Raw genomic sequence first — 48,987 nt, forward strand, 5'->3', positions numbered from 1 at the left:
GTCGACGACGTCGAGGCCGAGGTGGAGACCTTCCGGGCCGCGGGCCACCGGGTCCTGCAGGAGCCCGCGACCATGCCCTGGGGCGAACGCCAGGCGTACCTCGCCGACCCCGAGGGCAACCCGGTCGCGCTGGCAACCCCGATCTAGGTGCCGGGCTTCTGCAGCAGGTAGTCCTCGGCGCGCATCGACGTCGGCGGCCGGACGTCGGCCGGGATGAGCTCGCGCAGGTCGCGCTCGGTCAGGCTGTCGGGGTCGCGGGCCGACAGCCGGGTCGCCTGGTTGGAGACGGCTTCCTCGAGCACGTTCCGGATGAACCGGCCGTTACCGAAGCTGTGCCCGCGGGGCGCGGGCGGGATGACGCTGCGGACCTTGTCCAGCACGTCCTCGCCGTAGATCATGCCCTTCTGCCGCGCCTGCAGTTCGAAGATCCCGACCAGCTGGTCGGTGTCGTACTCGCTGAACGACAGCAGCTTCGGGAAGCGCGACGCCAGACCGGTGTTCGACTCCATGAACCGCTGCATCTCGCGGTGGTACCCGGCCACGATCACGATGCAGTCGTTGCGGTGGTCCTCCATCAGCTTCAGGAGGGTGGCGACCGCCTCGAGGCCGTAGTCGCCCGGTGTGTTCTCCGGCGTCAGGCTGTACGCCTCGTCGACGAACAGCACGCCGCCGAGAGCCTCGCGGAACTTGCCCGCGGTCATCGGAGCGGTCGAACCGACACTCGGGCCGACCAGGTCGGAGCGGTCGACCTCGACCACGTGGCCCTTCTCGAGCACGCCGAGCTGGTGGTAGATCCGGCTCAGCAGCCGGGCGATCGTGGTCTTCGCCGTACCGGGCTTGCCGACGAAGACCATGTGCCGGGCCCGTTCGTGGCTGGGCAGGCCGAGCTCGGTCCGGCGCAGGTTGGTCTTCACCTCGGCGACCATCTTGCGGACCGCGTCCTTGACCGACTCCAGGCCGATCAGCGAGTCGAGCTCGGCCAGCGGGTCGTCGCTGAAGTCCAGCGGTTTCGGCAGCGGCTCGTCCAGGGTGCCGTCGCCGCCGGAGCCCTCGGCCTCCTCGCGCGCGGCGTTCCAGGCCGACGAGAGTGAGTTCGCCTCGCTCTCCGCGGCGGCGGTGGCCTCGATGACACTCCAGCGTTCCCGGTCGAGAATGCGGAACAGGGAGGTGAGATCCGGGATCTCGGGCTCCGGCCAGGGCGCCTTGGACAGTACGCCGGACAGGTGGATCGCGGCGCGCGTGGCCGCCGCGGCCCAGGCCCGGGCGATCGGCGCCTGGCCGTTGCGGATCGCGCGGGCCAGCCACTGGTTGACGTGCGCCAGCCAGACCTGCCGGTTGAAGGTCTGGTGGATCTCGCCGAGCGCCTTCTCCAGGTCCTGCGTGGCGTTCCCGAGGCTCTTCGCGACCGCCTGCGGGATGCCGCGCAGGCCGGTGGCGAGGATCAGCTCGGCCATCAGCTGGGCGTAGTCGCCGGCGTACTCGTCCGGGCTCGTCATCAGCAGCCGGGCGTGGGTGTCGCGGATCGAGTTGAGCGAGTAGCGCAGGGCCGCTGTCGGGCCGCCGAGCTCGGGGAGTACGGCGCGCTCGCTGTCCTTGAGCGCGTCGTTGCGCCAGTACTGCGCGATGTCGTCGTACTCGCCCGTGACGTGCAGGTGGGACGCCTCGCGGTCGGCGAGCACCCGGTCGAAGGCAGCCGTCAGCGCCTGGGCACGGGCGGCCATCGGGGGAGCGTCGAGGAACAGGCTGACGACGTCCCGGGACAGTCGCAGCGCCTGCCGCCGGCCGTGCTCGCGGAAGCCTCTGGCGCCGGCGATGGCCTGCAGGTGCCAGTCGGTCGGGGCGACGTACACGACGTGTCCGGCGCCGCCGAGCCGGGAGGACGGGCGGTAGAAGTCGTGGGTGAGCTCGGTGCCGAGATCGGCGTACTCACCGTGCAGGACCGGGATCCACCCGGTCAGCAGAGGTGCGATCTCGTGGGTGAACCAGACCGACGCCGGGGTGCCCTTGATGAAGCCCGGGAAGGCCTCCGCCCGCAACGGCCGCAGTGCCTCCGGGTCGTCGGCCCAGGCCCGCAGCTGAGCGCGAACCCGAGCCGTCCATTCGGCCGGTACCTCCCACGGCTCCTCTGCCGCCAGCACATCGAGAACTCGCGGTCCGCGGACGTCGTCTGCCACCAAAATCCTTCCCCAGGAGCCACCAGCCGACCCAGTCTAGGGCCAGACCGGGCGACTGGCAGGCAGGCTCAGGGGGCTCAGGCCGGGGCGAGCGTCAGGCTGATGCTGTTGATGCAGTACCGCTGGTCGGTCGGGGTGCCGTAGCCCTCGCCCTCGAAGACGTGGCCCAGGTGAGAGCCGCAGTTGGCGCAGCGGACCTCGACGCGCTTCATGCCGAGGGTGCTGTCCTCGATGTACTCGACCCGGTCCTCGGCCAGCGGCGCGTAGAACGACGGCCAGCCGCAGTGCGAGTCGAATTTGGTCTCGCTGCGGAACAGTTCGGCGTCGCAGGCGCGGCACTTGTACACGCCCACGGTCTTGGTGTCGGTGTACTCACCGACGAACGGCCGCTCGGTGCCGGCCTTGCGCAGCACGTGGAACTCGGCGGGGGACAGCTGCGCCTTCCACTCCGCGTCGGACTTCTGTACGGCGTACTGCCTGGTTGAATCAGTCACACCTTAATTATCGCTGGCCCGGGCGAGGAAATTCCTCCCGGGCCGGCGACGTAAGACTCCCGCAATCCTGGGGGTTTATCGCACCCAGGAGGGCAGCGGGATCAGCTTCACGACCTGCGGGTCGTGGTCGGAGATCTGGTCCGGGAACTCCGCGTTCATGTGCACGACGTCGTACGCCGAGGCCGGGCGCAGGTTCTGCGAGATCAGGATCTGGTCCAGGATCTGGCTGTTGCCCTCGAACACGTAGCTGTAGCGCTCCTTCAGCGGCAGCGTCCGCGGCAGGTCGACCAGCGCCGTCTTGCCCGAGCCGACCAGGATGTCCGCGGTCTGCGACCAGTCGAAGTCGTTCAGGTCACCGAGCACGACCACGTTCGCGCCCTTGTCCTTGGCGAGGATCTGGTCGACGAACCCACGCACCGCCTCGGCCTGTTGGTGACGCTTCGGCGCACTGGACTGCACCGGCGGCTGGAACCGGCCCCAGAGCGGGTCGTCGCCGCCCTTGGAGCTGAAGTGGTTGACGACCACGAAGAGCGACTGGCCGTGCCAGGTGAACTCGCCGGCCAGCGGGACCCGGGTGTCGGCCCAGGCCGGGTCGGCCGGGTCGACGCGGCCCGGGGAGGAGCTCAGGTGCGGCTTGCCGAACCGGTCGGTGGTGATCGTCGTCGCGACCGTCGAGCCGCCGCCCGCACGGTCGACGAACTTGACCGGCTTGTCGGTGCGGTACATGAACGCGACCCGGATGTTGCCGCCCGGCTCGCCGCCCTCCTTGCCGTCGACCGGGTCGATCTCGCGCCAGGCGTACTTCGGACCACCCGCCTTCACGATCGCGGCGGCCAGCGTGTTCAGCGTGACGTCGGCGGCGACCGTACCGGAGTTGACCGCGCCGTCGTTGTCCTGCACCTCCTCGAGCCCGAGGATGTCCGGCGAGGCGAGGTTCTTGACGACCGCCTGGGCCAGCCCGTCGAACTTGGCCGGGCCGTCGGCCGGGTCCAGGTTCTCCACGTTGAACGTCGCCACGGAGACCTGCAGCGGCGAGGACTTCTGCGTGACCTCACGCTTGACGCCGCCGTCGACCACGGTCGGCGTGACGGTCGGCAGGAACTTGAAGTTGCCGAACGAGTAGTCCAGAACACCGGTCACGACGCCGGCCAGCTTGTCACCGGTCTTTGCGTCAGGGATCGGCACCAGTACGTCGTCGAGCAGCACGCGCTCCGGGTTGCTGTCGGTCTTCTGCAGCAGGATCCCGCCGCGGACCGTCCGCACGCCGGCGCCGGCCGGTACGACGGACAGCTCCCGGAACGAGCTGGTCGGGCCGGTGACCTGCGGCTGGTTGATGCCCAGCCACATGCCCTCGAGCGACTCCCAGAAGTCCAGCCCGTCGTTGGCCGGGTCGAACGCCGTGCTCGTGGTCTCGACGTCACCCGCCGAGTCGTCGTCGATCACGGTCGAGGGCGGAACACGTCCGCCCGGGCCGACGATCGTCGGAGCCGGTACGGCGGCCGTGCCGGTGACGGTGATCATCGCGTTGGTCAGCTCGGTGGTGGTCAGGTTCGTCGTACCGCCGGAGCCGCCCGGGCGGAACTCGGCGACCGAGGCTTCGACGTTCAGGGCGTCGCCGACGGCGACGGTCGGCGCGGAGCTGGTGAAGACGAACACGCCCTCGCTGGTGGCCGGGTTGTCGTCCGGCTGCGGGTCCTGGAACCAGAAGCCGTTGCTGCTCACCGCAGTGACGACGCCGGTGACGTTGGTGACTCGCTTGCCCTCGAGCGGCGAGCGGTGCGCGGCGCCCTGGATGTCGTGGATCTTGGCGTCCACGGGCGGCTCGGCCGGTCCGCCGGTCAGCGTGCCTGGCGACGGGTTGCCCGCGCTGAAGTCGGCGCTGTTGTTGTCGGTGTCCTGCTTCGGGTCGTTGCGCGCGGCCGAGGTGGTGTTCGACAGGCCCGGCGCGGGCGCGGTCTCGGAGTCTCCCGCGGTGCCGTAGCCGACGTAGTCCTTGACGCTCGGGTCAGCGTGGCAGGTCGCTCCGCAGGCGAGTGCGGTCTGCGTGGTGACCAGAGCGATCTTGCCCGCTGTCGCCGACATCGGGATCGTGCCGGTGGCGTTCGGGGTCGGCATGGGCTGGCCGTTGGCGCCGCCGCCCTCCTGGACCAGGTACGTCGCTCCCGGGTCGATGCTGCCGGTCAGCTTCGTGACCTGCCACGTGCTGCCGGCCGCCGACGCGTACTGGACCGACCAGCCGCTCACATCGATCGCGGCCGACCCGTTGTTGGTCAGCTCGACGAAGTCGTTCGTGTACGGCGCGCCGCTGTTGCCGCCACCGCCGTACACCTCGGTGATGAGCACATCGGTCGAAGCCGCCTGCGCGGGCGCGGCGGCGATCGCCACCGCCAGCCCGGAGGCGAGAAGACTGGTCGTGACCGCTAGTGCGCCCAGATGGCGCCGCGGTCGGTTCAGGGCAGACATGGGCCGGATTCTCACACCGGCACGTGAGCGTTCCAAGGTCCAACACGTGAACAGCCGGTGTGCGCGCCGAACGCACGGGTGATCATTCGCCCAGCGCGAGCAGCTGATACACCTCCACGGGCTCCGCCTTGCCTTTCAGATTGAGCAGTCCGAGTGACTCGGTGCTTGCCTGCGGCAAGAGCGCCTTCGTCGCCGGCCCGATCGCGACCGCCCCGCCGGGCGCCTTGCCCTCGATCCGGGACGCGACGTTCACTGTGTCCCCGATCACGGTGTGGGTCCGCCCGCCCTCGGTCCCGAGCAGGCTCACCGACGCGATTCCGCTGTTGATCCCGACCCGGAACTTCGGCCAGTTCGGGTGCGTGGCCTGGACGGCGGCAGCGGCGGCCTGCAGCGCGAGTCCCGCGGCGGCGGCCAGGCGGGCATGGTCCGGCTGGTCGCCCCGCTTGTTGAACGTGACCATCAACGCGTCGCCGATGATCCGGTCGACGTCGCCGCCGTGCCGCCGTACGACCTGCGGTACGACGACCTCGAAGTACGTGTTGAGCATCGCCGTGACCTCGGCCGGCTCGTGCTTCTCGGAGAACGTCGTGAAGCCCTGCAGGTCCGCGAACAGCACGCTCAGCTCGCGCTGCCCGGACACGGTGTCGGCCTGGTACAGGTCGGCGAACCGCTCCTCGTACCACTGGATCCGTACTCCGGCCACGACCAGCACGAACGCGGACAGCATCAGTACGTGCCACTCCCACCAGGACAGGTGCCAGTTCCGCGCGAACACCAGCGCGACCATCGCCTCGGCCAGCAGCACGAACGCGGACACCATCGACAGCAGCATCAGCGACGGCCGGACCCACCAGGTCTGCAGATACCGCGCTGCGGCAACGGCATAGAGGACGATCGCGGGGATGGCGAGGGCGGTCAGGATGCCGTCGGCAACTTCCGGCACCGCGGTTTGGTGCAGCGGCGGCAACCGCAGTACCGAAGCCGCCGCCCACAAGGCCATCAGGAGCAGCAGGGCGACGCGGAGACGGCGGCCCCAGGTGATACCCGAGATGGTCAGACTCGAGAGGAACGCGAACACAGACCCCAGCGCCACACCGACAGGTGTTGCGAGGGTGAAGCCGGCGTTCGGTGTGTCGAGCAGGACCTTCGGCGTTGCGAGCGCGTGCAGTCCCAGAAAACCTGCCGCCGACAGGAAGGCCAGCGACACGAACAGCACCCGCGCGTCACCCCGTCGGAGTGCAGTCGCGCCGGTCAGATACGCCAGGCCGGCGCTCAGGGCCGCAGTCAGCAGCACCAGCCAGAAGTGCGTCGGATGATGCTCCCAGTGCAGGTCCAGCTTTGGCTGGCGCAGCAGCAACACCAGTCCTGCGAGCGGTACGAGCAGCACCAGCGCGGTGAGCGCCACCATCGCCGGCGTGTAGACGAACCGCTGCTGTGTCGTCTGGTTCACTCGCTACGCCTGCTCACGAACCCCTGAGATGGGTGTGGATCTGCGACACCACCACGGAGCCTTCGCCCACCGCCGAGGCCACCCGCTTCACCGAACCGCTGCGAACGTCCCCGATCGCGAAGAGTCCCGGCAGCGTCGTCTCGTACGGTTGCGGTGGCCGGTCCTGCGTCCACGCCGGGTCGGCCGCCGCGTCCGACCCGGTCAGTACGAAGCCATGTTGCTCCCGGGCGACCGTGTCCGGCAGCCACTCCGTCCCCGGTACGGCGCCGATCATCACGAACAGTCCGTCCGCGTTCAGTCGCTCCTCGGTGCCGGTGGTGCGCTCGCGCAACGCGATCCACTGCAGCCGCCCGTCGCCGCCGCCGTCGACGACCTCCCGGGACGTCTGCAGCGTCACGTTGGGGGCCGCATCGATGGCGTCGATCAAGTACTGCGACATGGTTGCGGACAGGTCCTTGCCCCGGATCACCAGCGTGACGAGCCGGCAGTACCGGGCCAGGTGCAGCACAGCCTGCCCGGCCGAGTTCCCGCCGCCGACGACCACCGCGTCGCGGTCCATCAAGCCGTGCGCCTCGGACACGCTCGCGCCGTAGTACACCCCTCGCCCCATCAGCTCTTCCAGCGCGGGTACGCCGAGCCGCCGGTAGGCCACGCCGCTCGCGAGCACCACAGCGCGTGCTCTCACCTCACCCACGTCACCGATCTCGGCGACGAAGTGGTCATCGTCCTTCTCCAGCCGGACGACCGACCGCATCAGCGTGAAGTGCGCACCGAAGACCCACGCCTGCTGGTATCCGCGTTGAGCCAGCTCCGAGCCGCGGACCCCACGCGAGAAGCCCAGATAGTTGCGGATCAGCGAGCTCGTGCCTGCCTGCCCGCCGATCGCCTCCCGCTCCACGACGAGCGTGCGGAGTCCCTCGGAGGACGCGTACACCGCGGCAGCCAGACCGCCTGGTCCGGCGCCGATCACGAGCAAGTCGAACGCCGTGTCCTCGTCGGCCAGTGACGTCGGCACCCCCCACGCCTCGGCGATCTCCACATCGGTCGGATCGCGCAGCAGCGCACCACCCACGGCCGACATCCACACGAGTACGCCATCGCCCGGATCCGGTTCACCCAGCCATTCGAGGACGGCGCCGGCTTGCACCGAGCCGCTGGCCCGAAACGCGTTCGGGATCCCGTTCCGCGTCAGCATGCTGCGGATCTCCTGCGCGCGGACCGAACGGTCGGACGCGATGACGACCACCTCACGCAGGTTCGTCACCTCGAGCCGCGACCACTCCTGGATGAACTCGGCGATCGTGCGGTGGAACAGCTCGTCCTGAGTGGTCCACGGCTTGAGGACGTAGTAGTTGATGTCGCCGACCGACATCGCGGACAGGATCGCCGAGGCCGTGTCCCGGTCGCGCCAGGCACCCCACTCGATCAGGAGCGCGCGTCGCGCGTCCGGATGCTGGGTCCGCGCCGCGGCCAGGATCTGGCTGCGCTCGTCGTCGGGCAGCGCGCGGTCGACCAGCACCACGGCGACGCGGTGCTGCAGGTCGTGCGCGATCCGCAGACAGTGCAGCGCGGCCGCCGCGGTGAGCTCGCCGCGCACTCGGTAGTCGGATCCGAAGCCTCGCTCCAGCTCCGCCTCACATCGCTCCAGACGCTCCGGGTCAGCGTCCACGACGAGCAGTAACGGCCTGGCCGCACGCAGTTTGGCCTCACGCCGTCCGTATTCTCCCCCGGGTTCCCCACCCATGCATGTGACGGTAGGTCTGCACAAACCCGCTGGCAATGCAATAAGGGGCGAAAAGCGTTTGTTCGCCGGGTCCCTGTCCGCCCCAGTGGGACAGGGACCCGGCAAAACCCCTTAGTTCACTGCGACTGCGGACCAGGCAGCGGCGACGGCTGCGCGCTCGCCGCTGGTCGCGCCGTACAGGTCGGTGGCCGCGTTCAGCGTCGCGGTCCGGGCCTGGGCGTACGTCGTACCGCTGGTCATGTACGTCGTCAGCGCGCGGTACCAGATCTTGCCGAGCTTGTCGTGGCCGATGCCGGTGAGCGACGAACCGTTGCAGGTCGGCGAGTTGTGCGGCAGACCGCCGATCGTCTTCGCGCCGGTGCCCTCGGCGAGCAGGTACGCGAAGTGGTTCGCGATCGCCGACGAGTAGTGCACGTCGAGGTTGCCGACGCCGGAGCTGTAGCAGTCGGGGGACTGGCCGTCCTTGCTCGGCTTGTCCATGTACCGCAGCGCCGGGCGGTCCTTCATGATCTCCTCGCCGATGTAGTAGTCACCGGGGTCGGAGGCGTTGTTGGAGTAGAACTCGACGAGCGTGCCGAAGATGTCGCTGGTCGCCTCGTTCAGGCCGCCGGACTCACCGGAGTACGTGAGGTTGGCGGTGTGCTCGGTGACGCCGTGGGACATCTCGTGGCCGGCCACGTCGATCGAGACCAGCGGTCCCGCCGCGACGTTGTCGCCGTCGCCGTACGTCATCTGCTTGCCGTCCCAGAACGCGTTCACGTAGTTGGTGCCGTAGTGCACGCGGCTCGGAACGCCCTTGCCGTCGCCGAAGATCCCGTTCCGGCCGTGCACGTTCTTGTAGTAGTCGAACGTCGTCGCCGCGCCGTAGTGCGCGTCGACGGCCGCCGTCGCGCGGTCGGAGTTGGCGCCGGTGCCCCAGTGGTTGTCCGCGTCGACGAACTTGGTCGGCGTCGGGCAGCCCAGCTGGAAGAGCTGGCACAGGATCGAGTCGGTCTTGTTGTTCGCGTCTGCGGTGAAGCCGTTGCCGCGGGTCGCATCGGTCAAGGTGAAGCCGCCGGTGGCCGTCGACGTCTGCAGCGGGACGGTCCCGGAGTACAGGCTCTTGCCGTCACCGGTCGCGGTCTCGATGTGCTGCTCGCTGACCAGCTTCGCGCCGGTCAGGGCGTCGATCGTCGTGGTGATGCGGCTCGGCGTACCGTCGGCCTGGGTGCCGCCGGTGGTGACGAGGTACGCGAGCCGCGGCGCGCCCTTGCGGGCCTCGATCACGAGACTCGGCTTGCCCTCGGCCTTGAGGCCCTTGGTGAGCGCCTTCGCCGTCGCGGTCGCGACGCTGACCTTCGGCGTCCGGCCGACGTTCGCGCTCGTGCTCAGTGTCAGGCTGGCGCCCTTGAACGCGCCGTCCTTGGCCTGGTGTACGACGACATCGCCGCCGAGCACCGGCAGGCCGCCGATCGTGCGGTCCATCCGGACGTGGCTGGAGCCGTCGGCGTCGACGATGACGTCCTTGACCACGAACGCGTCGGCCGTCGTGGCCCGCAACGCGGTCAGGTTGCCGGTGATCGCTGCTTTCGCCTTGGCGACCGCAGCGGCGGGGGTGGGGACAGGCGAGGCCTTCGGCGCGCCGATAGCTGTGGTGGCGCTGGTCAGTCCGAGGGCGGTGGTGGTCACCACTGCGGTGGCAGCGGCGAACAGGGCGGATCTGTTCATCCTCGCGCTCCTTGTCAGGTGTCCCGGGGGCCTCACGCCCCAGGAACGAGGTGCAGGAACGTTACCGCCCGGTCACCTACCGTGGCCAGAGGTCGGGAAAACTTGCCTTTCCTGCAGGATGGTGGGGAATTCCGGGTTTTGGTCGGTGCCGGGCGATAGCGTCACCGCATGGCGAAGAGCGCAGCGGTGATGCTCACGGTGGGGGACCGCGAGGTCCGGGTGTCCAGCCCCGAGCGGGTTGTCTACGAGGCCACCGACTGGGCTCCGGAGGTCACCAAGCTTCAGGTCTGCGAGTACTTCATCGGTGTGGCTCCGGCGTTCATGCGCGCCTCCGGTGACCGCCCGGTCGCCCTGGAACGCTGGCCGGGCGGCTGGCGCGAAGGGATGACGCTGTCCGTGGACGCGGTCGGTCGGCAGACCGGCGACGGTTTCTACTCCAAGCGCCTCCCGAAGGGCGCGCCCGACTGGCTCGAGACCTGCCGGGTGCTCACGCCGAACGATCGGCCGATCGACGAGCTGTGCCTGACCGAGCCGGCCGCCGCAGTGTGGGCAGCCCAGATGGGCACGCTGGTCTTCCATCCGTGGGCCGTCCGCAAGACCGATCTCGACCACCCCGACGAGCTGCGGATCGACCTCGATCCCCAGCCGGGCGCGACCTTCACCGACGCCCGACGGGTCGCCGGCGTCGCCCGCGAGCTGCTCGAGGAGCTCGGCCTGCGCGGCTATCCGAAGACCAGCGGCAACCGTGGCATCCACATCTACGTGCGGATCCGGCCGGAGTGGTCCTTCGACGAGGTCAGGCACGCCGCGATCGGCCTCGGCCGTGAGCTCGAGCGTCGCGACGACGGTGTGACCACGGCCTGGTGGAAGGAGCAGCGTCGCGAGGACGCGATCTTCCTCGATTTCAACCAGAACCTCCGCGACCGCACGGTCGCAGGTGCCTGGTCGCTGCGTCCCCGCCCTGGCGCCCCGGTGAGTACGCCGATGTCGTGGGAGCGGCTGGCCGAGGTCGACGATCCACGGGCGTTCAACCTGCACACGGTCCCGGAGTACCTCTCGGACGGTGACCCGTGGGCCGAGATGGACGAGACGGCGTACTCGCTCGACGAGCTGCTGCGGCTGTGGGAGGAGCTGCCCGGCGGTGAGCTGAACTTCCCGCCCGACTACCCGAAGATGCCGGGGGAGCCGCCGCGTGTCCAGCCCAGCAAGAAGGTCGCGGAGCACTGGGACGAGCAGGGCAACCGGATCGCCCCGGACTGACACTTCGGGAAGCTGCCTCGTCGTAGTGGTGTCAAAGAGTTCATCCGCTAAGGAGAAGCACCACTATGGACGCGCGTTTGGATCTGTTCACCAACCCGGTGCTGGGCAAGTTCATCAAGCACCTCAACGCGGCCGCCCGGGTCGCGCTGGACGCCGGCGTACCGCTCACGACCCTCGAACTGGTCGAGCTGCGGGCCAGCCAGATCAACGGCTGCGCAGTCTGCGTCGACATGCACTCGAAGGACGCCGCACACCACGGCGAGACCCCGGTCCGCATCAACCTGGTGGCGACGTGGCGCGAGGCGACCGTGTACACCGACGCCGAGCGGGCCGCGCTGGCGCTGACCGAGGCGGGAACCCGGATCGCCGACGCCGCCGGCGGAGTCCCCGACGACGTCTGGCTGAACGCGAGCAAGTACTACGACGAGAACCAGTTGGCCGCGCTGGTCGGCGCCATCGCCGGCATCAACACCTGGAACCGCATCAACGTCATGACCCAGCAGCCGGCCGGCGACTACGTCCCCGGCCAGTGGGGCTGATCGTCAGATCGTGCGGAGTGCGCCGCCGTCGATCGGGATGATGGTGCCGGTCAGGTAGGAGGCGGCGGGGGAGAGGACGAAGGCGGCGACCCGGCCGAACTCCTCGGGGGTGCCGTAGCGGCGCAGCGGGATCGTCTTCTCCGCCGCCCGCCGGGCTGCCTCGGGGTCGCCGCCCTTGCCGTCGAGTTCCTTCAGGCGGTCGGTGGAGATCCGGCCGGGCATCAGGCCGTTGACCCGGATGCCGTTCGGGCCGAGCTCGTCGGCCAGCGTCTTGGCCACCATCGCCAGGCCGGGGCGGAGACCGTTCGAGATCGCCAGTCCGTTGATCGGGGACTTCACCGACGACGACAGCACGAAGGCGATCGACGTACCCTCCGACCCGGCCCGGGCGACCGCGCGGGCGATCCGCAACCCGCCGAGGAAGACACTCTCGAACGCCGACCGCCAGTCGTCCTCCTCACTGTCCAGCGCCGTCCCTGGCCGGGGCCCGCCGACGCTGATCAGCGCACCGTGCAAGGCGCCCCACTTGGCGACCGCGGTCGCGGCCAGCCGCTCCGCGCTCTCCGGATCGGCGTTGTCGACCGGGATTCCGACGACGTTCTCACCGAGCTCGGCCGCGGCGCGGGAGATCGACTCCTCGTTGCGGCTGGAGATCACCAGCCGCGCGCCTTCGGCAGCAAGGGCTTTCGCCGTGGCGAAGCCGAGTCCGGCGCTGGCGCCGGTGACGATGTAGGTGCGATCGCGCAGTCCGAGGTCCACGTCACCATCCTGCCCCACCGCACCCCGTCGCGCACCTCGACGGTTCGTGGCCCCGGGCAAGAACTAGTAAGCCGACTTCCGCAACGGCGACTCGGCGGTGGTCAGATGCCAGGCGGTGTTGACCAGGCCGAGGTGGGAGAACGCCTGCGGGAAGTTCCCGAGCATCCGGCCAGAGGTGACGTCGTACTCCTCGGCCAGCAACCCGACGTCGTTGCGTAGGGCAACGAGTCGCTCGTACAGGTCGCGGGCCTCGCCGACCCGGCCGATCATCGCCAGCGCGTCCGCGAGCCAGAACGAGCAGATCAGGAACGTGCCCTCGCTGTCGTTCAGCCCGTCGTCGGTGTGCTCGGTCAGGTAGCGCCGGACGAACCCGTCCGCCGCCAGCTCCCGCTGGACGGCCTCCACGGTCCCGACCACCCGCGGGTCGTCCGCCGGCAGGAACCCGACCTGCGGAATCAGCAGTACGGCGGCATCCAGCGCCTTGCTCCCGTACGCCTGCGTGAACGTGTTCCGGTCGGCGTCGTACGCCTGCTCGCAGACCGCCCGGTGGATCTCGTCGGCCCGCGCCCGCCACTCCTTCGCCGGCCCGTTCAGCCCGAACCGCTGCACGCCCCGCGCGGCCCGGTCGAACGCGACCCAGGCCATCACCTTCGAGTACGTGAAGTGCTGCCGGCCGCCGCGGACCTCCCAGATGCCTTCGTCCGGCTGGTCCCACACCTCGTCGAGATGCGCCATCAGCCCGCGCTGGACCTGCCACGCCTCGTCGGTCGCGCCGATCTGGTGCTCGCGGGCCAGCGCCAGTACGTCCATCACCTCGCCGAACACGTCGATCTGCAGCTGCTCGGCGGCCGCGTTCCCGATCCGGACCGGCGCCGACTCTGCGTACCCCGGCAGCCAGGCGGCCTCGAACTCGGTAAGCCGGCGTTCACCGGTCACGCCGTACATGATCTGCAGGTCCGCGGGGGATCCCGCGATCGCGCGGAGCAGCCAGTTCCGCCAGGCCTCGGCCTCGTCGGTGTAGCCGGCCCGCAGCATCGCGGACAGCGTCATCGTTGCATCGCGCAACCAGCAGTACCGGTAGTCCCAGTTCCGCTGTCCGCCGAGCGTCTCGGGCAGGGACGTGGTCGGCGCCGCCACGATGCCGCCGGACGGCGCGTAGGTCAGCGCCTTCAGCGTCAGCACCGAGCGCGTGACCTCCTCGCCGAAGTCGGTCGAGCTTTGGCTCCGCCCGATCCACTCCTTCCAGAACGTCTCGGTCGGCTCCAACGACTCCAGCGCGTCCGTCGGCTGCGGCACCGGGTGGTGCGACGGATGCCAGGTCAGCACGAACCAGGCCCGGTCGTTCTCCGAGATCCGGAAATCGGCGTACGTCGCCAGGTCGCGCCCGTACTGATGCACGTCCGACCGCAACGACACCGCGTCCGGTCCGGCGATCGCGTCGACCTGGCCGTCGTCGGACCGCCGTACCCACGGCACGACGTGACCGTAGTCGAACCGCAGCTTCAGCTCCGACCGCATCTCCACGGACCCGCTGACGCCTTCGACGATGCGTACGACGTCCGGCGCGGCATCGCGGGGCGGCATGAAGTCGATCACGCGCACCGTGCCGGTCGAGGTCGACCACTCGGTCTCCAGCACGAGCGTGTCACCGCGGTAGTGCCGGCTGCTGACGGCGTCCGCGTCCCGCGGCGCCATCCGCCAGTGACCGTTGTCGTCGCTGCCGAGCAGCGCGGCGAAGCAGGCCGGCGAGTCGAAACGCGGGAAGCACAGCCAGTCGATCGAGCCCTGCTTCGACACCAGTGCGGTCGTCTGCAGGTCACCGATCAGGGCATAGTCCTCAATCCTTCGCTCCGGCACGGGCCTCCGGCCGGTCGACGACCTCTGGCTGCTCTGGCGCGGGCTTCTTGGCACCGCGGACCTCCTGTCGGGAGAAGTAGACGAGTCCGCCGACAGCCAGCAGGGCGAAGAACCACCACTGCAGGCCGTAGAAGAAGTGTGGCCCGTCGTCGATCTCCGGACCGGGGAAGCCGTCGAAGGCCGGGTCGTTCGCCGGCTCCTGCTTGGTCACCATCATGTAGCCGTCGTAGAGGTTCAGCCCGAGGACCTTCGCGAAGTCCGGGCCGTTGATGAGTCGCGCCGTACCGTCGTCCGGGGTGCCGCCGTTCGTGTGGCCGCCGCGTTCGCTGCGCTGCAGCCGGCCGGTGACCGTCACCTCGCCGGTGGGCACCGCGGGGATCTTCAGCGGCATGAGCTCCGAGCTCTGCCGCGGCAGAAACCCGCGGTCGACCAGGACCGCTTTGCCGTCGGCCAGGACCAGCGGGGTGACGATCTCGAAACCCGGCCGGTCGTCGACGTTTCGGTACTTGAGGACGATCTGCTTGGCCGCGTCGTACCGTCCGGTGACGACGGCGGTGCGCCAGGCGTGCTGGTCGCCGACGACGCCCGGCGGGCCCAGGATCTGGTCGATCGGCGCCGGCTCCGCGGCCAGGTTCGTCCGGGTCACCTCGTTCCGCGCCTTGCGTTCGTCGAGGCGGTGGAACTGCCAGCGACCGAGCTGCACGCACACGAACGCGAGCACGAGGACACCCAGTGCGGCGACGATCCAGCGGACGTTCATCAAGCGACCCACGTCTCGAACTTAAGCCATGCCCTGAAATCGCCGACGCGCGGCACGTAGGCTGGTGTGATGACAGCGATCCAGGAGGCGGCTCAGACGGGCCTGGCAGACCGGTTCGGCCGGGTCGCCACCGACCTGCGGGTCTCGCTCACGGACCGCTGCAATCTGCGCTGCACGTACTGCATGCCGGAAGAGGGTCTGGACTGGCTCGCCAAGCCGGAGCTGCTCACCGACGACGAGGTGGTCCGGCTGGTTTCGGTCGCCGTGACGCACCTCGGCGTGAACGAGATCCGCTTCACCGGCGGCGAACCGCTGCTCCGCCGCGGCCTGGTCGGCATCGTTGCCCGGACGACGCAACTGACGCCCCGTCCCGAGGTGTCGCTGACCACGAACGGGATCGGCCTCGCCCGGCAGGCACAGGCGTTGAAGGACGCGGGTCTGGACCGGGTGAATGTGAGCCTCGACACGGTCCGTCCGGACACCTTCAAGCGGCTCACCCGCCGGGACCGGGCCGGCGACGTCATCGCCGGTCTCGAGGCGGCCCAGGCGGCCGGTCTCACCCCGGTGAAGGTGAACGCGGTCCTCATGCGCGGCGTGAACGAGTCAGAAGCGCCGGAATTGCTGGAGTTCTGCCTCGACCGCGGCTACGAATTGCGGTTCATCGAGCAGATGCCGCTGGACGCGCAGCACGGCTGGGACCGCGCGACGATGATCACCGCGGACGAGATTCTCGAAATGCTGTCGGGCCGGTTCGAGCTGACCCCGGACGACACCTCGAAGCGGGGGAGTGCGCCGGCCGAGTCGTTCCTGGTCGGTGGCGGGCCGCAGACCGTCGGCATCATCGCCTCGGTCACCCGGCCGTTCTGCGGGGACTGCGACCGGGTTCGGCTGACCGCCGACGGCCAGGTCCGCGACTGCCTTTTCGCCCGCACCGAGTCCGACCTGCGGACGGCGCTGCGCAACGGTGCCGACGATGCCGAACTGGCCGACCGCTGGCGGCGCGCGATGCGGAACAAACTCCCGGGCCACGGGATCAACGACCCGAGCTTCCTGCAGCCGTCCCGGCCGATGTCCGCGATCGGCGGATGATCGGCGGATGACGGTCATACCGGCCCAATCCGGAAATGCACTTTTTCGCTAGGCGGCATTCACCCGGTGAATGGTTCGGTCTCGCGCAGGAATGACCGCCGGGCCAGGAAGTCGGACAAGCTCTCCTTGTGTTCGTCACAGGCGAGCCAGGTCTTGCGCCGGTCGGGGGTGTGGATCTTCGGGTTGTTCCACCGCAGCGCCCAGGTGGCGGGCTTGCCGCATCCCCTGGCGGAGCAGACCGCGGGTGCGGCTTCTTCACTCATCTGCCGGCACCATTCCTCTGCATTCCTGATGTCTCAATAATCAATAGCCTGGCCAAAATGAAGCGACGTCGGACAGCCACGGGGGGAGCCGTCCGACGCCGCATCAAGTCCCTGAATTTCACTCATGAACTTCAGAGCACGCGGGAGATTCTGACACGGATCACTGCAAGTTTTCCAGTCCCGGCCAAGATCACTTTTCGGTGTCGGCCCGGGGGTCCTGATGCGGGTCCGGATGCGGGTCCTGGTCCTGCGGTACGACGACCGTCGGGCGCTCCCCGATCGCCGGCCTCGACGGTGCGATGTAGGGGTCCGCGGCGGGCTGGGTCGCGGACCGATGGGCGTTCGCCAGCACCACCGCGAAGTACGGCAGGGCGATCGCTCCGACGACGAACAGCCAGCGCCACGGCGACGGGGTCAGGACCGCCAGCACGAAGCAGACGATCCGGATCGACATCATCCAGGCGTAGCGGACGATCCGGCTGTCCAGATCCTCGGACCGGCCCGGCTGTGCACTCGTCACCGAAATGACGGTTTCGCCGCTCCGCTCACGGTGTCGCGACATCTATCCTCCTCAGCAAGAACAACGGTACGCCGCGCCGCCCGCCCCCGCGCAGCCAGGATGGAGAGGAATGTCGCATGACCGATCGCACCTACCGCGTCACGGAGATCGTTGGCACCTCCAAGGAGGGGCTCAACCAGGCGATCACCAACGGGATCACCCGCGCCGGGGAGACACTGCGCCACCTCGACTGGTTCGAGGTCACCGACATCCGGGGCCATCTGTCCGACAACCAGATCGACCATTACCAGGTGACCATGAAGGTCGGCTTCCGCCTCGAAGACTCCTGATCCCCCCACGACCCTCCGCGGCCCGTCCCCGGTAGAGCGGGGACGGGCCGCGGCGTTGTAGCGTTCGTGCCGCTGACTTGTGTGCTGACGGGTGAGGAGGGCTTGTGGGTAGGTCTGTGTTGGTGACCGGCGGTAGCCGGGGGATCGGGCTGGCGATCGCCGCCGCGTTCAAGGAGGCCGGCGACCAGGTCGCGGTCACGTACAACACCAGCCCGCCGCCGGAGGGCTTCCTCGGTGTGAAGTGCGACATCACCGACCAGGAGCAGGTCGACGCCGCCTTCGACACGATCGCGGAGCAGCACGGCCCGGTCGAGGTGCTGGTGGCGAACGCCGGCATCACCCGTGACACGCTGCTGCTGCGGATGTCCGACGACGACTGGGACTCGGTCATCGAGACCAACCTGAGCGGGTCGTTCCGGGTCGCCCGGCGGGCCGCGAAGGGCATGCTGCGGCTGCGCAAGGGCCGCATCGTCTTCATCTCCTCCGTGGTGGGCCTGCTCGGCTCGCCCGGCCAGGTGAACTACGCGGCCAGCAAGTCCGGCCTGATCGGCATGGCCCGGTCGATCGCCCGCGAGCTCGGCAGCCGCGGCATCACCGCGAACGTGGTCGCCCCGGGCTTCGTCGAGACCGACATGACCGCGGTCCTGCCGGAGGAGACCCAGAAGCAGTACCTGAGCCAGATCCCGCTCGGCCGGTTCGGCCTGACCGAGGAGATCGCGAACGCCGTCCGCTGGCTCGCCTCCGAAGAGGCCGGCTACATCACCGGCGCGGTGATCCCGGTCGACGGCGGCATCGGCATGGGCAACTAATCTCTTACTTCTAGAAAGGGCATGCCGGTGGGCATCCTCGACGGCAAGCGGATCCTGGTCGCCGGAGTCACCCTCGACTCGTCGATCGGCTTCGCCACGGCCAAGGTGGCGCAGGAACAGGGCGCCACCGTGCTGATCTCGAACTTCGGCCGCGCGCTCAGCATCACCAAGCGGATCGCGAAACGCCTGCCGACCGAGCCGCCGGTACTGGAGCTCGACGTCACGAACCCCGAGCACCTGGCCGCGCTGCCGGATGCGGTCCGCGAGCACGTCGACGGCCTGGACGGAGTCGTGCACTCGATCGCGTACGGCAACCCGGAGACGATCCTCGGCGGGAAGTTCCTGGACGGCCCGTGGGACGACGTGTCCCAGGCGGTGCACGTCTCGGCGTACAGCCTGAAGGCGCTCGCGGTGACGTGCGCGCCGTTGATGAGTCGCGGTGGCAGTGTCGTCGGGCTGACCTTCGACGCGACTGTCGCCTGGCCCGGGTACGACTGGATGGGCGTGGCGAAGGCAGCCCTGGAGTCGACCAGCCGGTACCTGGCTCGTGATCTCGGTGCCCAGGGCATCCGCTGCAACCTGGTCTCGGCCGGCCCGCTGAAGACGCTGGCGGCGAAGGCGATCCCGGGCTTCGAGAAGTTCGAGGAGCCGTGGCTGGACCGGGCTCCGCTGGGGTGGGACCCGTCCGATCTGGAGCCGACCGGCCGCACGATCGTCGGTCTGCTCAGCGACTTCTTCCCGGCGACCACGGGCGAGATCGTCCATGTCGACGGCGGCTACCACGCGATGGGTGCGTGATAGGTGGCCACATCGCTGGTTGAGCTCCGCGTCCTGGACGGCGCCAACCTCTACTTCAGCCGTGCCGCGGTCAAGCTGACGCTGGACGTCTCGGCGATCGTCGACGCGCCCGCACCGGTGGCCAAGGCCTACGCGCAGGCCATCGGTCTGGGGACCACTCGGCCCGGCCGGATCGGGTCGGGCTTCCGGCAGCGGTTCGCGATCCGCGTCGCCGGGCATGTCGTACGACGGATCGCGCGCGAGGCCGGAATCGGGCGGATCGGGGTCCGGGTGCGCCCGGAGAACGACGTACGACGGCTTGTCGTCGCGTTCCCGTGGGCGCACGAGGCCCGGGCCCGGGCGCTCGGTGCCGCGATCGTCGAGGTGCTGGACGCCTTCGGCCCGGATCACTCAGCCGATCTGAGCGAGCTGATCGCGGCCGTCGGGGAGCGCGTGCGGGACGAGCCGCCGGGCAACCCGCCGCCGACGCTGCGGCCCAAGGTCCCGGTCGTCGCGGTGACCGGGACGAACGGCAAGACCACGACCTCGCGGATGATCGCGCACATCGGTCGCGCCGCCGGCCTGCACGTCGGCTGGTCGAGCACCGACGGCGTGTACTTCGACGGCGAACTGATCAAGTACGGCGACTTCTCCGGCCCGAGCGGCGCGGCGCAGGTGCTGTCCCAGCCCGGGATCCAGCTCGCGGTGGTCGAGACCGCCCGCGGCGGGATCCTGCGCCGCGGGGTCGGTATCGCCTACAACGACGTGTCCGTGGTCACCAACGTCACCGCGGACCACCTCGGGCTGGGCGGGATCGACACCATCGACCAGCTCGCCGAGGTGAAGGCGGTCATCACCCAGATCACCCGGCCGCGTGGCTGGTGTGTGGTCAACGGCGACGACCCGCGGACGTTCGCGATGCGGCTGGGCTCGCCGGCCAAGTGCTGGGTGTTCTCGCGCGATCCCGACTCGCCGTCGATCCGGACGGTCCTCGACGAGGGCGGCCGGGCGACGACGGTGCTCGACGGGTTCGTGACCGTGCTCGACCAGTCGCGGGATCCGGAGCCGCTGCTCAAGGTCGTCGACGTACCGATGACGCTGTCGGGGTTGTCGCACTACAACGTCGAGAACACGCTGGCCGCGGCGTCGGCGGCGCTCGGGCTCGGGCTGCCGCGGGCGGCGGTGATCGAGGGGCTCGGCACGTTCGCGCCGAACGAGAACAACCCCGGCCGGATGAACATGTACTCGCTTCGCGACTTCACCGTCGTCATCGACCTCGCGCACAACGAGGCCGGGCTGGAGGCGCTGATCGAGATCATGAACGGCGTCCGGCCGGAGGGCGGGCGGCTGATGCTGGCCCTCGGCTCGCCGGGCGACCGGGCCGACGACATGGTCGCGGCACTCGGTGCGATGGGTGCGCGGGCGACCGACCGGGTGGCGATCGGGCACAAGAGCGATTACCTGCGCGGACGGCCGCCGGCGGAGCTCGAGGCGGTGTTCCGCGAGGGCGCCGCGTCGGTGGGCGTGGACGACGTACCGGCGTACCCGACCGAGCTCGAGGCGGCGCAGGCGCTGGTCGCGGAGGCGCGGCCGGGCGATGTGGTGGCAGTGATGTCTCTGCAGGATCGGGCGAGTCTTGACGCCTGGTTGCGGTCCGAGGGAGCTACTGTCGATACACCGGAGACCTTGAAGGGCAAGGTCGAGAAAGCCCAGCACTGACCGAACGGGGTTGTCATGCGCTACCTGTGGTCGATTCCGGCCGCGGTGGTCGCCTGGTTCGTGGGCGGCTTCTCCGCGACCTACCTGAAGGGGTTGCCGGAGGGTGCGACGTACTTCGTGCCGCCGCGGATCGATCTGGTGGTGCTCGGCGGGTTCGCGGGCGGAGTGCTGGCCGGGCTGCTGATCGGTCGCGTGCGGGCCGGCGTACCGGTGGTGCTGGTCGTTGCCGCGGGCATGTGGTGGCTGACCGGGAACTCGTTCTCGGACCGGGACATGCTGATCACGTTGCTGGTGGCAAGCGCTGTCGGCGCGCTGTTCGGTGCCCTGGGCACCAGAAGCTCGGTGGTCGCGGCGTTCGCGCTCGCCGTCCCGGTGGCCTGGTACGCGCAGCGGCCGGCTGAGCAGCTGGCCGACTGGCGGTGGCTGTGGCAGTTGAACGGCCTCCTGGTCGGCGCCGGGCTCGCGCTCCTGCTCTACATCGCTTGCTGGAAGCGCGGGTGGCGTTCGGTGGGCTCATGGATCCCGTTGGCCGGGTTCTACCTGGTGTGCAACGGCTTCGTCGAGGCCGTGCAGGTGGTCGCCCGCTCGGACGGCAAGCCGATGGACGCGGTCGGCGATGCGTCGACCGAGGCGTTCTTCCAGTCGTTCCACCCGTTCCTGCGCGAATACTGGCCGTGGATGGTGGTCGCCGTACTGCTTGCGATCCCGATGGTGGCGCTCAAGCTCCGCGCCCTCCCGCCGCCACCGCCGCCTCCGGACCCGTACGCCGACCGCTCGAACGACGCCGTCCTGTCCGACGACCTCGACTGGATCGACGAGCAGGAGGCCCCACGCCGCCTCCTGCCCCGCCGCCAACCGGCGAACTAGCTCCCCGGGCTGGGCGCGACGTTCCCGGCCGCATCGATCGGCGTCACCGCGGTGACCTGGGATTCGGCTGCGTTGACCACCACTGCGAAGAACCTCAGGCGGCTGCTGTTCGGCGTACCGATCGCGTCGGTGCTGTAGGTCTTCCCGCCTGCGGTGATGCGGACCTTCCGTGCCTCCGCGGACACCGCACCCATGACCATCGTGAGGTGCGTGGGGGAGCCCGCGTTCGGAATCACCGCCGGGACGGTCTTGTACTGCGAACGCTGGTCGGGCTGCCAGTTCTCGTAGAAGCAGCCCATGGCGCCACCGAAGCTCTTCGCCGGCCCCTCGTCGGTGATGACGAGACAGCCGTCGCTGTAGGTCGACGCGACGGCCCAGTGCTCGTTCGGGATGCTGCCGTCGGTGACGTAGAAGGCCGGCGCGTATTTGAGCGAGTCCGGCTGGGTCGTGAACGCCGGCTCGTCGGACCACGGTTCAGGAAGCGGGGTGTATTTGAACTCCAGTGTGGTGCTCCTCGTCGTGGGCGTCTGCGAGGGAGCCGCGACCTGCGGTTCGGCCGACTTGATCGTGCCGACGACTGTGCTCGCCACCACGACGGCGATCACGACCGCAGCCGCGCACACCGCGGCCGTTGTCCGGCGGCGCCGTTGGCGGCTCTCGATCCGGGACCGGATCGGGGCTGCTGGGTCGGCGGGTTCGGGCCGCTCGTCGGTGAGCAGCGCGAGCTTGGCTCCCAGATCGTCGGTCATCAGATCCCCCTTTCGGTGAGGTCGGCCAGTTCGTCCGGCGCGGCGAACGTGATGTCGGTGCGGAGCGCTTCGAGGCCGCGGCGGGTGTGCTGTTTCACGGCGCCGACCGAGCAGCCGAGCAGGTCGGCGACGCTGCGCTCGGACAGGTCCTCGGCGTACCGCAGGTAGACGGCAGCGCGCTGCCGCGGGCTGAGGCGTGCCATCGCCTGGTGGATCGCCAGGCGTTCGTCCACCGCGACGGTCGCCGGATCGACGACCGTCTCCGGCGGCGTCTCGGTGGGATGTTCACCGCGCCAGCGGCGCCGGCGGCCGGACAGGAAGGTGCTGGCGATGATCTTGCGCAGGTACGCCTCCGGGTTCCCGTCGCGGATCTTCCGCCAGTGGAACCAGAGCTTGGTGAACGCCTCCTGCGCCAGATCCTCGGCCTTCTGGTGGTCCAGGGTCAGGGCGTACGCGAGCCGTGCGGTCGCGGTCCACCGCGCCCGCACGAACTCGTCGAAGTCATCCTCGGCTGTCATCCGCACACCCCTACAACGCGATGAACAGCGTCCCAGGGTGACAGGTCAGGCGAGTTCTCGTTCTTGTTCCGCGGGCTCCTCGTCCGGGGGGACGAAGTCGGGGTCGCCGCCCTCGTCACCCGAGCGGGCGCCGGCCTGGGCGAGGTGGGAGACCGACTCGAGCTCGGCCAGGACCTGCTGGTGCTGGTCGACGCAGAGGACGACGAGGTCGCCCGGGTTCGAGCGGCTGAGCGCGTGCTTGACCGCGTCCAGCTCCTCGAGCACCGTGTCGACCTGCCGGCAGCGGGCGCCCTGCTCCATCGCAGCACGTACGCCGGCTTCGACCAGCGCGGCCGACTCGCCGCGCTTGCGTCCGCGCAGCCGGGCGTCCTCGCGGACCACGACCACGTCGAAGTGCTGAGCCGCGACCTCACCCAGTTCACGGATGTCGTCGTCGCGGCGGTCGCCCGCGGTCGCGATCACGCCGATCCGCGACGGCCGCCCGAGCTCGGACGACGCGGTCAGGCTCTCGCCGAGACGATCGACGAAGTCCCCGAGCATCCGCATCGCCGGCGCGTTGTGGCAGTAGTCGACGATCACGGTCCGGCCGTCGACGTCGATCTCGTTCAACCGCCCGGGCGACAGGTAGTACGACGTACTGAACGTCCGCAGGCCCTGCCGGATGTCGTGCAGCGACGCACCCGCCGCGAACGCAGCCGCGGCGGCCGCCATCGCGTTCTGCACGTTCATCATCGCCCGTCCGCCGAACGTTGCCGGCAGCAAGTGGGTCCAGGCGAGCTGCATCGACCGCCGGCCGTGCTTGACGACGATCATGTCGCCCAGGTCGGACCGCTCCAGCACCACCGCGCGACCGCCGCGCCGGCAGTGCCCCTCGATGTAGTCGCGGACCTCGCTGCCCGGCTCGGCCATGGAGAACCACACGACCTGCCCCGAACACTTCCGGCGCATCTTCCGCACCAGCGGGTCGTCGGCGTTCAGTACGGCGTACCCCGTCCGCGGCACCGCCTCGACCAGGACCGCCTTCACGTCCGCGAGCTGCTCGAGCGTGTCGATGCCGCGCAGCCCCAGGTGATCGGGCTGGATGTTCAGCACCACGGCGACGTCGTTGCGTTCGTACCCGAGGCCCTCGCGCAGGATCCCGCCGCGTGCCACCTCGAACACCGCGAAGTCGACCCGCGGGTTCTGCAGCACCATCCGCGCCGACTTCGGCCCGGACGCGTCCTGCCGGATCACCAGCCGCTCGTCGATCACGATGCCGTCGGTCGACGTCATCCCGACCTTGCGGCCGAGACCCTTGAAGACGTGGCTGATCATCCGCGCGGTCGTGGTCTTGCCGTTCGTCCCGGTCACCGCGACGATCGGGATCCGGCTGGTCGCGCCCGGCGGGAACAGCATGTCGACGACAGGCTTCGCGATGTACTGCGGCTCGCCGATCGTCGGGTTCGTGTGCATCCGGAACCCGGGCGCCGCGTTCACCTCGCAGATCGCGCCGCCGGTCTCCCGCACCGGCTGGGTGATGTCTGGGCAGATGAAGTCGATGCCGGCGATGTCGAGCCCGATCATCCGGGCCGCCTCCTCGGCGATCTCGACGTTCTCCGGGTGCGCCTCCCAGGTCCGGTCGATCGAGATCCCGCCGGTGGACATGTTGCCGGTGAGCGTCAGCTTCACCATCACGTCCTCGGGCGGTACGTCGTCCAGCTCGAAGCCCTGGTCGCGGACGAGCTGCCGGGCGGCGGCGTTGATCGTGATCCGGGTCAGGATCTTCTCGTGACCGACACCGCGGCGCGGATCGGCGTTGGTGATGTCGACCAGCTCGGCCACCGTGTGGATGCCGTCGCCGACCACGTGCGCGGGCACGCGTTCGGCGATCGCCTCCATCCGGCCGTTGATGATCAGGCAGCGGTAGTCCTTGCCGGTGACGAAGTTCTCCACGATCACCGAGCCGCGCCGGGACTGCTCGGCCGCGATCGGGAACGCCTCGCGGACCGCGTCGGCGTCCTGCAGGTTCAGGCAGACGCCGCGGCCGTGGTTGCCGTCGAGCGGCTTGCAGACGACCGGGTAGCCGATCTTGTTCGCGACGGTGACCGCTTCCTCGACCGTGCGGATCGACTCCGACCGCGGCACCGGCAGACCGGCGGACGCGAGCAGCCGGGTGGTGAGGTCCTTGTCGCTGGCTACGTCGACCGCGATCGAGCCGGTTTCGGACGTCATCGTGGCCCGGATCCGCTTCGCGTGTACACCCTGGCCGAGCTGCACCAGGCTGGCCTTGTTCAGTCGGATCCACGGGATGTCGCGGGACACGGCCTCGTCCACGATCGCCTGCGTCGACGGGCCGAAGGCCGTCCGCTCGGCCTGCTTGATGAACTTCTCCAGCTCGGTGGTGAAGTCGAATGCGGGATCAGGCTGGACCAGGTTGTTCACGAACCGTACGGCGAGCTCGCCCGCCGCGAGTCCGACCGCTTCGTCGGCGTACGCGTAGGTGATGTTGTAGATGCCGGGGGAGCCCTTGACCTGCCGGGTCTTGCCGCGGCGCATGTCGTGGCCGGCCTCCTGCTGGAGCTGGAGCGCCACGTGCTCGGCGATGTGGCCCAGCCAGGTGCCTTCGTACAGGCGCTCGATGAAGCCGCCCTTCCGGCCGCGCGAGCAGTGGTGCTGGTCGAGCCGCGGGAGGTCGGCCAGCAGCCGCTCCGTGAAGCCGGGGATCGTGTTCGACGGGAAGTTCTCGAGTGATCCGAGGTCGACGACCAGATGGATCGCTGGGTCGTAGCTCCAGATGTTCGGGCCGCGGTAGACGCGGGTCTCGATGATCTTCAGGTCGGGCGCGGGAGTGCCGGTGGTCTCGCTCATGCGGGCATCACTGTTCTGGTTGCGTGCGGTTGGGGAGTTCGGAGTCGGCGCCGGCCGTGATCGGCTCGGTCGCCTCCGGTCTGGACTCCCCGGCCGCCAGTGATGTGGCTGACTTCTTGGAGGTACGCCGCCCGGCCCGCTTCTTGCGGTCGGCGTAGTACTTCGGTGATACCCCCTCGGCCGCGATCTCCTTGGCCAGCTTGCGAAGATCTGCCTCGGCCGCCTGCATCTCGGCCAGCTCGGTCGCCGGCGGCTGCTTGCCGTACGACAGCAGCACCCGGTTCTGCAGGTCGAACGTCGCGGTGGCCGGCAGCACATGCAGTACGACTCCGGACGCGAGCAGCGGCTCGGACCTGCCGGCGTAGTGCCCGTTGGACGTGATCCGGCTGCCGTCGAAGATCGTCACGGCGCCGCGGCCGACGACCTCGAGGTGCGAGCCGCGGAACACGGCCGCGGTGTCCTCGTCGACGCCGATCCCGAGCAGACCGGGGGACTGGGCGACGAGCGACAGCAGACGGCCGTACCGGTTCCGCTGGGCGAAATGCTGGTCGACGATCGCGCCCTGGACCAGACCGAGACCGCCGGACAGCTGGCTCATCCGCTGTCGCGGGGTGGCGCCGGATCGCCCGAACGCAATCATGTGTTCGGCCAGGATGCTCGCGCCGGCCGACGTACCGCCGACGGCGGCTCCGCGTGCGTGGGCGGCCGTGACGGCGCGGCCGAACGCCGTACCGGTGACGACACCGGCCAGCTTGAGCTGGTTGCCGCCGGTCATGAACACACCGGTCGCGTCGTTCAGCGGGGCGATGAAGGCAGGGTCGTCGGCGTCCTCCCGGTTCTCCGGGCGGACGCCGACCACGCTCTCGGCCCCGAGCGCCGCGAACAGCGCCCGGTACACGTCGATCACGTCCGGGCCGAGCGCGGACGCCGTGGGCACCACGACGATCCGCGCCTTCGGTCCACCGGCGGCCTCGACGAACTCCTGCAGCACCGTGCGCTTCTTGAGCTTGTCCTCGGCGCCACCGATCGCGAACAGGGCACCCGGCCCACCCTGCAGTTCAGACATAAGCTGCAGGATAGGTGCTAGTGCCCTCAGTGACCGAACGTGAACCAGTTGAGGTTCACGTAGTCGGCCGGTTGGCCGCTGGTGAAGGTGATGTAGACGGTGTGGGTGCCGGTCACCGACGCCATGTTGGCGGGGATGGTGCGCCAGGATTGCCAGCCGCCGGTGTTACCGACCGCAAAGCTGCCGATGGGGGCGTTGGACCGGCTGTCGAGGCGTACTTCGACGAGCCCGCTGATACCGCCCCCGGCGCCGGACGCGACGCGTGCCACGAACTGCGTCGCCGCCGTGCTGCCGAAGTCGATGCCGTTGTACTGCGCCCAGTCGCCGTTGCCGATCTGCATCAGGTTCTGGCCCCCGCCGGTGTCCGTGGTGGTCTCCAGGCCCATCCCGGACTGCTGCGAGTACGACTCCGCCTGCAACGTGCCGTACGCCGAGGAGCCGCCCGGCGGGGGAGTCGTCGGCGGCGGAGTGGTACCGCCGCCCTTCGACGACACGGCCACGTAGTCGACTGTCATCGGACGATCCGGCACGGTCGACGCGCGCGGAGTCGGGCCGTTGAGCGCGTCCGGGAACGCGCCGCCGATCGCGAGGTTGAGCAGGACGAAGTAGCCGGCGTGCGACGTCATGTTCGACCAGGTGTCAGCCGGCAACTGCCCCTGGCTGACGGAGTGGAACTGCTGGCCGTCGACGTACCAACGCAACTGGTTCGGCGACACCGACGTGTCCCACTCGAACCGGTACGTGTGGAACGCGGACTGGCAGCTCGACCCCGGGCATGCGCGGTTCGCGCCGATCCCGGTGGTCTCGTTGCACGGGCCGCCCGGGCTCACGCCGCAGTGCAGCACACCCCAGACGGAGTTGATCCCGTTGACGTTCTCCATGATGTCGAACTCGCCGATCCCCGGCCAGTTCCAGTAGTTGCCGCGGTACGGCGCACCGAGCGCCCAGAACGCGGGCCAGTAGCCGAGCGCCGCGTCACCGGTCACGTTCGGCATCTGGATCCGGCTCTCGATCGCCAGCACACCGCCCGACGGCGGCTTGAAGTCACTGCGGCGACTCTCGATCCGCGCCGAGGTCCAGTTGCCGGCCCCGTCCCGGCGCGGGGTGATCCGCAGGTTCCCGGTGCCGTCGAGCGACACGTTGTCCGGACTGTTCGTGTAGTTCTGGATCTCGCCGGTGCCCCAGTTCCCGGGACCGCCCGGGTAACCGTGACCGGTGTCGATGATCCAGTCGGAGCCGGACGGCAGACTGCCGCTCGACCCGTTGAAGTCGTCACTCCACACCGTCGTCCAGCCGTCGGTCGGCGGCGGGACACTCGCATGCGCGAGCGGAACGACGGCCAGCAGAGGCGCCAGCAGCGCAAGTACTAAGGGGCGGGTACGCATGAACCTATGGGAGCGCTCTCATCGCGCACTGTCAACAGCTCGTCACAGCTGGGTTCGGTACACCGTCGTACTGCGCCGGACCCGCATGCCGAGCCGTTCGTACATCGCCAGCGCGCCGGTGCCGGAGTGCGTCCAGAGGATGCAGGTACTGCAGCCGCGGGCGAGGAACCCGGCACACGTGCGATCGAGCATGGCCCGGGCGATGCCCTTGTTCCGCTGGTCGTCGCGGACGGCGAGCTGCTCGACGTACCCCTCGTCGCCGTCCAGCGCGATCACCGCGCCGACCACCTCGTCACCGGCGTACGCGAGCGTCGACACCTCCGGGAGGAAGGTCGACCGTCCGACGGTCAGCTCGCTCCACTCGTCGAAACTCTTCCGCCGCGGCTGGAACGCCGCGAACGCCGCCTCGATCAGCTCGTACACCTCCTGCGCGCGGGCGGCGTCGTACGCCGACAGCCGGATACCTTCCGGGACCGGGAAGGCTTGCGGACTGATTGGTCGCTCCAACAACCAGTTCGTCGCCAGTACGCTGCAACCGCGCGACTTCAGCAGCTCCGTGCCGGCGAGGTCCGCGTCGTCGACGATCTGCGCGAACCACTCGCTGCCGCGCGCCCGCGAACCCGCCTCCGCCCAGTCGAGCAGCCGCGACCCGATCCCCAGCCCGCGGTACGCCGCGGCGACGTCAATCATCGCGTGCTTGCCGTCGTGCAGCCACGCCCACGCCGCCAGGTCGCCGTTCGGAGCCATGACGACCAGCGTGTCGCGCTCGAGGACGATCAACGGCCGGCTCAGGTTCGCGGCCACCTGATCCGGAATCACCTCGGCCTGCCCGTGCCACTCACGCTCGTTCGCCGCGATCAGTCGGTAGATGGCGTCCGCATCGTCAAGGGTGGCCGGCCGGTCCGTGAAGTCCATGGACCGATCCTGCCGCATGCCGGCCGCGGGGCCGCGGTGTTCTGCAGGTTGTTGCGATCAGGCCGGGGTCTCGGCGTCGGCGACTTCCACTTCTTCGCGGGTGATCCCGAGGAGGTAGAGGATCGTGTCGAGGTAGGGGACGCTGAGATGGGTGTCGGCGGCCGCACGAACCACCGGCTTGGCGTTGAACGCGACGCCGAGGCCGGCCGCGGCGAGCATGTCGAGGTCGTTGGCGCCGTCGCCGATGGCCACGGTCTGGGTCAGCGGGGTCCCGGACCGGACGGCGAACTCACGCAGGGCCGTCGCCTTGCCGGGGCGGTCGACGATCTCGCCGACGACCCGGCCGGTGAGTACGCCGTCGACGATCTCGAGCTCGTTCGCCTTGGCGTAGTCGATGCCCAGCTCGGCCGCGAGCTTCTCGGTGATCTGGCTGAACCCGCCGCTGACGATCGCGAACTGGTAGCCGAGCCGCTTCAGCGTGCGGACCAGGGTGCGGGCGCCGGGCGCGAGCTCGATCGCGGCGTACACCTCGTCGAGCGCGGTCGCCGGCAGGCCCTCCAGTGCCGCGACGCGATGCCGGAGCGATTCCTCGAAGTCCAGTTCGCCGCGCATCGCCTGCTCGGTGACGGCGGCGACCTCGGCCAGTCGGCCGGCATGCGCGGCGAGCATCTCGATGACCTCGCCCTGGATGAGCGTCGAGTCGACGTCCATCACGATCAGCCGCTTGGCCCGCCGGTACAGCCCGCCGTCCTGGACCGCGACGTCGAGCCCCTGCCGGACGCCCTCGAGCGCGAGCACCGTCCGCAGCGTCTCGGGCTCGGCGCCGGAGACCGCGATCTCCATCGCGGTGACCGGGTACCGCGCCATCCGGCTGATCCGGTCGATGTTCGCGCCGGTGTCGGCGATCCGGCCGGCGATCGCGGCCAGCCCGGCGGCGGACAGCGGACGCCCGATCACGGTCACCTGGCTGCGGCCCTTGCGCCGCGGCTCGTTGTCGCCGAGGCCCTTCTTCACCGAGATGTCGACGTCGAGCACGCTCGCGAGCGCCTTCAGTTCTTCTTTGAGGTCCTTGTGGTCACGCGGCGCGGACAGCAGTACGCCGAGCACCAGACGCCCTCGCAGGACGACCTGCTCGGCGTCGATGACCTCGAGCCCGCGGGTCGCCAACGTGGACAGGACGGCCGACGTCAACCCGGGCCGGTCGGTGCCCGTCAACGTGATCAGGAGCGTCGGCCGCTCGGCCGCCGCGGTGTCCGCCTCAACCTCACTGGGATCAGTCATCGCACTGCGAACGCTACCGAAATGAGATGACCGTCCAGTGGCCGGTCCGGATCTCAAGCATGAATCGGCGGCGCGCACGCCGCCACCAGCGCCCGGCGCGCCGCGGCCGCGAGGTCGAGCAACGCCCGTCGCCGGGCGTCCGCCTCGGCCCCGGTCACCGCCGCGCCGTCGTCCGCCAGCGCCGCGTCCGCGATCGCCAGGCAGCGCCGCGCGGTCGCCGCCGTCTTCACCGCCCGCGGTTCGTAGCCCGGAGCAAGCACGTCCCCGTCCCCGCGGCCGATCTTGCGGATGTCGATCAGCGCGTCCGCGACCTCGGGCTTCCAGCGGGCGACCTCGAGCGCGGCGAGCGAATCGGCCGCGTCGATCAACGCCAGCCGCAGGCCGCGATCGGCCTCGCCGAAGTCCGCCGGCGTCGGGCTCGCCGCCGGCAGCACCGACCACTGCACGGCCGGCCCGACGTACGACGGAACCAGGCCGAGCTCAGGTCCGGTGAGTACTACGGCCTCGCCGGTCTCCAGCGCGGCCTCGTTGAACGACGGCGGTCCGGCCAGACCGATCGGATCACCCGGGACGGGCAGCGCGAGGTGCGCCTGCGTCGTACCGGCGGCGCGCAGCAGGTTCAGCGCGACCGGCAAGGTGGCGGGTTCGGGATGCCCGGCCAGCCCGGAGACGTGGTGACCGACGTCGTCACCGAGGATCTTCGACGCGGCGGTATCGGGGTCGCAGGCGCCGGTCAGCATCGCGTTCGTCCACACGGTGAACCGTACCGAGGCGGAGGTCGTCAGCACGCCCGCAAGTCTCTCACCACCCGAGCACACGCGACGAAGGGCGACCCTTTAGGTTTTGTCCATGACTGCAGTGGTGGAGCTGGCCGGGGTGACCATCGTCCGTGGTGGGGCGCGGCTGCTGGACGGGATCGACTGGACCATCGACGAGGCCGACCGCTGGGTGGTGATCGGGCCGAACGGCGCCGGCAAGACGACCCTGCTGCAGATCCTGGCCGCACAGCTCCACCCGACGACCGGTGTCGCCGGCTTGCTCGGTGAGGTGCTCGGTGCCGTCGACGTGTTCGAGCTGCGGCCGCGGATCGGCCTCACGAGTGCCGCATTGGCCGATCGGCTGCCCAAGAGCGAGCGGGTCTCCGACGTGGTCGTCTCCGCGTCGTACGCCGTCCTCGGCCGCTGGATCGAGGAGTACGACGACCTGGATCACCAGCGCGCCAACGCACTGCTGGCCGAGCTCGGGATCGGGCACCTCGCCGACCGCACGTTCGGGACGCTGTCCGAGGGAGAGCGGAAGCGAGTGCAGATCGCCCGCGCACTGATGACCGACCCCGAACTGATGCTGATGGACGAGCCCGCGGCGGGCCTGGACCTTACGGGTCGCGAACAGCTGGTCCGCTCGCTCAGCTCGATCGCGACCGCCGTCGGCGCTCCGGCGATGGTCCTCGTCACCCACCACGTCGAGGAGATCCCGCCCGGCTTCACCCACGCCCTCCTGCTCAAGCAGGGCCGCGTCGTCGCCGCCGGCCCGATGGACGAGGCCCTCACCGCCGAAACCCTCAGCGACACCTTCGAGCTCGCCCTCACCCTCAAGCAGGAGGACGGCCGCTACACCGCCCGCGCCCTCTGACCCAGCTAGGCTTGGGAAATGATGGATTGGCTGCGGGACAACATGTGGGCGGCATGGCTGACGATCGCCGCCGTCCTCGGCCTGGCTGAGCTGGCCTCGCTCGACTTCACGCTGCTGATGCTGGCCGCCGGCGCGCTCACCGCCGCGGGGGTCGCGGCGTTCTTCCCGGGACTGCTCTGGCTGCAGATCGTCGTCGGGCTGATCACCGCGGCCGCGATGCTGGGCGCGATCCGCCCGATGATCGTCCGCAAGATCCATCACGGGCAGGAGCTGAAGACCGGCTCCGCCCACGTCATCGGCCGGACCGGGACCGTGGTGAAGGAGATCCACCCCGACGGCGGCGGTTCGATCCGGATCGGCGGAGAGCTCTGGACCGCCCGGCCGTACGACGAGATCTCGACGATCGCGCCCGGGACGCGGGTCGAGGTGATGCACATCGACGGCGCCACCGCGGTCGTGTACCCGGTCGGCGAACCGTTGCACCACCAGCTGGACCTGCCCGAGCCGTCCCAGGATCCCAAGCCGTCGGACCCGCCCCAGAGCTGATCGGTTGAGTGGGCCCCTGCGCGCAGTAGTGTCGAAGGTGCGGACGGTGGAGTAGCTGCTCGATCAGGCATCCGACGCGCCGGGAACCGGTACGGCGCCTGCCCCGTCGATACGGAAGACTGTCCGTCCTGAGGGTCCGTTCGAGTGGAGGGTCAAAGTGACCGCGTTCCTCATAGTCCTGGCACTGGTCGCCTTAGTGGTGATCGTGACCTTGGTCAAGTCCGTCCGGGTGGTGCAGCAGCAGACCGTCGGGATCGTCGAGCGCTTCGGCAAGTTCAAGACCGGTCTGCAGCCCGGCCTGAACCTGCTGACGCCGTTCGTCGACAAGGTCCGCTACACCATCGACATGCGCGAGCAGGTGGTCGCGTTCCCGCCGCAGGGCGTCATCACCGAGGACAACCTGATGGTGTCGATCGACTCCGTCATCTACTTCCAGGTGAACGACCCGGTCCGGGCGACGTACGAGATCTCGAACTACATCCAGGCCATCGAGCAGCTGACCATGACCACGCTGCGGAACATCATCGGCGGCATGGACCTGGAGCAGACGCTGACGTCGCGTGAAGAGATCAACGAGAAGCTCCGGTACGTGCTGGACGAGGCGACCGGCAAGTGGGGAATCCGGGTCAACCGGGTCGAGCTCCGCTCGATCGACCCGCCGCCCTCGATCCAGGACTCGATGGAGAAGCAGATGCGCGCGGACCGTGACAAGCGCGCCGCGATCCTCACCGCGGAAGGTATGCGGCAGTCCGCCGTCCTGTCCGCGGAAGGCCAGAAGCAGTCCGCGATCCTCACCGCCGAAGGTGACAAGCAGTCCCGCATCCTTCGCGCCGAGGCCGAGCGGCAGGCCCGGATCCTGAAGGCGCAGGGTGAGGCGCAGGCCATCACCACGGTCTTCAACGCGATCCACGCCGGCAAGCCCGACCAGGGTCTGCTCGCGTACCAGTACCTGCAGATGCTGCCGTCGATCGCCCAGGGCGACGCGAACAAGCTGTGGATCGTGCCGAGCGAGATCGGCGACGCGCTCAAGGGTCTCGGCAGTGCGGTCGGCCAGGTGGCCGGCATCACGCAGAAGGCCGAGGGCGAATGGCACGCGCCGGAGCTGTCCAACGGCGAGGTCGCGGAGCTCGACTCGTCCGCGGCCGCACCGGCAGCGGTTGCCGAGGCCGACAACGCGGTCCGCGAGGCGATCGCCGCCGCCGAGTCCGCGGCCGTCAGCACCCGCAGCCAGGCCGCGGCGCCGTCGACGCCGGCAGTGCCGCCGCCGGCTCCCACCCAGGACCTGCCGCCGGCCGCGGAGCCGCCGCAGCGCTGACACCCTGTTGTTCCGAACGAGGCCTCCCCGGTCAGCCGGGGAGGCCTCGTGCTGTCGGAGGGCTGTCGATTGACGACCAGTCGATCGCATACTGTCTGCTCAACGGACGGACGGATGAGCGGGAACCGCGATCGGGTGCGTAAAGTCAGGCAGCGATGACTTGGTACGAGGCTCTGTTCGTCCTGCTGGCGGGGATGGGCGCGGGGACGATCAACGCCGTGGTGGGATCGGGCACCCTGCTGACCTTCCCGGCGCTGCTTGCCGTCGGCATCCCGCCGGTGCTCGCGAACGTCAGCAATACGGTCGGCCTGGCGCCGGGTACGGCGGCCGGCGCGATCGGCTACCGGCGTGAGCTCGAGGGCCAGCGCGGTCGGATGCTGCGGTTGATCCCGGCGTCGCTGGCCGGCGGCATCGTCGGGGGAGTGTTGCTGCTCACACTGCCCGACTCGGCGTTCCACGCCGTCGTACCGGTGCTGATCCTGCTCGGCTGTCTGCTGGTCGCGTTCCAGCCGTGGCTGTCGAAGTGGATCAGTGCTCCGTCGCACCTGCACCGCGGCGCCTGGTGGGTGATCCCGGCCGTCTTCGCCACCGGTGTGTACGGCGGGTACTTCGGCGCCGCGCAAGGCGTCCTGCTGATGGCGATCCTCGGCCTCGGCCTGGACTCGAACCTGCAGCGGATGAACGGCCTGAAGAACGTCCTCGCGACCGTCGTCAACACAGCCTCCGCGATCCTGTTCATCGTCGTCCACGAGATCGACTGGCTCGCGGCCGCTCTGATCGCGGTCGGCTCGACGATCGGCGGTTTCATCGGCGCCCGCTACGGCCGCAAGCTCCCGCCGATCGCACTCCGCGCGCTGATCGTCTGCATCGGGATCCTCGCGATCGTCACGATGGTGTTCTGAGCTGCAGGCCGGCCAGCAGTAGGTCCAGCCCGTAGTCGAACTGCTCGTCGCCGCCCGTCGTCCGGGCCAGCTCCGGCGCCAGCTCGACGACCGACGGGAAGTCGCGCGCCGACAGCGACTCCATCGTCGCCCGAAGCCGCCGCCACGCCTCGGGATCGCGGCGCTCGGCCGCCATCTGGATCTCCCACGAGGTCGAGCCGAGCACATACGTGAACAACGTCGTGTGCGTCCGCGCCGCCGTCTCCGGGTCGAACCCGGCGGCCCGCAGTACGCCGAGGAGCCCTTCCGCGACGCGCGCCGTCTCATGCCCGCTCAACGGCCGGCCGGCGAGTAGTTGCGCAAGGCAAGGATGCTGGAGCATCAGCAGCCGCAACGACCGGCAGACCGCGCGCACCTGGTCGGGCCACTCGGCATCCACCGGCACGGCGGGCAGCAGGCCCATCAGGTGATCGCGGACGGCGTCGTACAGCTCGTCCTTGTTACGGAAATAGGTGTAGAGCGCCATCGGGCCGACACCGAGCTCGGCGGCCACGCCGCGCAGACTGAAAGCGTCCGAGCCGCGCGACTCCATCAGCTCGAGCGCGGTCCGCACGATCAGTTCGGAGCTGAGTGTGTTCCGCGGTGTCCTGGCCATGTGACGCACCTCCCTTCGACGTTCATAGCGTACAGTGTATAGTACGGTGTATGCGAGCCATTCAGATCACCGAGTTCGGTGGACCCGAGGTCCTGAAGATCAGCGAGGTCGCGGAGCCGGTGCCCGGCGACGGACAGGTGCTGATCACGGTCGACCGCGCGGGTATCAACTACGCCGACACACATCAGGTCGAGAACAGTTACCTCTCCAAGGCGGAGCTCCCGATGATCCCCGGCGGCGAGGTGGTCGGCCGGACGGCGGACGGCCGTCGCGTCGTGGCGCTCACGGGCTCCGGCGGGTATGCCGAGAAGGCGCTGATCCACCCGATGCGGGCCTGGGACGTGCCGGAAGGCGTGACCGATGGTCAGGCGCTCGCGCTGATCGTGCAGGGCACCACCGCGTGGTACATGCTGAAGCACTCGTCGCACCTGCAGGCCGGTGAGTCCGTCCTGGTCCACGCGGGTGCCGGCGGTGTCGGCCACCTGTCCATCCAGCTCGCGAAGCTGTGGGGCGCCGGGCGTGTGATCGCGACCGCGTCGTCAGAGGAGAAGCGGCAGCAGACCGTCGAGCTCGGCGCCGACGTCGCGATCGACGGTACGCCGGAAGGCCTGAAGGACCGCATCCTCGAGGCGAACGGCGGCAAGCCGGTCGACATCGTGCTGGAGATGGTCGGCGGGCCGACGTTCGACGAGTCGTTCGCCGCGCTGGCGTCGTTCGGCCGGTTGGTGACCTTCGGGGCGGCGGGCCGCGAGGCCGCCAAGCCGATCGAGCCCGCCCGGCTGATGAAGGGTTCGAAGACGATCGCCGGCTTCTGGCTGGTCGACTGCTTCCGCGACCCGCAGCGCTTCAGCGCCGCCCTGGCCGAGCTGTTCGACCTGACCGCCGGCGGCACGCTCCGCCCGATCGTCGGCGCGGAGTACGCCCTGTCCGACGCCGCCACCGCTCATGAAGACATGCGTGCCCGCAAGACCGTGGGCAAGCTCCTGCTCGATCCCACACGCTAGGAGAAACCAGATATGACGATCGCTGTTGAGAAGGTTCTGTACACCGCCCGCGCCACCGCGGACGGCGGCCGCGACGGCAAGGTGTCGACCGACGACGGCAAGCTCGCCGTCACCGTCGCGCCGCCGGTCGAGATGGGTGGCAACGGCAACGGCACCAACCCGGAGCAGCTGTTCGCGGCCGGGTATGCGGCCTGCTTCCACAGCGCGCTGAAGCTGGTCGCGCGCAAGGCCCGTCAAGACTCCGACGGTTCGACCGTTACCGCCGAGGTAGGCATCGGCCCGATCAACGGTGGCGCCGGCTATGGCCTGCAGGTCGAGCTCGTGGTCAGCCTGCCGGGTGTCGAGCGCGCGGTCGCCGAGGAGCTCGTCGCCAAGGCCCACGAGGTCTGCCCGTACTCCAACGCCACCCGCGGCAACATCAAGGTCGACCTCAAGGTCGCGTAACTAGAGCCGCGCGAGGGCCTCTTTCAGGAGGCCCTCGGTCGCGGAGACCGGGGCCGCCGAGATGGTCAGGCCCTCCATGATCGCGACGTACTCGTCCACCTCGTCGAGCTTGTCCAGGTAGAGCGCGCTGGCCGCGTGCTCGATGTAGACGATGTCCGGCAGGTCGCCCTCCGGGAACCGCAGCAGGCTGAACGCGCCGCCTGCACCGGCGTACCCGACGCTGCTGAACGGCATCACCTGCAGGGTGATGTTCGGCTGCTGCGACCACATGATCAGGTGCTCGATCTGCGCCCGCAGGACCTTCTCGCCGCCGACCGGCCGGTGCAGCACCGACTCGTCGATGACGACCCAGAGCCGGGCCGGGTTCGCCCGGGTGAGGATCTGCTGCCGGGTCACCCGGAGCTCGACCCGCTGGTCGACCTCCTGGTGCGGCAGGAACGTCGACTTGCCCAGCTGGACCATGGCACGCGCGTACTCCTCGGTCTGCAGCAGACCTGGGACGAACATCACTTCGTACGTCCGGATCAACGCCGCAGCGACTTCGAGGCCGACGTAGTTGGTGAACCAGCTCGGCATCACATCGCCGTACCGCGACCACCAGCCGGGGTTGTTCGCGGCCCGGGCCAGCTCCATCAGCCGGAACCGCTCGTCCTCCTCGCCCATCCCGTACAGCTCGAGCAGGTCGCTGACATCGCGTTCCTTGAACCCGACCCGGCCGAGCTCCATCCGGCTGACCTTGGACTCCGAGGCCCGGATCTGCCAGCCCGCGTCGGCGCGACTGATCCCGGCGGCTTCACGCATCCGCCGCAGCTGCCCGCCCAGCATGATCCGCAGAGCGGTCGGGCCACCCTCGCCGCCGCTCACCGACACCTGATCACTCACCCTGACCCACGCCCAGCCACGCACCCATTTCAGCCCGTGATGCTACCGCCTGTCCACGGGTATCGCGTGATCGGCGTGTTGGACGAGATGCCTGACGAGGAAGCGAGCGTCGCGATCCACCCCCTGGATGCTGGCGGACGCGATCGCGTACTGGAAATCGAGCCCGAGGAAGTACAGGCCGTCCACGTCGGACGCCACACCCCGCTCGTGCCGCGGCCGGCCGTCGGCGCCGAAGACGGGCAGGTCGATCCAGCTGTGGTCCGGATCGGAACCCGTGCACCAGACCACGGTCGTCACATCGTCGAGTACGTCGCCGTCGGCCGTCACCGGCTTGCCATCGCGGACGCCGTCGATCCGGCTCAGTCGTTCGATGCCGGCCGCATCGAGATGATCGAGCTTGTTGCGGGTCAGCGGCAGACCGTTCTTCAGCGCGTTCGCGATCGCCTTGCGTCCCATCGGCGTACGCCGGGTGAGGACGTACTTGAACAGGAACATGACAACCGGCGTGAACACGTGGCCGACGGTCGAGTCGATGTCGACGGGAACCTGTCCCGGGTGCCTTCCGGCGAGCAGCGTGGGATGGGTCTTGACCGCGTCCAGCGCGACGTCGGTGCCGGAGTTGGCAGCACCAACGATCAGTACGGTGCCTTCGGCAAGCTGTTCGGGATTGCGGTACTCCAGCGAGTGCAGCTGCCGGATCGACGGATCGAGTTCACCGGCGAAGGACGGCCACCGTGGCGTGCTGTGCATCCCGGCCGCCACCACGACCTGGTCGGCCCGCCAGTCGCCGGCGTTCGTCTCCACCACGAACCCGTCGCCGTCTCGCGACAACCGCGTCACCCGCACACCGGTCCGCACCGGCAACTGCTGATGGACGGCGTACTGCTCGAGATAGTCGGCCATCTCGTCCCGGTCCGGGCAGTCTTTCGTGCCGATCCGGAGCCCCGGCAGACTCGCGTACCGCGGCAGGCTGAACAGCCGCAACGAGTCGTACCGTTCCCGCCAGCAGTCACCCACCCGCTCGTTCCCGTCGAGGATGACGAAGTCCTCGCCCCGCCGCCGCAGGTAGTACCCCACCGCCAGCCCGGCCTGGCCCGCCCCGACCACCACAACCCCGACCCTGTCCATGAACTCAAAGTAGGACGGCCGGGCGCGGCGCACATCCACCGATCACGCCAATTCACCGCGGCGGCGAGTGGTCATTTGTGCCCAGTAAGACCGTGCTCATAGGCGTAGGCGGTCGCGGCGGCTCTGCTGGAGACTGCGAGCTTCCCAAAGATGTTGCTGACATGTCGGGCGACTGTTCGTTCACTGAGGAACAGCTGATCAGCTACCACCCGGTTCGTCGCACCTGTCGCGAGTAGCCGTAGGACTTCCAGTTCCCGCGGGCTGAGCGTGCTGCTGTTGTTCGGCTCGGCCATCGTCAGGTCGCCGTCGGCGCCGAGGCGCTCGAAGACGGCCCGGGCGCTGTCGAGCTCCATCTGCTCCGCATCGGTGTCGCCGAGCTGCCGGCAGGCCTCTGCGACCAGCAGCCGTGTGCGGGCACCCTCGTACGGCATCTCCAGACGCTGCCACAACGTCCACGCCCGCCGCAGCGGCGGGATCGCGCCCTGCGGATCACCGCACGCGATCCGCACCGCGCCCTCGGCGTACGCCGCCAGCGCCTGCAGGTACGGCGATTCGGCCGGAGCGAACTCGTTCAGCTCGGCTGCCGCCTTGCGTGCGGTCTCGCGGTCGGAGCATTCGATCGCCAGCTCGACCCGCGCCGCGAGCAGCATCGGGCGAACCGGCGAGAACGGGTTCTCGGCGAGCGCCCGCTCCAGCCCGGCGATCGCCACGTCTAACCTGCCCTGAGCAGCTCGCAGCCGGGCCAGCCCAGGCTGCACGTCCACCCCGTCGCCTGCTGCCAGTTGATACGCGTGCTCGGCCGCATTGGCCGCCTCCGCCCAGGCCCCACGGAACTGGAGGATCTGCGCGCGATGCACCAGGCAGGCCCCACGGTAGGGGACCAGCCCTGGCTGCGAGTCACACCAGCCGCTGAGAGCGCGCGTCCACTCCTGGGCACGGCGGATGTCGTACATGTTCAGGCAGAGGGCGATCACCGCGCAGTACGCCATCCCGGTGACCTCGGGACCCACCTGCCCGCCGGTCACGTGGACCATCGCCTCGTCGAGTGCCACGAGCGCTTCGGCCCCGCGGCCGAGCATGGCGAGGCAGTTGCCGCGGCCGAGCGCCGCCAGCACGATCGTGTCCGGCTCGGTCGCCCAGTGCAGGTTCTCCTCGAACAACGGCAACGCCGTTGCCGCGTCGCCGGAGTTCATCGTGAGCGCGGCGTCGGCCATCGCGAGCCGACCGGCCAGCTCGGCGTTCCCTTCCGGGGCGAGGCGCATGATCCGGGCCTGCCATCCGGCCGCGCGGGACAGATCACCGCGCTGCTGCAGGTGGAACCCGAGCCAGAACCCGCTCCGGATCGCCGCGTCGGTGTCGCCGGCGGCGAGGTGGCCTTCGTGCGCCCGCTCGCGGTACGCCGCAACCTCGTCGTCGTGACCGAGCACGAACGCGGCGACCGCGAGCCGGTCCAGCTCGGCCGGCGACAGCGGAGCACGCTGGTCCGCCGCCGTCAGTTCGGCGTACTCCGCGGGCCAGTCGTGCTGCTGCATCGTCGGGCCTCTAGTGCTGCGCCAGGTCCAGCACTGTTGCTGCCGGCAACTTCGCGAGCTCGGCGGCGTCGAGCAGCAGCTTCGACCCGCGGATCCCGCTGCCGATCACCACCAGGCCGGCCTGCACGACCGCCTCGTCGACGAGCACCGGCCAGTCCGCGGGCAGCCCGATCGGCGTGATCCCGCCGTACTCCATGCCGGTCGTGCCGACCGCGTCGTGCTGGGCGGCGAACGAGATCTTCCGGACGCCGAGATGCTTGCGGATCACGCCGTTCACGTCGGCCCGGTCCGTGGCCAGCACGAGCACGGCGGCGTACGACTCCTCGCCGGCCCGCTTGCCGAGCACGATCACGCAGTTCGCCGACGCGGCCATCGGTACGTCGTACTCCGCGCAGAACGCGGCGGTGTCGGCCAGCTCCGCGTCGATCGCGGCCGCGTACGCCGTGACGCCCTGGAGCGCGTCACGAACCGGCGCGGCCAGCAGCTCCGGCACCTCGGCCGCCGGCTGCCAGTCCAGCTTGCCCAGCACCGGGGCCGTCACTGGTGCGCCTCCGGCAGCTTGACGAGGTCGGCGTACTCCGTGTGCTCGGCGAGGAATTCCTGGTAGAACGGGCAGGCCGGCTTGACCCGGAGCCCGAGGGCCCGCGCGTCGTCGAGCGACTTCGTCGCGATCCGCCCGGCCACGCCGCGGCCGCGGAACTCGGGCAGCGTCTCGGCGTGCAGGAAGGCGATCACGCCCGGGTGCAGCTTGTAGTCGACGAAGCCCATCAGGGTGCCGTCCGCGTCGTGTGCCTCGTACCGACTGTGGTCCTTGGCGTCCACGATGTTGATCTCATTCTCCATGCCCGCAACTTTAGCGACCATGACCGAGGGTTTTGACCTCGTCACTCCTGGGGTACCGGCCCGAAGGGCATCCGGAGAGGAGCAGTGGGTGAGCGAGCACGCGTTGGAGCATGGAAAGGCGATACCGAGTCTCGTGCCGGCCAGGATGGACCGGCTGCCGTGGACACGGTTCCACTGGATGATCGTCGTCGGTCTGGGCGTCTCGTGGATCCTCGACGGCCTCGAGATCCAGCTGGTGTCGCTGGTCGGGAACGTGCTGAAGGAGCCGGAGACGCTGCACCTGAGTACGTCGCAGGTCGGTCTGATGGCGTCGGTCTATCTGGGCGGTGAGGTGGTCGGAGCACTCGTCTTCGGCCGGTTGACCGACCGGCTCGGTCGGCGCAGCCTGTTCATCGTCACGCTGCTGGTGTACCTGCTGGCGTCCGGACTCGCGGGTCTGTCCTGGGACATCACCTCGCTGCTGATCTTCCGGTTCATCGCCGGTATGGGTATCGGCGGCGAGTACGCCGCGATCAACTCCGCGATCGACGAGCTGATCCCGTCGCGGTACCGCGGCCGGGTCGACATCGGCGTGAACGGCACCTACTGGGCCGGCGCGCTGATCGGCTCCGCGGTCGGCCTGGTGTTCCTGAACAAGGACATCGTGCCGATCGAGTGGGGCTGGCGGCTGTGCTTCCTGATCGGCCCGGTGATGGGCCTCGTGATCATCTACCTGCGCCGGCACATCCCGGAGAGCCCGCGCTGGCTGATGACCCACGGACGGGTCGAGGAGGCCGAGCGTACCGTCGACTCGATCGAGGAGACGGTCCGGCGGCAGGGCGGCGAGCTGCGCAAGGTCGGCGACGACGAGGCGATCGAGGTGGTCGACTACCCGCCGGTGACGTACCGCGAGATCGCCCGGGTGATGCTGCGCGACTACCGCAGCCGCTCGTTCCTCGGGTTCTCGATGATGGTCACCCAGGCGTTCCTCTACAACGCGATCTTCTTCACCTACGCGCTGGTGCTGAAGTCGTACTTCGGCCTGAACGACTCGAGCGTCGCGCTGTACTTCTTCCCGTTCGCGATCGGCAACCTGGCCGGTCCGCTGCTGCTCGGCCATCTGTTCGACACCGTCGGCCGGCGGAAGATGATCCTCGGCACCTACACGCTGTCCGCGGTCGTGCTGTTCATCACCGCGCTGCTGTTCAACGCCGGCGCGTTGAACGCGGCCTCGCTGACCGGGCTGTGGTGCGTGGTGTTCTTCTTCGCCTCGGCCGGTGCGTCGTCGGCGTACCTGACGGTGAGCGAGATCTTCCCGATCGAGCTCCGCGGCCAGGCGATCTCGTTCTTCTTCGCGATCTCGCAGCTGACCGGCGGTGTGATCGCGCCGTTCCTGTTCGCGTCGCTGATCGGTACCGGCGACAACCCGGCGCGCGGGCCGCTGACGGTGGGTTACATCGTCGGTGCGGCCGTGATGCTGGCCGGCGGGATCATCGCCTGGGTGTTCGGTGTGGACGCGGAGGGCAAGTCGCTGGAGAACATCGCCAAACCGCTCTCGTCGACCGGCGGCTCGACCCGGTTCCAGGGGGCGACCCCACGGGTGCCGAGGACGGAGCGCCCCGAACCCTAAGATGGCGGCGTGGGTTCGCTGCTGATCGCCGGTACGACGTCCGACGCCGGGAAGACGACCGTGGTCACCGGCATCTGCCGCTGGCTGGCCCGGCAGGGCGTGCGGGTCGCGCCGTACAAGGCGCAGAACATGTCGAACAACTCGATGGTCTGCGCCGACGGCACCGAGATCGGCCGGGCGCAGTGGATCCAGGCCGTTGCCGCGGGCGCCGAACCCGAGGCGGCGATGAACCCGGTGCTGCTCAAGCCCGGCAGCGACCGGCGCAGCCACGTCGTGCTGATGGGGCAGCCCTGGGGCGAGTTGAGTGCGCGCGGCTTCCTGACCGAGCGGGCCGAGCTCGCCAAGGCGGCGTTCGCGGCGTATGACGATCTCGCGTCGAGGTACGACGTGGTGATCAGCGAGGGCGCGGGCAGCCCGACCGAGATCAACCTGCGGCAGTCCGACTACGTGAACATGGGGCTCGCGCAGCACACCCGGGCGCCGGTCGTCGTGGTCGGCGACATCGACCGCGGGGGAGTGTTCGCGTCGATGTTCGGCACGGTGGCGTTGCTCGACGCGGCCGATCAGGCGCTGATCGGCGGGTTCCTGGTGAACAAGTTCCGCGGCGACGTCTCGCTGCTGCAGCCGGGGATCGACATGCTCGCCTCGGTCACCGGGCGCCCGACGTACGGCGTGCTGCCGTGGTTGCCTTCGTTGTGGCTGGATTCCGAGGATGCGCTCGACATCCCGGTACGACGTACCTCGCCGGGTGACCTGCTGACGATCGCGGTCGTGCGTTTCCCGCGCATCAGCAACTTCACCGACCTGGACGCGCTCGCGGTCGAGCCGACCAACAGCGTCTTCTTCACCACCAGCGCGGCGGAGGTCCGCGACGCTGACCTAGTAGTCCTCCCAGGCTCGCGTGCCACGGTCGCCGACCTGGCCTGGTTCCGCGACCAGGGCCTGGCCGACGCCGTCGCCGCGCGGGTGGCCGATGGCCGCCCGGTGCTGGGGATCTGCGGCGGGTACCAGGCGCTCGGATCGGTCATCCACGATCCTGACGGGGTTGAATCGCGCGGCGATCACGCCGGACTGAACCTGTTGCCCGTCGCAACCACCTTTGCGCGCGAGAAGACGTTGGCGCGGCCCACGGCCACGGCGTACGAGATCCACCACGGCGTGGTCGCGGTGACCGCAGACGCGGACGCGTTCCCGGGTGGCTGCCGCAGCGGCAACACCTGGGGAACCATCTGGCACGGCCTGCTCGACGACGACACCGCGCGGCACGCCTTCCTGACCGAAGTGGCGAACCTGACCGGCAAACCCGCACCCGACGGCTCCGTCTCGTTCGCCGGCCTGCGCGCCGAAAGACTGGACCGCCTCGCCGACATGATCGACGAGTACGCCGACACCGCCGCGCTCATGTGGCTGATCGAGAACGGCGCCCCGCCCGCCCCCTTCGTGCCACCAGGAGCACCGTGAAGACCGAGTTGCAGAACTACCTCCAGGAAACCCGTGCGTTGATGCTCGCCAAGCTCGAAGGGCTGAGTGAGTACGACCGGCGCCGTCCACTGGTCCCGTCCGGTACGAACCTGCTCGGGCTGGTGAAGCACCTGGTCGGCATCGAGTACGTCTACCTCGGGACCAGCGTGGGCCGACCGCCGGCCGAGCAGCTGCCCTGGGAGGCGGACGGCTCGGTCTGGGACGGCGCTGACATGTGGGCCAGGCCGAGCGAGTCGACGGAGTACCTGACCGGTCTCTACCGCGAGGCGTGCGCGCACAGCGACCGCTCGATCGCCGACCTCGACCTGAACCACCCGGCCGAGGTGCCGCACTGGCCGGAGGGCGGGCGCACCACGACCTTCGGCGCGCTGCTCGTCCGGGTCGTCGACGAGACCGCGCATCACGCCGGCCACGCGGACATCGTCCGCGAGCTGATCGACGGCCAGGGCGGCAAGGACGCTCTCGACGAGACTGCCCGGAGCGACTTCTACACCACGATCCAGCAAGCAGCGGAGACGTTACTCGGTGGATGAGTTCGAGCGTCTGCGGGGGCGGCTGTTCGGGATCGCGTACCGGATGACCGGGTCGGCGACCGACGCCGAGGAGATCCTGCAGGACGCCTGGCTGCGCTGGCAGGCGGTCGACCCCGCGTCGGTCCGGGACCCGGACGCGTACCTCGCGAAGATCGTCACCAACTTGTCGATCAAGCAGCTCACGTCCGCGCGTGCCCGGCGCGAGTTGTACGTCGGGGAGTGGCTGCCGGAGCCGGTCCTGACGGGACGGGCCGAGCTCGACACGCTGGAGACGGTCGCCGAGCGGGACTCGGTCTCGTTCGCGCTGCTGCTGTTGCTGGAGCGGCTGACGCCGGCCGAGCGGGCGGCGTACGTGCTGCATGAAGCGTTCGGGTACAGCCATCATGACGTGGCGGAGCTGATCGGGACGTCCGATGCGAATGCCAGGCAGTTGCTGTCCCGCGCCCGGAAGCGGGTGGCCTCCGGCTCCCGGCTGGAACGGACGGTCGACCGGGCGGACTGGCGGGAGCTTGTCGATCGCTTCCTGGCGGCCGCGCAGTCGGGCGAGATCGAGCAGCTTGAGCAGTTGCTGGCCGAGGACGTCGTCTCCACCGCGGACGGCGGCGGCAAGGTGATCGCGGCCCGGAACCCGGTTGTCGGCCGGACACCGGTGGCGCGGTACCTGATCGGGACGCTGCAGAAGTTCGGCGCGGGTTTCGTCCTCGGCTTCGCGGAGGCGAACGCCGAGCCGGTGCTGATCGCCGAGGGCCCAGACGGGCTGATGGCGGTCTGCTTCGTCGAGTTCGGCCCACACGGCGTCAGCGACCTCCGCTTCGTGCTCAACCCGGACAAGCTCGCATTCGCCGCAACCCAGGTGTCACAGATCGGAGGGCTGCCGGATCTGAGCTGGTGAACCGAAAGGACACCACATGAGCTCGAGGACCTATATCCGTGTCGTCCTCTGGATCCTGGCCGTCTTCGAGCTGGTGCTCGGGGTGTGGCTGACGATCGTGCCGAAGACGTTCTACGACCACGTGCCGACGGTGAACTGGACGCCGCCGTACAGCGATCACCTCTTCCACGACTTCGGCGGCGCAAGTCTCGGCCTCGGCATCGTGCTGACCGCGGCCGCGATCCGGCTCGATCGCTTCTGGACCGTGATCGCGCTGGTCGCCTACCTGGCGTACGCCGGGCCGCACCTGGTCTTCCACCTCGGCCATCTGGAGGGCGACGAGCGCACGTTGTCGATCGGGCTGGCGGTGATTCTCGCGCTGATGGTCGCGCTCCCGCTGACCGCGCTGGCCGCGACCCGCAAGTTGACTTGACGACTGTGACAGTAGAACTGTCACAATAGCGCCCATGGGTCCACTCGAGGGCGTGAAGGTGGTCGAGCTGGCCGGGATCGGCCCGGCGCCGTTCGCGTGCATGATGCTGGCCGAGCTCGGCGCCGACGTACTGCGGATCGATCGGCCCGGCGGCAGCGTGTCGCTCGGGCCGCCCGAGCTCGACCTGCTCAACCGCGGTCGCCGGAGCGCGGCTCTCGATCTGAAGCAGCCGGCCGCGGTCGACGTCGTACGGCGGCTGGTCGCGCAGGCCGACGTACTGATCGAAGGCTTCCGGCCCGGCGTCGCCGAGCGGCTCGGGCTCGGGCCGGAGCAGTGTCACGCGATCAACCCGCGGCTGGTGTACGGGCGGATGACCGGCTGGGGCCAGGACGGTCCGCTCGCGCAGACGGCCGGGCACGACATCGACTACCTCGGATTGTCCGGCGCCCTGCACCTGATCGGGCGGGCCGGCGGGCCGCCGCAGGTGCCTGCCAATCTGCTCGGCGATTTCGCGGGCGGGTCGTTGTACCTGGTGATCGGCGTACTCGCAGCGCTGCACAGCGGCGAGGGCCAGGTCGTCGACGCGGCGATCGTCGACGGGTCGGCGCATCTGACCACGATGCTGCTCGGCGCGCTCGCAGCCGGGTCGTGGCGGCAGGACCGCGGGACGAATCTGCTCGACACCGGCGCGCCGTTCTACGACGTCTACGAGACCGCCGACGGGAAGCACCTGTCGGTCGGCGCGCTCGAGCCGCAGTTCTACGCGGAGCTGATCGAGAAGCTCGGGATCGACGCGCCCGACCGCAACGACCCTGCGCAATGGCCTGAGCTGCGCAAGGTTTTTGCCGAGACCTTCCGCCAACGGACGCAGGCGGAATGGACGGCAGTGTTCGACGGCTCGGATGCCTGCGTCGCGCCTGTCCTGCCGCTCGCCGCCGATCACCCGCATCTCGTTGCCCGAGGCACCTTTGTGGACCATCACGGCGTACGGCAGCCGGCACCCGCACCACGTTTCGACCGTACGCCGACCAGCCTGGGCCGGCCGCCCGCGCGACCCGGGGAGCATACCCGCGAGGCCCTGACCGACTGGGGCATCACCGACCTCGACGACTTGCTGGAATCCGGCGCCGCCGTACAGAACTGAGAGGAAACCGCCCGTGGAACGTCAGCTCTTCGACGCCGATCACGATGCCTTCCGGGAGAGCGTTCGCGCCTTCTGTGACAAGGAGATCGTGCCGCACCACGACAGCTGGGAGGAGGCCGGGATCGTGCCGCGCGAGCTGTGGACCGCAGCCGGTGAGGCGGGTCTGCTCGGCTTCATGATGCCGGAGGAGTACGGCGGCGGTGGGGCGCGCGACTTCCGGTTCAACACCGTGCTGATCGAGGAACTGACGCGGGTCCGGGCGAGTGGGGTCGGGTTCACGATCCACACCGACATCAACTCGGCGTACCTGCTCGACTATGCGACGCCTTCCCAGAAGGAGCGGTGGCTGCCGGCGTTCTGCGCGGGGGAGACGATCAGTGCGATCGCTATGACCGAGCCTGGCGCGGGTAGTGATCTGCAGGGGATCCAGACGACTGCTCGCCGCGACGGGGATCACTATGTGCTGAACGGGCAGAAGACGTTTATCTCGAACGGCATTCTTGCGGATCTGGTGATCGTGGTTGCCAAGACTGACCCGGCGGCCGGCGCGCAGGGGATCTCGCTGATCGTGGTTGAGCGCGGGATGCCCGGATTCGAGCGCGGGCGGAATCTGGACAAGATCGGCCTCAAGGCGCAGGACACGGCGGAGCTGTTCTTCGACGACGTACGGGTGCCGGTGGAGAACCTTCTCGGCGAGGAGGGCAAGGGCTTTATCTATCTGATGGAGAAGCTGCCGCAGGAACGGCTCACGATTGCGGTGGTCGCGGCCGCGGCGTGCGAGAACATGCTCGACGACACTCTGCGCTACGTGAAGGACCGGAAGGCGTTCGGCCGCCCGATCGGCTCCTTCCAGAACAGCCGCTTCGTCCTCGCCGAACTCGCCACCGAGACCCAGATCGCCCGCGTCTTCGTCGACCGCTGCATCGAGGAACTGAACGCCGGAACACTGACTGTCGCCGAGGCCGCGATGGCGAAATGGTGGACCACCGAACTCCAGAAAAAGGTGGTCGACCGCTGCCTCCAACTCCACGGCGGCTACGGCTTCATGACCGAATACCCCATCGCCAAGGCCTACCTCGACACCCGAATCCAAACTATCTACGGCGGCACCACCGAAATAATGAAAGAAATAATCGGCCGAACAATGGGCATCTAAGAAGGACAGAAGGACAGAGAAGGACAGGAGAGATCTGCTCTGCTGCACGTCTCAGGCCAGACATAGGCCCCACGTGACCCTCAGGTTGCGCTTGCTAGCAGCGTCAGAACTATCCCGGCAGTGCGGCGACCGGGTCTGACGTGAGCTCGTGAAGGGCCTGCAGTCTCCCGGCGGCTGCACGACGATGCCCCGGTACGCACGGCCCAGCACGGGATGCATGTCGCGACCCAACCGCTCCCCGCAGAGACAGCCCTCAATCGCGGGACCCCGTCGGTAACCGAAGCGGCCAGGATCGCGACAGCTGCGTGGTGCGCCGGTTCGTCTTGTAAATAAGGGATTCCGACGGTTTCACCGATTTGGCGAGCCGGGCCAGAACATGTAGAATCGAACACATGTTCGACACAGATCTGGAGCAGCTGTCGACGGCCGACCTACTCGAGTCCGCCGCCGAACACCGCGTAACGGCCAACCAGGCCGACACGCGGCTGCTGCAGCACGCCCAGATCTACGCCGACCGCCACCACCCGTCGGTCTGCGCCACCCGCCCGATCCGTCC

The 48,987-nt window shown here is 69.3% G+C and carries 47 protein-coding genes (1 of these 47 only partly in view); 22 read left to right on the forward strand and 25 right to left on the reverse strand.

Annotation, left to right across the window (positions count from 1 at the left end; all coding sequences use genetic code 11):
* Positions 1 to 147 carry the 3' end of a VOC family protein gene (locus ABT313_RS36850; RefSeq protein ID WP_350863689.1) on the forward strand. It extends 231 nt beyond the left edge of the window, so 147 of the gene's 378 nt are visible here — the last part of the coding sequence; its start codon lies off the left edge, out of view; its stop codon occupies positions 145 to 147.
* Here the strand turns inward: ABT313_RS36850 and ABT313_RS36855 are convergent.
* The 6 genes from ABT313_RS36855 to ABT313_RS36880 form a co-directional block, all read right to left on the reverse strand.
* The gene (locus tag ABT313_RS36855) at positions 144 to 2,174 is read right to left on the reverse strand and encodes an AAA family ATPase (protein WP_350863692.1); all 2,031 of its coding nucleotides are present in this window, start codon (positions 2,172 to 2,174) and stop codon (positions 144 to 146) included. The genes ABT313_RS36850 and ABT313_RS36855 overlap by 4 nt on opposite strands.
* A 77-nt stretch (positions 2,175 to 2,251) precedes the next feature.
* Positions 2,252 to 2,668, reverse strand: a complete 417-nt coding sequence (gene msrB, locus ABT313_RS36860; RefSeq protein WP_350863695.1) for a peptide-methionine (R)-S-oxide reductase MsrB — start codon at positions 2,666 to 2,668, stop codon at positions 2,252 to 2,254.
* A gap of 75 nt (positions 2,669 to 2,743) precedes the next feature.
* A complete protein-coding gene (locus tag ABT313_RS36865; RefSeq protein WP_350863699.1) occupies positions 2,744 to 5,131 on the reverse strand; it encodes a DUF8508 domain-containing protein in 2,388 nt (795 codons plus the stop codon).
* A gap of 82 nt (positions 5,132 to 5,213) precedes the next feature.
* Positions 5,214 to 6,581, reverse strand: a complete 1,368-nt coding sequence (locus ABT313_RS36870; RefSeq protein WP_350863702.1) for an adenylate/guanylate cyclase domain-containing protein — start codon at positions 6,579 to 6,581, stop codon at positions 5,214 to 5,216.
* A gap of 13 nt (positions 6,582 to 6,594) precedes the next feature.
* Positions 6,595 to 8,325, reverse strand: a complete 1,731-nt coding sequence (locus tag ABT313_RS36875) for an NAD(P)/FAD-dependent oxidoreductase (RefSeq protein ID WP_350863705.1) — start codon at positions 8,323 to 8,325, stop codon at positions 6,595 to 6,597.
* Positions 8,326 to 8,436: 111 nt separating this feature from the next.
* Complete coding sequence (locus ABT313_RS36880; protein WP_350863708.1) at positions 8,437 to 10,032, reverse strand: M4 family metallopeptidase; 1,596 nt, start codon at positions 10,030 to 10,032, stop codon at positions 8,437 to 8,439.
* Positions 10,033 to 10,200: 168 nt separating this feature from the next.
* On the opposite strand from ABT313_RS36880, the gene ABT313_RS36885 reads away from it, so the two are divergent.
* Entirely contained in the window at positions 10,201 to 11,292 is a 1,092-nt protein-coding gene (locus ABT313_RS36885; protein ID WP_350863709.1) for a DNA polymerase domain-containing protein, read from the forward strand.
* A 65-nt stretch (positions 11,293 to 11,357) separates the two neighbouring features.
* Positions 11,358 to 11,831 (forward strand): carboxymuconolactone decarboxylase family protein, encoded by a 474-nt coding sequence (locus ABT313_RS36890; protein WP_350863712.1) that lies wholly within the window; start codon positions 11,358 to 11,360, stop codon positions 11,829 to 11,831.
* Positions 11,832 to 11,834: 3 nt separating this feature from the next.
* On the opposite strand, the gene ABT313_RS36895 is transcribed toward ABT313_RS36890, so the two are convergent.
* The 3 genes from ABT313_RS36895 to ABT313_RS36905 form a co-directional block, all read right to left on the reverse strand.
* Entirely contained in the window at positions 11,835 to 12,590 is a 756-nt protein-coding gene (locus ABT313_RS36895) for an SDR family oxidoreductase (protein WP_350863714.1), read from the reverse strand.
* Positions 12,591 to 12,653: 63 nt separating this feature from the next.
* Positions 12,654 to 14,447 (reverse strand): glycoside hydrolase family 15 protein, encoded by a 1,794-nt coding sequence (locus ABT313_RS36900; protein WP_350863717.1) that lies wholly within the window; start codon positions 14,445 to 14,447, stop codon positions 12,654 to 12,656.
* Entirely contained in the window at positions 14,428 to 15,219 is a 792-nt protein-coding gene (locus ABT313_RS36905) for an SURF1 family cytochrome oxidase biogenesis protein (protein ID WP_350863718.1), read from the reverse strand. Before ABT313_RS36905 ends, ABT313_RS36900 begins: the two co-directional genes overlap by 20 nt.
* 57 nt (positions 15,220 to 15,276) lie before the next feature.
* Here ABT313_RS36905 and moaA point away from each other — a divergent pair, with 57 nt between their 5' ends.
* Positions 15,277 to 16,296, forward strand: coding sequence for a GTP 3',8-cyclase MoaA (moaA, locus tag ABT313_RS36910; RefSeq protein WP_350863721.1), 1,020 nt, complete (start codon positions 15,277 to 15,279; stop codon positions 16,294 to 16,296).
* A 59-nt stretch (positions 16,297 to 16,355) separates the two neighbouring features.
* Here moaA and ABT313_RS36915 read toward each other — a convergent pair whose 3' ends face one another.
* Together ABT313_RS36915 and ABT313_RS36920 are read right to left on the reverse strand one after the other, a co-directional pair.
* Positions 16,356 to 16,559, reverse strand: coding sequence for a hypothetical protein (locus tag ABT313_RS36915; RefSeq protein WP_350863724.1), 204 nt, complete (start codon positions 16,557 to 16,559; stop codon positions 16,356 to 16,358).
* Positions 16,560 to 16,749: 190 nt separating this feature from the next.
* The gene (locus tag ABT313_RS36920; protein ID WP_350863726.1) at positions 16,750 to 17,121 is read right to left on the reverse strand and encodes a DUF3099 domain-containing protein; all 372 of its coding nucleotides are present in this window, start codon (positions 17,119 to 17,121) and stop codon (positions 16,750 to 16,752) included.
* Positions 17,122 to 17,195: 74 nt separating this feature from the next.
* On the opposite strand from ABT313_RS36920, the gene ABT313_RS36925 reads away from it, so the two are divergent.
* The 5 genes from ABT313_RS36925 to ABT313_RS36945 all read left to right on the forward strand — a co-directional run bounded on the left by ABT313_RS36925 (position 17,196) and on the right by ABT313_RS36945 (position 21,580).
* Complete coding sequence (locus tag ABT313_RS36925) at positions 17,196 to 17,408, forward strand: dodecin (protein WP_350863729.1); 213 nt, start codon at positions 17,196 to 17,198, stop codon at positions 17,406 to 17,408.
* Positions 17,409 to 17,512: 104 nt separating this feature from the next.
* The gene (fabG, locus tag ABT313_RS36930) at positions 17,513 to 18,217 is read left to right on the forward strand and encodes a 3-oxoacyl-[acyl-carrier-protein] reductase (RefSeq protein ID WP_350863732.1); all 705 of its coding nucleotides are present in this window, start codon (positions 17,513 to 17,515) and stop codon (positions 18,215 to 18,217) included.
* Positions 18,218 to 18,244: 27 nt separating this feature from the next.
* Entirely contained in the window at positions 18,245 to 19,015 is a 771-nt protein-coding gene (gene fabI / locus ABT313_RS36935) for an enoyl-ACP reductase FabI (protein WP_432892944.1), read from the forward strand.
* 3 nt (positions 19,016 to 19,018) lie between these two features.
* Positions 19,019 to 20,713, forward strand: coding sequence for a Mur ligase family protein (locus ABT313_RS36940; RefSeq protein WP_350863738.1), 1,695 nt, complete (start codon positions 19,019 to 19,021; stop codon positions 20,711 to 20,713).
* A gap of 15 nt (positions 20,714 to 20,728) precedes the next feature.
* Entirely contained in the window at positions 20,729 to 21,580 is an 852-nt protein-coding gene (locus ABT313_RS36945; RefSeq protein WP_350863741.1) for a hypothetical protein, read from the forward strand.
* Here the strand turns inward: ABT313_RS36945 and ABT313_RS36950 are convergent.
* The 8 genes from ABT313_RS36950 to ABT313_RS36985 are packed head-to-tail and all read right to left on the reverse strand — an operon-like array spanning position 21,577 to position 31,129.
* Positions 21,577 to 22,329: a hypothetical protein gene (locus ABT313_RS36950; protein WP_350863744.1), complete on the reverse strand. Its 753-nt coding sequence runs from the start codon at positions 22,327 to 22,329 to the stop codon at positions 21,577 to 21,579. The two genes, ABT313_RS36945 and ABT313_RS36950, sit on opposite strands and share 4 nt — an antisense overlap.
* Positions 22,329 to 22,847 (reverse strand): SigE family RNA polymerase sigma factor, encoded by a 519-nt coding sequence (locus tag ABT313_RS36955; protein WP_350863747.1) that lies wholly within the window; start codon positions 22,845 to 22,847, stop codon positions 22,329 to 22,331. Before ABT313_RS36955 ends, ABT313_RS36950 begins: the two co-directional genes overlap by 1 nt.
* A 45-nt stretch (positions 22,848 to 22,892) precedes the next feature.
* A complete protein-coding gene (gene cphA, locus ABT313_RS36960; RefSeq protein WP_350863750.1) occupies positions 22,893 to 25,694 on the reverse strand; it encodes a cyanophycin synthetase in 2,802 nt (933 codons plus the stop codon).
* A 7-nt stretch (positions 25,695 to 25,701) separates the two neighbouring features.
* Complete coding sequence (locus ABT313_RS36965) at positions 25,702 to 26,760, reverse strand: cyanophycinase (RefSeq protein WP_350863753.1); 1,059 nt, start codon at positions 26,758 to 26,760, stop codon at positions 25,702 to 25,704.
* Positions 26,761 to 26,786: 26 nt separating this feature from the next.
* Complete coding sequence (locus tag ABT313_RS36970; RefSeq protein ID WP_350863755.1) at positions 26,787 to 28,145, reverse strand: glycoside hydrolase family 16 protein; 1,359 nt, start codon at positions 28,143 to 28,145, stop codon at positions 26,787 to 26,789.
* Positions 28,146 to 28,187: 42 nt separating this feature from the next.
* Positions 28,188 to 29,060, reverse strand: a complete 873-nt coding sequence (locus tag ABT313_RS36975) for a GNAT family N-acetyltransferase (protein ID WP_350863758.1) — start codon at positions 29,058 to 29,060, stop codon at positions 28,188 to 28,190.
* 57 nt (positions 29,061 to 29,117) lie between these two features.
* Positions 29,118 to 30,341 carry a phosphoserine phosphatase SerB gene (gene serB / locus ABT313_RS36980; RefSeq protein WP_350863761.1) on the reverse strand — a complete coding sequence of 408 codons (1,224 nt, stop codon included), beginning with the start codon at positions 30,339 to 30,341 and terminating at the stop codon, positions 29,118 to 29,120.
* 53 nt (positions 30,342 to 30,394) lie between these two features.
* Entirely contained in the window at positions 30,395 to 31,129 is a 735-nt protein-coding gene (locus ABT313_RS36985) for an Rv1486c family protein (RefSeq protein ID WP_350863763.1), read from the reverse strand.
* A gap of 61 nt (positions 31,130 to 31,190) precedes the next feature.
* Between ABT313_RS36985 and ABT313_RS36990 the strand changes: the two genes are divergently transcribed.
* From ABT313_RS36990 to ABT313_RS37005, 4 genes are all read left to right on the forward strand, one after another.
* Complete coding sequence (locus ABT313_RS36990; protein WP_350863766.1) at positions 31,191 to 31,973, forward strand: ABC transporter ATP-binding protein; 783 nt, start codon at positions 31,191 to 31,193, stop codon at positions 31,971 to 31,973.
* Positions 31,974 to 31,991: 18 nt separating this feature from the next.
* The gene (locus ABT313_RS36995) at positions 31,992 to 32,519 is read left to right on the forward strand and encodes an NfeD family protein (protein WP_350863769.1); all 528 of its coding nucleotides are present in this window, start codon (positions 31,992 to 31,994) and stop codon (positions 32,517 to 32,519) included.
* Positions 32,520 to 32,676: 157 nt separating this feature from the next.
* Positions 32,677 to 33,834, forward strand: a complete 1,158-nt coding sequence (locus ABT313_RS37000) for an SPFH domain-containing protein (protein ID WP_350863772.1) — start codon at positions 32,677 to 32,679, stop codon at positions 33,832 to 33,834.
* Positions 33,835 to 33,989: 155 nt separating this feature from the next.
* Positions 33,990 to 34,736: a sulfite exporter TauE/SafE family protein gene (locus tag ABT313_RS37005; protein ID WP_350863775.1), complete on the forward strand. Its 747-nt coding sequence runs from the start codon at positions 33,990 to 33,992 to the stop codon at positions 34,734 to 34,736.
* Here the strand turns inward: ABT313_RS37005 and ABT313_RS37010 are convergent.
* Entirely contained in the window at positions 34,720 to 35,370 is a 651-nt protein-coding gene (locus ABT313_RS37010) for a TetR/AcrR family transcriptional regulator (RefSeq protein ID WP_350863777.1), read from the reverse strand. The two genes, ABT313_RS37005 and ABT313_RS37010, sit on opposite strands and share 17 nt — an antisense overlap.
* A 50-nt stretch (positions 35,371 to 35,420) precedes the next feature.
* Here ABT313_RS37010 and ABT313_RS37015 point away from each other — a divergent pair, with 50 nt between their 5' ends.
* On the forward strand, positions 35,421 to 36,374 hold the full coding sequence (locus ABT313_RS37015; RefSeq protein WP_350863780.1) for a quinone oxidoreductase family protein: 954 nt from the start codon (positions 35,421 to 35,423) through the stop codon (positions 36,372 to 36,374).
* A gap of 12 nt (positions 36,375 to 36,386) precedes the next feature.
* Positions 36,387 to 36,818 (forward strand): organic hydroperoxide resistance protein, encoded by a 432-nt coding sequence (locus ABT313_RS37020; protein WP_130450357.1) that lies wholly within the window; start codon positions 36,387 to 36,389, stop codon positions 36,816 to 36,818.
* On the opposite strand, the gene ABT313_RS37025 is transcribed toward ABT313_RS37020, so the two are convergent.
* From ABT313_RS37025 to ABT313_RS37045, 5 genes are all read right to left on the reverse strand, one after another.
* Complete coding sequence (locus ABT313_RS37025; protein WP_350863831.1) at positions 36,819 to 37,643, reverse strand: Sco1979 family transcriptional regulator; 825 nt, start codon at positions 37,641 to 37,643, stop codon at positions 36,819 to 36,821.
* A gap of 99 nt (positions 37,644 to 37,742) precedes the next feature.
* Entirely contained in the window at positions 37,743 to 38,828 is a 1,086-nt protein-coding gene (locus tag ABT313_RS37030; RefSeq protein ID WP_350863783.1) for a flavin-containing monooxygenase, read from the reverse strand.
* A gap of 71 nt (positions 38,829 to 38,899) precedes the next feature.
* Positions 38,900 to 40,360: a LuxR C-terminal-related transcriptional regulator gene (locus ABT313_RS37035; RefSeq protein WP_350863785.1), complete on the reverse strand. Its 1,461-nt coding sequence runs from the start codon at positions 40,358 to 40,360 to the stop codon at positions 38,900 to 38,902.
* A 10-nt stretch (positions 40,361 to 40,370) separates the two neighbouring features.
* On the reverse strand, positions 40,371 to 40,901 hold the full coding sequence (locus tag ABT313_RS37040) for a YbaK/EbsC family protein (protein WP_350863787.1): 531 nt from the start codon (positions 40,899 to 40,901) through the stop codon (positions 40,371 to 40,373).
* Complete coding sequence (locus ABT313_RS37045; RefSeq protein WP_350863789.1) at positions 40,898 to 41,203, reverse strand: GNAT family N-acetyltransferase; 306 nt, start codon at positions 41,201 to 41,203, stop codon at positions 40,898 to 40,900. Before ABT313_RS37045 ends, ABT313_RS37040 begins: the two co-directional genes overlap by 4 nt.
* A gap of 145 nt (positions 41,204 to 41,348) precedes the next feature.
* Between ABT313_RS37045 and ABT313_RS37050 the strand changes: the two genes are divergently transcribed.
* The 7 genes from ABT313_RS37050 to ABT313_RS37080 are packed head-to-tail and all read left to right on the forward strand — an operon-like array spanning position 41,349 to position 48,431.
* Positions 41,349 to 42,812 carry an MFS transporter gene (locus ABT313_RS37050; RefSeq protein ID WP_350863834.1) on the forward strand — a complete coding sequence of 488 codons (1,464 nt, stop codon included), beginning with the start codon at positions 41,349 to 41,351 and terminating at the stop codon, positions 42,810 to 42,812.
* Between the two features lie 9 nt (positions 42,813 to 42,821).
* On the forward strand, positions 42,822 to 44,273 hold the full coding sequence (locus ABT313_RS37055; protein ID WP_350863791.1) for a cobyric acid synthase: 1,452 nt from the start codon (positions 42,822 to 42,824) through the stop codon (positions 44,271 to 44,273).
* Positions 44,270 to 44,827 (forward strand): DinB family protein, encoded by a 558-nt coding sequence (locus tag ABT313_RS37060; RefSeq protein ID WP_350863793.1) that lies wholly within the window; start codon positions 44,270 to 44,272, stop codon positions 44,825 to 44,827. The genes ABT313_RS37055 and ABT313_RS37060 overlap by 4 nt, the downstream gene beginning before the upstream one ends.
* Positions 44,820 to 45,719 carry an RNA polymerase sigma-70 factor gene (locus ABT313_RS37065; RefSeq protein WP_350863795.1) on the forward strand — a complete coding sequence of 300 codons (900 nt, stop codon included), beginning with the start codon at positions 44,820 to 44,822 and terminating at the stop codon, positions 45,717 to 45,719. Before ABT313_RS37060 ends, ABT313_RS37065 begins: the two co-directional genes overlap by 8 nt.
* Positions 45,720 to 45,735: 16 nt before the next feature.
* Positions 45,736 to 46,131 (forward strand): hypothetical protein, encoded by a 396-nt coding sequence (locus tag ABT313_RS37070; protein WP_350863797.1) that lies wholly within the window; start codon positions 45,736 to 45,738, stop codon positions 46,129 to 46,131.
* Positions 46,132 to 46,165: 34 nt separating this feature from the next.
* On the forward strand, positions 46,166 to 47,275 hold the full coding sequence (locus ABT313_RS37075) for a CaiB/BaiF CoA transferase family protein (protein ID WP_350863799.1): 1,110 nt from the start codon (positions 46,166 to 46,168) through the stop codon (positions 47,273 to 47,275).
* Positions 47,276 to 47,288: 13 nt separating this feature from the next.
* Positions 47,289 to 48,431 (forward strand): acyl-CoA dehydrogenase family protein, encoded by a 1,143-nt coding sequence (locus ABT313_RS37080; RefSeq protein WP_350863801.1) that lies wholly within the window; start codon positions 47,289 to 47,291, stop codon positions 48,429 to 48,431.
* The last annotated feature ends 556 nt before the right edge of the window (positions 48,432 to 48,987 follow it).

The organism is Kribbella sp. NPDC000426 (assembly GCF_040300265.1).
Lineage (GTDB): Bacteria > Actinomycetota > Actinomycetes > Propionibacteriales > Kribbellaceae > Kribbella.

What these genes read in the sequence shown, in the direction of transcription:
- ABT313_RS36865 (WP_350863699.1), bottom strand. Translation starts at nt 5,131, where the DNA reads ATGTCTGCCCTGAACCGACCGCGGCGCCATCTGGGCGCACTAGCGGTC.
- ABT313_RS36875 (WP_350863705.1), bottom strand. Translation starts at nt 8,325, where the DNA reads ATGGGTGGGGAACCCGGGGGAGAATACGGACGGCGTGAGGCCAAACTG.
- ABT313_RS36880 (WP_350863708.1), bottom strand. Translation starts at nt 10,032, where the DNA reads ATGAACAGATCCGCCCTGTTCGCCGCTGCCACCGCAGTGGTGACCACC.
- ABT313_RS36885 (WP_350863709.1), top strand. Translation starts at nt 10,201, where the DNA reads ATGGCGAAGAGCGCAGCGGTGATGCTCACGGTGGGGGACCGCGAGGTC.
- ABT313_RS36890 (WP_350863712.1), top strand. Translation starts at nt 11,358, where the DNA reads ATGGACGCGCGTTTGGATCTGTTCACCAACCCGGTGCTGGGCAAGTTC.
- moaA (WP_350863721.1), top strand. Translation starts at nt 15,277, where the DNA reads ATGACAGCGATCCAGGAGGCGGCTCAGACGGGCCTGGCAGACCGGTTC.
- ABT313_RS36915 (WP_350863724.1), bottom strand. Translation starts at nt 16,559, where the DNA reads ATGAGTGAAGAAGCCGCACCCGCGGTCTGCTCCGCCAGGGGATGCGGC.
- ABT313_RS36920 (WP_350863726.1), bottom strand. Translation starts at nt 17,121, where the DNA reads ATGTCGCGACACCGTGAGCGGAGCGGCGAAACCGTCATTTCGGTGACG.
- ABT313_RS36925 (WP_350863729.1), top strand. Translation starts at nt 17,196, where the DNA reads ATGACCGATCGCACCTACCGCGTCACGGAGATCGTTGGCACCTCCAAG.
- ABT313_RS36945 (WP_350863741.1), top strand. Translation starts at nt 20,729, where the DNA reads ATGCGCTACCTGTGGTCGATTCCGGCCGCGGTGGTCGCCTGGTTCGTG.
- ABT313_RS36950 (WP_350863744.1), bottom strand. Translation starts at nt 22,329, where the DNA reads ATGACCGACGATCTGGGAGCCAAGCTCGCGCTGCTCACCGACGAGCGG.
- ABT313_RS36955 (WP_350863747.1), bottom strand. Translation starts at nt 22,847, where the DNA reads ATGACAGCCGAGGATGACTTCGACGAGTTCGTGCGGGCGCGGTGGACC.
- cphA (WP_350863750.1), bottom strand. Translation starts at nt 25,694, where the DNA reads ATGAGCGAGACCACCGGCACTCCCGCGCCCGACCTGAAGATCATCGAG.
- ABT313_RS36965 (WP_350863753.1), bottom strand. Translation starts at nt 26,760, where the DNA reads ATGTCTGAACTGCAGGGTGGGCCGGGTGCCCTGTTCGCGATCGGTGGC.
- ABT313_RS36970 (WP_350863755.1), bottom strand. Translation starts at nt 28,145, where the DNA reads ATGCGTACCCGCCCCTTAGTACTTGCGCTGCTGGCGCCTCTGCTGGCC.
- ABT313_RS36975 (WP_350863758.1), bottom strand. Translation starts at nt 29,060, where the DNA reads ATGGACTTCACGGACCGGCCGGCCACCCTTGACGATGCGGACGCCATC.
- serB (WP_350863761.1), bottom strand. Translation starts at nt 30,341, where the DNA reads ATGACTGATCCCAGTGAGGTTGAGGCGGACACCGCGGCGGCCGAGCGG.
- ABT313_RS36990 (WP_350863766.1), top strand. Translation starts at nt 31,191, where the DNA reads ATGACTGCAGTGGTGGAGCTGGCCGGGGTGACCATCGTCCGTGGTGGG.
- ABT313_RS36995 (WP_350863769.1), top strand. Translation starts at nt 31,992, where the DNA reads ATGATGGATTGGCTGCGGGACAACATGTGGGCGGCATGGCTGACGATC.
- ABT313_RS37005 (WP_350863775.1), top strand. Translation starts at nt 33,990, where the DNA reads ATGACTTGGTACGAGGCTCTGTTCGTCCTGCTGGCGGGGATGGGCGCG.
- ABT313_RS37010 (WP_350863777.1), bottom strand. Translation starts at nt 35,370, where the DNA reads ATGGCCAGGACACCGCGGAACACACTCAGCTCCGAACTGATCGTGCGG.
- ABT313_RS37015 (WP_350863780.1), top strand. Translation starts at nt 35,421, where the DNA reads ATGCGAGCCATTCAGATCACCGAGTTCGGTGGACCCGAGGTCCTGAAG.
- ABT313_RS37020 (WP_130450357.1), top strand. Translation starts at nt 36,387, where the DNA reads ATGACGATCGCTGTTGAGAAGGTTCTGTACACCGCCCGCGCCACCGCG.
- ABT313_RS37025 (WP_350863831.1), bottom strand. Translation starts at nt 37,643, where the DNA reads ATGCTGGGCGGGCAGCTGCGGCGGATGCGTGAAGCCGCCGGGATCAGT.
- ABT313_RS37030 (WP_350863783.1), bottom strand. Translation starts at nt 38,828, where the DNA reads ATGGACAGGGTCGGGGTTGTGGTGGTCGGGGCGGGCCAGGCCGGGCTG.
- ABT313_RS37035 (WP_350863785.1), bottom strand. Translation starts at nt 40,360, where the DNA reads ATGCAGCAGCACGACTGGCCCGCGGAGTACGCCGAACTGACGGCGGCG.
- ABT313_RS37045 (WP_350863789.1), bottom strand. Translation starts at nt 41,203, where the DNA reads ATGGAGAATGAGATCAACATCGTGGACGCCAAGGACCACAGTCGGTAC.
- ABT313_RS37050 (WP_350863834.1), top strand. Translation starts at nt 41,349, where the DNA reads ATGGACCGGCTGCCGTGGACACGGTTCCACTGGATGATCGTCGTCGGT.
- ABT313_RS37070 (WP_350863797.1), top strand. Translation starts at nt 45,736, where the DNA reads ATGAGCTCGAGGACCTATATCCGTGTCGTCCTCTGGATCCTGGCCGTC.
- ABT313_RS37075 (WP_350863799.1), top strand. Translation starts at nt 46,166, where the DNA reads ATGGGTCCACTCGAGGGCGTGAAGGTGGTCGAGCTGGCCGGGATCGGC.